Source organism: Streptomyces roseicoloratus (genome assembly GCF_004117935.1).
GTDB lineage: Bacteria > Actinomycetota > Actinomycetes > Streptomycetales > Streptomycetaceae > Streptomyces > Streptomyces roseicoloratus.
The window spans coordinates 1-55,600 of sequence record NZ_SDOY01000048.1 but is presented as its reverse complement, the minus strand read 5'-3'; the positions used below and the strand labels follow the sequence as shown (position 1 = coordinate 55,600).

The 55,600-nt window shown below is 71.8% G+C and carries 54 protein-coding genes, 3 pseudogenes and 1 riboswitch (1 of these 58 cut by a window edge); of the genes and pseudogenes, 21 read left to right on the top strand and 36 right to left on the bottom strand.

What is annotated here, in order from left to right; genetic code table 11:
* Nucleotides 1-1,467, top strand: partial view of an apolipoprotein N-acyltransferase gene (gene lnt, locus ESG85_RS03855; RefSeq protein ID WP_246094794.1) — the 3' portion only. It extends 75 nt beyond the left edge of the window; 1,467 of the gene's 1,542 nt are visible here — the last part of the coding sequence; the start codon falls outside the window, past its left edge; the stop codon is at nt 1,465-1,467.
* On the opposite strand, the gene ESG85_RS03850 is transcribed toward lnt, so the two are convergent.
* Nucleotides 1,448-2,377, bottom strand: coding sequence for a Gfo/Idh/MocA family protein (locus ESG85_RS03850; RefSeq protein WP_128976581.1), 930 nt, complete (start codon nt 2,375-2,377; stop codon nt 1,448-1,450). The genes lnt and ESG85_RS03850 overlap by 20 nt on opposite strands.
* A 376-nt stretch (nt 2,378-2,753) precedes the next feature.
* Between ESG85_RS03850 and ESG85_RS03845 the strand changes: the two genes are divergently transcribed.
* Together ESG85_RS03845 and ESG85_RS03840 are read left to right on the top strand one after the other, a co-directional pair.
* Nucleotides 2,754-3,290 carry a DinB family protein gene (locus ESG85_RS03845; protein WP_128976580.1) on the top strand — a complete coding sequence of 179 codons (537 nt, stop codon included), beginning with the start codon at nt 2,754-2,756 and terminating at the stop codon, nt 3,288-3,290.
* A gap of 105 nt (nt 3,291-3,395) precedes the next feature.
* A complete protein-coding gene (locus tag ESG85_RS03840) occupies nt 3,396-3,869 on the top strand; it encodes a hypothetical protein (RefSeq protein ID WP_246094792.1) in 474 nt (157 codons plus the stop codon).
* A 29-nt stretch (nt 3,870-3,898) separates the two neighbouring features.
* Here the strand turns inward: ESG85_RS03840 and ESG85_RS03835 are convergent, their stop codons facing one another.
* The 8 genes and pseudogenes from ESG85_RS03835 to ESG85_RS35655 form a co-directional block, all read right to left on the bottom strand.
* Nucleotides 3,899-4,372, bottom strand: a complete 474-nt coding sequence (locus ESG85_RS03835; RefSeq protein ID WP_128976578.1) for a hypothetical protein — start codon at nt 4,370-4,372, stop codon at nt 3,899-3,901.
* Nucleotides 4,373-4,457: 85 nt separating this feature from the next.
* Nucleotides 4,458-5,141, bottom strand: coding sequence for a uracil-DNA glycosylase (gene ung / locus ESG85_RS03830; protein ID WP_128976577.1), 684 nt, complete (start codon nt 5,139-5,141; stop codon nt 4,458-4,460).
* Nucleotides 5,142-5,234: 93 nt separating this feature from the next.
* Entirely contained in the window at nt 5,235-6,815 is a 1,581-nt protein-coding gene (locus ESG85_RS03825) for an ABC transporter substrate-binding protein (RefSeq protein WP_128976576.1), read from the bottom strand.
* Nucleotides 6,816-6,963: 148 nt separating this feature from the next.
* On the bottom strand, nt 6,964-7,731 hold the full coding sequence (locus tag ESG85_RS03820; RefSeq protein WP_128976575.1) for an SDR family oxidoreductase: 768 nt from the start codon (nt 7,729-7,731) through the stop codon (nt 6,964-6,966).
* 23 nt (nt 7,732-7,754) lie between these two features.
* Nucleotides 7,755-8,516, bottom strand: a complete 762-nt coding sequence (gene fabG, locus ESG85_RS03815; RefSeq protein WP_128976574.1) for a 3-oxoacyl-ACP reductase FabG — start codon at nt 8,514-8,516, stop codon at nt 7,755-7,757.
* 197 nt (nt 8,517-8,713) lie between these two features.
* Nucleotides 8,714-9,097, bottom strand: a complete 384-nt coding sequence (locus ESG85_RS03810; protein WP_128976573.1) for a DUF3037 domain-containing protein — start codon at nt 9,095-9,097, stop codon at nt 8,714-8,716.
* Nucleotides 9,094-9,954, bottom strand: a complete 861-nt coding sequence (locus tag ESG85_RS03805) for a HipA family kinase (RefSeq protein ID WP_181018956.1) — start codon at nt 9,952-9,954, stop codon at nt 9,094-9,096. The genes ESG85_RS03810 and ESG85_RS03805 overlap by 4 nt, the downstream gene beginning before the upstream one ends.
* Nucleotides 9,908-10,250: pseudogene (locus ESG85_RS35655) on the bottom strand (hypothetical protein); the annotation flags it as partial. The pseudogene ESG85_RS35655 and the gene ESG85_RS03805, both read right to left, overlap by 47 nt.
* A gap of 364 nt (nt 10,251-10,614) precedes the next feature.
* On the opposite strand from ESG85_RS35655, the gene ESG85_RS03795 reads away from it, so the two are divergent.
* Entirely contained in the window at nt 10,615-11,151 is a 537-nt protein-coding gene (locus ESG85_RS03795; RefSeq protein ID WP_128976572.1) for a hypothetical protein, read from the top strand.
* A gap of 387 nt (nt 11,152-11,538) precedes the next feature.
* Here the strand turns inward: ESG85_RS03795 and nhaA are convergent, their stop codons facing one another.
* The 4 genes from nhaA to ESG85_RS03775 form a co-directional block, all read right to left on the bottom strand.
* Complete coding sequence (gene nhaA / locus ESG85_RS03790) at nt 11,539-12,840, bottom strand: Na+/H+ antiporter NhaA (RefSeq protein WP_128976571.1); 1,302 nt, start codon at nt 12,838-12,840, stop codon at nt 11,539-11,541.
* A gap of 228 nt (nt 12,841-13,068) precedes the next feature.
* The gene (locus ESG85_RS03785; protein ID WP_128976570.1) at nt 13,069-14,607 is read right to left on the bottom strand and encodes an alanine/glycine:cation symporter family protein; all 1,539 of its coding nucleotides are present in this window, start codon (nt 14,605-14,607) and stop codon (nt 13,069-13,071) included.
* Nucleotides 14,608-15,309: 702 nt separating this feature from the next.
* Nucleotides 15,310-16,419, bottom strand: a complete 1,110-nt coding sequence (locus ESG85_RS03780; RefSeq protein ID WP_128976613.1) for an SPFH domain-containing protein — start codon at nt 16,417-16,419, stop codon at nt 15,310-15,312.
* Between the two features lie 29 nt (nt 16,420-16,448).
* Entirely contained in the window at nt 16,449-16,886 is a 438-nt protein-coding gene (locus tag ESG85_RS03775) for an NfeD family protein (protein WP_128976569.1), read from the bottom strand.
* A 625-nt stretch (nt 16,887-17,511) separates the two neighbouring features.
* Here ESG85_RS03775 and ESG85_RS03770 point away from each other — a divergent pair.
* Nucleotides 17,512-18,510, top strand: a complete 999-nt coding sequence (locus ESG85_RS03770) for a PP2C family protein-serine/threonine phosphatase (RefSeq protein ID WP_128976612.1) — start codon at nt 17,512-17,514, stop codon at nt 18,508-18,510.
* A 33-nt stretch (nt 18,511-18,543) separates the two neighbouring features.
* Here ESG85_RS03770 and ESG85_RS03765 read toward each other — a convergent pair whose 3' ends face one another.
* Complete coding sequence (locus tag ESG85_RS03765; protein WP_164986154.1) at nt 18,544-18,786, bottom strand: BBE domain-containing protein; 243 nt, start codon at nt 18,784-18,786, stop codon at nt 18,544-18,546.
* 219 nt (nt 18,787-19,005) lie between these two features.
* On the opposite strand from ESG85_RS03765, the gene ESG85_RS03760 reads away from it, so the two are divergent.
* Together ESG85_RS03760 and ESG85_RS03755 are read left to right on the top strand one after the other, a co-directional pair.
* Nucleotides 19,006-19,509, top strand: a complete 504-nt coding sequence (locus ESG85_RS03760) for a MarR family winged helix-turn-helix transcriptional regulator (protein WP_128976567.1) — start codon at nt 19,006-19,008, stop codon at nt 19,507-19,509.
* 365 nt (nt 19,510-19,874) lie between these two features.
* A complete protein-coding gene (locus ESG85_RS03755) occupies nt 19,875-20,363 on the top strand; it encodes a nitroreductase family deazaflavin-dependent oxidoreductase (protein ID WP_128976566.1) in 489 nt (162 codons plus the stop codon).
* Nucleotides 20,364-20,486: 123 nt separating this feature from the next.
* Here ESG85_RS03755 and ESG85_RS36855 read toward each other — a convergent pair.
* Nucleotides 20,487-20,570, bottom strand: a pseudogene (locus ESG85_RS36855) (HipA family kinase); the annotation flags it as partial.
* 284 nt (nt 20,571-20,854) lie between these two features.
* On the opposite strand from ESG85_RS36855, the gene ESG85_RS03750 reads away from it, so the two are divergent.
* The 3 genes from ESG85_RS03750 to ESG85_RS03740 are packed head-to-tail and all read left to right on the top strand — an operon-like array spanning nt 20,855 to nt 24,141.
* Nucleotides 20,855-21,316, top strand: a complete 462-nt coding sequence (locus ESG85_RS03750) for a hypothetical protein (RefSeq protein ID WP_128976565.1) — start codon at nt 20,855-20,857, stop codon at nt 21,314-21,316.
* A 15-nt stretch (nt 21,317-21,331) separates the two neighbouring features.
* Nucleotides 21,332-23,572: a DUF6571 family protein gene (locus tag ESG85_RS03745; protein WP_128976564.1), complete on the top strand. Its 2,241-nt coding sequence runs from the start codon at nt 21,332-21,334 to the stop codon at nt 23,570-23,572.
* Nucleotides 23,573-23,574: 2 nt separating this feature from the next.
* Nucleotides 23,575-24,141, top strand: a complete 567-nt coding sequence (locus ESG85_RS03740; RefSeq protein WP_128976563.1) for a hypothetical protein — start codon at nt 23,575-23,577, stop codon at nt 24,139-24,141.
* 251 nt (nt 24,142-24,392) lie between these two features.
* Here ESG85_RS03740 and ESG85_RS03735 read toward each other — a convergent pair whose 3' ends face one another.
* Together ESG85_RS03735 and ESG85_RS03730 are read right to left on the bottom strand one after the other, a co-directional pair.
* A complete protein-coding gene (locus ESG85_RS03735) occupies nt 24,393-24,725 on the bottom strand; it encodes a hypothetical protein (protein WP_246094791.1) in 333 nt (110 codons plus the stop codon).
* A 41-nt stretch (nt 24,726-24,766) separates the two neighbouring features.
* Nucleotides 24,767-25,132, bottom strand: a pseudogene (locus ESG85_RS03730) (hypothetical protein); the annotation flags it as partial.
* Between the two features lie 175 nt (nt 25,133-25,307).
* Between ESG85_RS03730 and ESG85_RS03725 the strand changes: the two are divergent.
* Nucleotides 25,308-26,627 (top strand): ROK family transcriptional regulator, encoded by a 1,320-nt coding sequence (locus tag ESG85_RS03725; RefSeq protein ID WP_128976562.1) that lies wholly within the window; start codon nt 25,308-25,310, stop codon nt 26,625-26,627.
* 188 nt (nt 26,628-26,815) lie between these two features.
* Entirely contained in the window at nt 26,816-27,244 is a 429-nt protein-coding gene (locus ESG85_RS03720) for a Rieske (2Fe-2S) protein (protein ID WP_128976561.1), read from the top strand.
* Here ESG85_RS03720 and ESG85_RS03715 read toward each other — a convergent pair.
* On the bottom strand, nt 27,231-27,905 hold the full coding sequence (locus tag ESG85_RS03715) for a cysteine hydrolase family protein (RefSeq protein WP_425471149.1): 675 nt from the start codon (nt 27,903-27,905) through the stop codon (nt 27,231-27,233). The two genes, ESG85_RS03720 and ESG85_RS03715, sit on opposite strands and share 14 nt — an antisense overlap.
* Nucleotides 27,906-27,981: 76 nt before the next feature.
* Here ESG85_RS03715 and ESG85_RS03710 point away from each other — a divergent pair, with 76 nt between their 5' ends.
* Nucleotides 27,982-28,449 (top strand): pyridoxamine 5'-phosphate oxidase family protein, encoded by a 468-nt coding sequence (locus ESG85_RS03710; protein WP_128976560.1) that lies wholly within the window; start codon nt 27,982-27,984, stop codon nt 28,447-28,449.
* A gap of 186 nt (nt 28,450-28,635) precedes the next feature.
* Here the strand turns inward: ESG85_RS03710 and ESG85_RS03705 are convergent, their stop codons facing one another.
* On the bottom strand, nt 28,636-29,967 hold the full coding sequence (locus tag ESG85_RS03705) for an aminotransferase class I/II-fold pyridoxal phosphate-dependent enzyme (RefSeq protein ID WP_128976559.1): 1,332 nt from the start codon (nt 29,965-29,967) through the stop codon (nt 28,636-28,638).
* A 35-nt stretch (nt 29,968-30,002) separates the two neighbouring features.
* Here ESG85_RS03705 and ESG85_RS03700 point away from each other — a divergent pair, with 35 nt between their 5' ends.
* Together ESG85_RS03700 and ESG85_RS03695 are read left to right on the top strand one after the other, a co-directional pair.
* Nucleotides 30,003-30,743: a pyridoxamine 5'-phosphate oxidase family protein gene (locus ESG85_RS03700; protein ID WP_246094790.1), complete on the top strand. Its 741-nt coding sequence runs from the start codon at nt 30,003-30,005 to the stop codon at nt 30,741-30,743.
* Between the two features lie 82 nt (nt 30,744-30,825).
* Nucleotides 30,826-31,254, top strand: a complete 429-nt coding sequence (locus ESG85_RS03695) for a VOC family protein (RefSeq protein ID WP_128976557.1) — start codon at nt 30,826-30,828, stop codon at nt 31,252-31,254.
* A gap of 30 nt (nt 31,255-31,284) precedes the next feature.
* On the opposite strand, the gene ESG85_RS03690 is transcribed toward ESG85_RS03695, so the two are convergent.
* The 3 genes from ESG85_RS03690 to ESG85_RS03680 all read right to left on the bottom strand — a co-directional run bounded on the left by ESG85_RS03690 (nt 31,285) and on the right by ESG85_RS03680 (nt 34,126).
* Complete coding sequence (locus tag ESG85_RS03690) at nt 31,285-32,232, bottom strand: DMT family transporter (RefSeq protein ID WP_128976556.1); 948 nt, start codon at nt 32,230-32,232, stop codon at nt 31,285-31,287.
* Between the two features lie 254 nt (nt 32,233-32,486).
* Entirely contained in the window at nt 32,487-33,488 is a 1,002-nt protein-coding gene (locus ESG85_RS03685; protein ID WP_128976555.1) for an EamA family transporter, read from the bottom strand.
* 41 nt (nt 33,489-33,529) lie between these two features.
* Nucleotides 33,530-34,126: a Clp protease N-terminal domain-containing protein gene (locus ESG85_RS03680; protein WP_425471148.1), complete on the bottom strand. Its 597-nt coding sequence runs from the start codon at nt 34,124-34,126 to the stop codon at nt 33,530-33,532.
* Nucleotides 34,127-34,497: 371 nt separating this feature from the next.
* On the opposite strand from ESG85_RS03680, the gene ESG85_RS03675 reads away from it, so the two are divergent.
* Nucleotides 34,498-34,710 (top strand): hypothetical protein, encoded by a 213-nt coding sequence (locus tag ESG85_RS03675; RefSeq protein WP_128976554.1) that lies wholly within the window; start codon nt 34,498-34,500, stop codon nt 34,708-34,710.
* Nucleotides 34,711-34,780: 70 nt separating this feature from the next.
* Nucleotides 34,781-35,209: a type II toxin-antitoxin system Rv0910 family toxin gene (locus ESG85_RS03670; protein ID WP_128976553.1), complete on the top strand. Its 429-nt coding sequence runs from the start codon at nt 34,781-34,783 to the stop codon at nt 35,207-35,209.
* 118 nt (nt 35,210-35,327) lie between these two features.
* On the opposite strand, the gene ESG85_RS03665 is transcribed toward ESG85_RS03670, so the two are convergent.
* Complete coding sequence (locus ESG85_RS03665) at nt 35,328-35,960, bottom strand: PadR family transcriptional regulator (protein WP_128976552.1); 633 nt, start codon at nt 35,958-35,960, stop codon at nt 35,328-35,330.
* 206 nt (nt 35,961-36,166) lie between these two features.
* Between ESG85_RS03665 and ESG85_RS03660 the strand changes: the two genes are divergently transcribed.
* Nucleotides 36,167-36,976, top strand: a complete 810-nt coding sequence (locus ESG85_RS03660; protein WP_128976551.1) for a PhzF family phenazine biosynthesis protein — start codon at nt 36,167-36,169, stop codon at nt 36,974-36,976.
* A gap of 176 nt (nt 36,977-37,152) precedes the next feature.
* On the opposite strand, the gene ESG85_RS03655 is transcribed toward ESG85_RS03660, so the two are convergent.
* Nucleotides 37,153-37,959, bottom strand: a complete 807-nt coding sequence (locus tag ESG85_RS03655; RefSeq protein ID WP_425471147.1) for a CPBP family intramembrane glutamic endopeptidase — start codon at nt 37,957-37,959, stop codon at nt 37,153-37,155.
* 49 nt (nt 37,960-38,008) lie between these two features.
* Nucleotides 38,009-39,526, bottom strand: coding sequence for a glutamate-cysteine ligase family protein (locus ESG85_RS03650; protein ID WP_128976550.1), 1,518 nt, complete (start codon nt 39,524-39,526; stop codon nt 38,009-38,011).
* A gap of 495 nt (nt 39,527-40,021) precedes the next feature.
* On the opposite strand from ESG85_RS03650, the gene ESG85_RS03645 reads away from it, so the two are divergent.
* Both ESG85_RS03645 and ESG85_RS03640 read left to right on the top strand, forming a co-directional pair.
* The gene (locus ESG85_RS03645; protein ID WP_128976549.1) at nt 40,022-40,630 is read left to right on the top strand and encodes a hypothetical protein; all 609 of its coding nucleotides are present in this window, start codon (nt 40,022-40,024) and stop codon (nt 40,628-40,630) included.
* A gap of 310 nt (nt 40,631-40,940) precedes the next feature.
* On the top strand, nt 40,941-41,147 hold the full coding sequence (locus ESG85_RS03640) for a DUF5999 family protein (RefSeq protein ID WP_128976548.1): 207 nt from the start codon (nt 40,941-40,943) through the stop codon (nt 41,145-41,147).
* Between the two features lie 84 nt (nt 41,148-41,231).
* Here ESG85_RS03640 and gcvP read toward each other — a convergent pair whose 3' ends face one another.
* Complete coding sequence (gcvP, locus tag ESG85_RS03635; protein WP_128976547.1) at nt 41,232-44,117, bottom strand: aminomethyl-transferring glycine dehydrogenase; 2,886 nt, start codon at nt 44,115-44,117, stop codon at nt 41,232-41,234.
* 179 nt (nt 44,118-44,296) lie between these two features.
* A riboswitch (glycine riboswitch) is annotated at nt 44,297-44,395 on the bottom strand.
* Nucleotides 44,396-44,509: 114 nt separating this feature from the next.
* Between gcvP and ESG85_RS03630 the strand changes: the two genes are divergently transcribed.
* On the top strand, nt 44,510-44,884 hold the full coding sequence (locus ESG85_RS03630) for a PRC-barrel domain-containing protein (RefSeq protein WP_181018954.1): 375 nt from the start codon (nt 44,510-44,512) through the stop codon (nt 44,882-44,884).
* A 24-nt stretch (nt 44,885-44,908) separates the two neighbouring features.
* On the opposite strand, the gene ESG85_RS03625 is transcribed toward ESG85_RS03630, so the two are convergent.
* The 10 genes from ESG85_RS03625 to clsA form a co-directional block, all read right to left on the bottom strand.
* Nucleotides 44,909-46,396: a DNA polymerase IV gene (locus tag ESG85_RS03625; protein WP_128976545.1), complete on the bottom strand. Its 1,488-nt coding sequence runs from the start codon at nt 46,394-46,396 to the stop codon at nt 44,909-44,911.
* An 81-nt stretch (nt 46,397-46,477) separates the two neighbouring features.
* Nucleotides 46,478-47,110 carry a MerR family transcriptional regulator gene (locus ESG85_RS03620; RefSeq protein ID WP_181018953.1) on the bottom strand — a complete coding sequence of 211 codons (633 nt, stop codon included), beginning with the start codon at nt 47,108-47,110 and terminating at the stop codon, nt 46,478-46,480.
* Nucleotides 47,111-47,327: 217 nt separating this feature from the next.
* On the bottom strand, nt 47,328-47,801 hold the full coding sequence (locus ESG85_RS03615; RefSeq protein ID WP_128976543.1) for a bifunctional nuclease family protein: 474 nt from the start codon (nt 47,799-47,801) through the stop codon (nt 47,328-47,330).
* A gap of 64 nt (nt 47,802-47,865) precedes the next feature.
* Entirely contained in the window at nt 47,866-48,612 is a 747-nt protein-coding gene (ftsR, locus tag ESG85_RS03610) for a transcriptional regulator FtsR (protein ID WP_128976542.1), read from the bottom strand.
* Between the two features lie 28 nt (nt 48,613-48,640).
* Nucleotides 48,641-49,603, bottom strand: coding sequence for an FHA domain-containing protein (locus ESG85_RS03605; RefSeq protein ID WP_128976541.1), 963 nt, complete (start codon nt 49,601-49,603; stop codon nt 48,641-48,643).
* Between the two features lie 61 nt (nt 49,604-49,664).
* Nucleotides 49,665-50,492: a DUF881 domain-containing protein gene (locus ESG85_RS03600; protein ID WP_128976608.1), complete on the bottom strand. Its 828-nt coding sequence runs from the start codon at nt 50,490-50,492 to the stop codon at nt 49,665-49,667.
* A gap of 350 nt (nt 50,493-50,842) precedes the next feature.
* Nucleotides 50,843-51,175, bottom strand: coding sequence for a small basic family protein (locus tag ESG85_RS03590; protein WP_015032176.1), 333 nt, complete (start codon nt 51,173-51,175; stop codon nt 50,843-50,845).
* Nucleotides 51,172-52,101 carry a DUF881 domain-containing protein gene (locus tag ESG85_RS03585; RefSeq protein ID WP_128976540.1) on the bottom strand — a complete coding sequence of 310 codons (930 nt, stop codon included), beginning with the start codon at nt 52,099-52,101 and terminating at the stop codon, nt 51,172-51,174. Before ESG85_RS03585 ends, ESG85_RS03590 begins: the two co-directional genes overlap by 4 nt.
* A 111-nt stretch (nt 52,102-52,212) precedes the next feature.
* Nucleotides 52,213-54,708, bottom strand: coding sequence for a mannose-1-phosphate guanyltransferase (locus ESG85_RS03580; protein ID WP_128976539.1), 2,496 nt, complete (start codon nt 54,706-54,708; stop codon nt 52,213-52,215).
* 116 nt (nt 54,709-54,824) lie between these two features.
* Nucleotides 54,825-55,433, bottom strand: a complete 609-nt coding sequence (gene clsA, locus ESG85_RS03575) for a cardiolipin synthase ClsA (RefSeq protein WP_128976538.1) — start codon at nt 55,431-55,433, stop codon at nt 54,825-54,827.
* Nucleotides 55,434-55,600: the final 167 nt, after the last annotated feature.

Sequence of the window (55,600 nt, the reverse complement as noted above, 5' to 3'; positions counted from 1 at the left end):
CCCTGGCTGCTGCTGATCCGCGGCGCCCCCGACCCGCGCAGGGCCGGGCTCGACGGGTGGTGCGGGGGCTTCGGCTTCATGCTGGCCGTGCACCACTGGCTGCTGCCCAGCCTGCACGTCTTCCTGCCGGTGGTCGCCGCGCTGCTCGGTCTGTTGTGGCTGCCGTGGGCCCGGCTGGTGCGGGCGATGCTGGCGGGCTCGCCGTCGCCGCGCCGGGCGGCGGCCGCCCTGGTCGTGGTCCCCTCCGGCTGGCTCCTGATCGAGCTGGTCCGCTCGTGGCAGGGCCTCGGCGGTCCCTGGGGCCTGCTCGGGGCGAGCCAGTGGCAGGTGCCGGCGGGGCTCCGGCTCGCCGCGGTCGGAGGCGTGTGGCTGGTGACCCTGCTGGTCGTCGCCGTGAACACCGCCGTCGCACTGCTCGTGGCCGTGCCGCGGCTGCGACCGGTCGCGGTGGCGGGTCTGGTCGTCTCTGCGCTGGTGACGGGCCTGGCGTGGTGGGCCGGGGCGCCTCCGCGCCCGGCGGGCGCGGTGCGGATCGCGGTCGTCCAGCCCGGGGTGATCGGCCCGCCGGGCGAGCGTTTCGACCGGGGCGAGGAGCTGACCGGGCCGCTCGCCGGGCAGCGGCTCGACCTGGTCGTGTGGGGCGAGAGCAGCGTGGGCGCGGACCTGGTGTCCCGGCCGGACTTCGCCGCCCGGCTGGCGGCGCTCTCCCGGGCCGTGGACGCGCCGCTCCTGGTGAACGTGGACGCGCGCCGCTCCGACCGTCCGGGAATCTTCAAGAGCGCGATCCTCGTGGGTCCGGACGGGCCGACCGGGGAGCGCTACGACAAGATGCGGCTCGTCCCGTTCGGCGAGTACGTGCCGGCCCGCGCGGTGCTCGGCTGGGCGACCTCGGTCGGCAAGGCGGCGGGCGAGGACCGGCGGCGCGGCACGGCCCCGGTGGTGATGACGCTGCCCGACGCTCCCGGCCCCGGGCCGGCGGGGCTGCGGATCGGGCCGCTGATCTGCTTCGAGACCGCCTTCCCCGACATGGGCCGCAGGCTCGCCCGGGACGGCGCCGACGTGATCGTCGCGCAGTCGTCGACGTCGACCTTCCAGGACAGCTGGGCGCCCGCGCAGCACGCCTCGCTCGGCGCGCTGCGGGCGGCGGAGACGGGCCGGCCGGTGGTGCACGCGACGCTGTCCGGAGTCAGCGCCGCGTACGGGCCGGACGGACGGCGGATCGGGCCGGTGCTCGGTACCGGCGGCAGCACCGCGGCCGTCTACGAGCTGCCGCTCGCCCGGGGCGGTACGCCGTACGAACGGTTCGGCGACTGGGCGGTGTACGGGGCGGTGGGCGTCATCGTCCTGGTCGTCGCGGCGTCGCTCCCGTGGGGCGCGTCCCGGGACGGCGGCGGATCCGGGCGCTCCCGGAACCGCGGGTCCGCGGCCGGTCCCGGCGAAGGGTCGGTCACCCCTCCTGGGCGGTAGCCCGCGAACGGTCCTGGGAACGCGCCTCGCGCACCACGTACTCGCACAGCTCGTGGGTGCGCAGGGCGTCGCGCGCGCTGAGCCGGCGGCCGTCGCGTACGGCGTCGAGGAAGGCGAGCACGGCCTGCTCGATGCCGCGCTGACGGGCCACCGGCACCCAGTCGCCGCGCCGCCGCACGCTGGGCTGGCCCTTGTGGTCGACGATCTCGGCGAGGTTGAGCACCTGGCGCTTGGTGTCCTGGCCCGACACCTCGAGGATCTCCTCGGTCGAACCGTTCATGCGGTTCATCATGCCGATGGCGGTGAAGCCGTCGCCGGAGAGCTGGAGCACGACGTGGTGCAGCAGCCCGTCGCGCATCCTGGCACGCACGTCGGTGTGTTCGACCTCGCCGGGGAGCAGGAAGCGCAGGGTGTCGACGACGTGGATGAAGTCGTCGAGGACGAAGGTGCGCGGGTCCTCGGGCAGTCCGATGCGGTTCTTCTGCATGAGGATCAGGTCGCGCGGGTGGTCGAGGCACTGGGCGTAGCCGGGCGCGAGCCGGCGGTTGAAGCCGACGGCGAGGCCGACGCCGCGCTTCTCGGCGAGCTCCACCAGGGCCTCGGAGTCGGGGTACTCGTAGGCGAGCGGCTTGTCGACGTACGTGGGCACGCCGGCCTCCAGGAGCCGGGTGACGATCTCGGCGTGGACGGAGGTCGGCGCGTGCACGAAGGCGGCGTCGAGGCCGGCGGCGAGGAGCGAGTCGAGGTCGTGGTGGCGCCGGCCGGCGGGCAGGTGGAGGCTGTCGCCGACCGCGTCGAGGGTGGCGGGCGTGCGGGTCTGGAGGTGGAGTTCGACCCCGGGGAGCGTGGCCAGGACGGGCAGATAGGCCTTGCGCGCGATGTCGCCGAGTCCGATGCAGCCGACCTTCACGGGGTCTCCTTCTTGTTCGTCGCGCCTGTTCGTCGCGGTCAGGACGTTCCCTGACCGGCGTCCCCGTACCGGGCGCGTCCTCGGGTGGGCGCGGTGCGGGCGCTCCCGCGCGTGGCGGCGGTGCGGGGGCTCCTGGTACGGGCGTTCGCGCCGGTCAGCTTACGCGGGACGGCCGGGCGGCAACCGGCGGCCGCCAGTCCGCGATGCCGTCGAAGCCGCAGAAGCCGCAGAAGCCGCGCAGGATCAGTCCGGGCGAAGTGGGAGACGGCACGCGCGAGGGCGTCCGGAGGGCCACGGCCGGAGCGGCGGAACGCGGCCGTGCCGTGCGGATGACGGGACGTCATGCCCCCGGTTCGGGCGGTGGATACGGGGCAGGATGCGGTGCATGACCGCAGAACGCACCGAGACCACCCCCCGCGTCGAACCGGGCACCCTCACCGGTGAGCGCGCGGCCCTGGAACAGTGGCTGGACTACCACCGGGCCACGCTGGAGATGAAGTGTGCCGGGCTCGACGACGCCCAGCTGCGGACGGCCTCCGCCCCGCCCTCGCCCCTCAGCCTGCTCGGTCTGGTCCGGCACATGGCCGAGGTCGAGCGCGGCTGGTTCCGCAGGGTCCTCGCGGGCGAGGACGCGCCGTGGATCTACAGCACCGCGGAGGACTTCGAACGGGACATCCGCGTCACCGCCGAGGACACCTGGGAAGAGGCTCACGCCACCTGGCGGGCCGAGATCGCCCGGGCCAGGACCCTCGCCGCCGGGCGCGCGCTCGACGACCTCGGCGCCGGGAAGCACCGCTCCGGCGAGATGTTCAACCTGCGCTGGATCTACCTCCACATGATCGAGGAGTACGCGCGGCACAACGGCCACGCGGACCTCGTCCGCGAGCGCATCGACGGCGCCACCGGCGACTGACCCGCTCCGGCCCCGGTCAGCCTCGGGGCGCGATGATCACTCATGCGGGGCATTCCCCGCGAGTAGGGGCGCGCGGAAGGAGAGCCGCGCTGCAAAGTGGCGCGGGTGCACAAGACCCGAACCACAGTGACGCTGCTCGCGGGGGTGGCGATGGCCGCCCTCTCGGGCTGCATGGCGGTCGAACCGCCCTCCCCGTCCCCCGTACCCGCGCCCGGCGGTCCGGCCGCCGTTCCGGCCGCTCCCGCCCGCCAGGACGTGGCTCCGCAGATCGTCCAGGGCCCCGCCCGTGAGGCCCTGGAGGCGGCGATGCCCGATCCGCCGGAGTCCGAGGCGCGCTCGTCCGTGGAGCGGCGCCGGAACGAGGACGGACAGGCCCGTGCCCGGCCCCGCCGCGCCGAGCCGTCCCGTTCCTCCGCCGCGCCCAAGAAGCAGAAGCCACGGCACCCGGTCGCCGAACCGCCGGGTGTGCCGCGGATGCCGCGTGACCGGGCCGAGGTGTGCGCCCTGGGCCAGGCGTACGGAGGCTGGAGCGCGGACAGCCCGCAGGCGAAGCTGTGCCGGGGTCACCACGGGCACTGAGCCGACGCCCGGACGGCCCCGTGCGGCGTCTACGAGCGCCGCTCCCGGAGCCGTAGCTCCAGCCGCTCGATCGCGGCCCGCACCCCGTTGCCGTACCCGTCGTCGTCCAGGACCACGGAGGCGGTGCGGGCCCGGTCCAGATGGACGCGGGCCGCGTCGAGGCGGTCGAGCTTCACGTAGTCGGCGGCCAGGTTGAGGTGGAGCGACGGGTAGAGCGCGCGCAGCGCCGCCGAGCCGTGCCGGGCCAGCCGGTCCTCGTCGAGGCCTTCGGCGGCGGTCAGCGCGCGCAGGTCCCAGGCGAGTTCGGCGTCCGGGTCGTCCTGGGCGTCGGCCATGTAGTGGGCGAGGGTGCAGCGGTGCAGCGGGTCGCCGTCCGGTCCGAGCTGGTCCCAGATGGCGCCGAAGCGGTTCCGCGCCTCCTCCCGGTCGCCGCCGTGGAGCAGCATCATCGCCTGCCCGATCCTGGTCATGACGGCGTCGTCCGACACCTGCTGCCCGGTCATCACGGCCTCCACGCGTTCGGTTCCCCCTCCGAGCCTGCCGGATCCGGCGCCCCGTGACCGCACACGGCGCGCCGGATCCGGGAGGTCAGCCGAGGTCGGGGATGCGCCAGTCGATCGGCGCGTGGCCCTGGGCGGCGACGGCCGCGTTGATCTGCGTGAAGGGCTGGGAGCCGAAGAACTTCTTCGCCGAGAGCGGCGAGGGGTGGGCGCCCTTCACCACCGCGTGCCGCTCCTCGTCGATGAGCGGGAGCTTCTTCTGGGCGTAGTTGCCCCACAGCACGAAGACGGCCGGGTCGGGGCGGGAGGCGACGGCCCGGATGACGGCGTCGGTGAACTTCTCCCAGCCCTTGCCCTTGTGCGAGTTGGCCTCGCCGGAGCGGACCGTGAGCACCGCGTTGAGCAGCAGGACGCCCTGCTCGGCCCACGGCATCAGATAGCCGTTGTCCGGGATCGGGTGGCCGAGCTCGGCCTGCATCTCCTTGTAGATGTTGCGCAGCGAGGGCGGGGTCTTGACGCCCGGGCGGACGGAGAAGCACAGGCCGTGTCCCTGGCCCTCGCCGTGGTACGGGTCCTGGCCGAGGATCAGGACCTTCACCTGGTCGAAGGGGGTGGCGGCGAGGGCGGCGAAGACCTCGTCGCGCGGCGGGAAGACCGGTCCCCTGGCCCGCTCCTCCTCGACGAACTCGGTGAGCTCCTTGAAGTAGGGCTGCTCCAGCTCTTCGCCGAGGACGCCGCGCCAGGACTCGGGCAGCAGGTCGGTGTCGGTCACGTCAGGTTCCTCCGGTGGGCGTTCGTGTACTCCGAACGAGAACCTACCGGTGCCCACTGACAACGCCGCCCGCCGCCCGGGTTCCGCGGGGTGCTACCAGCTGGTGCGGCGGCTGAGCTCCCACATCTGCATGACGGTCTGCGGGTCGAGGGCCCGCTCGCCGCCGGCGATGTCCTCGCTCGCCGCGATGTAGAGCTTGCCCTGCCAGAGCGGCAGCAGCCGGACGTCCTGCACCATGATCTCCTGCGCCTGCGTGAACTCGTCCGTGACGGCCCCGCGGTCGCTCTCGCGCCGGGACTTCGGGAGGAGTTCGCCGGTGATCTCAGGGCTGACGTAGGGCGTGCCGAGGACGTTCTCCTTGCCCACGAAGGGGGCGATGAAGTTGTCCGGGTCGGGGAAGTCGGGGAACCAGCCGCGGCCGAAGACCGGGTACTCGCCCTTCTGGTAGCCCTTCTGGAACTCCTTCCACGGCTTGCCGTGGAGGGTGACCTCGAACAGCTCGGAGGCCTCCAGCTGGCGCTTGAGCTCGGCGAACTCGGCCGCGGTGGAGGAACCGTAGCGGTCGGTGGTGTACCAGAAGTCCAGCTTCACGGTCTCGGTGATGCCGGCCTTGCGCAGGATGCTCTTGGCCTTGGCGGCGTCGGGGGAGCCGAAGCGGTCGTAGAACTTGGTGGTGTGGCCGGCGATGCCCTTGGGGACCATCGAGTACAGCGGCTCGGCGGTGCCCTGGTAGACCTTGCTGACCAGTTCGTCGCGGTCGACGAGCTGGGCGATGGCCTTGCGGACGGCGGGCTTGGCGGCCGTGGAGTCCTTGGCGTTGAAGACCAGGTAGCGGATGTCGGCGCCGGTGGACTCGACCAGCTGGAGGCTCTGGTTCTCCGGCTTGTCCGCCTGGAGGTCGACGACCTCCGCCGCGGTGAGACCGCGGTAGGTCGCGTCGATCTCCTTCTTCTTCAGGGCGGCGACCATCGGCTCGGACTCCTTGAAGTACCGGATGGTCACCCCGCCGTTCTTGCGCTCGGCGAAGCCCTTGTAGCTCTGGTTCCTGGTGAGCTCGGCCTTGTCGCCCTCGGTGTACGAGTCGAGGACGTACGGGCCGGAGCCGAGCAGCTTGCCGTCCTCGCGGAGCTTGTCCGCCGGGTACTCCGCCGGGTCGACGATCGACATGGCCGGGGTGGCGAGGACGAAGGGGAAGGTGGCGTCGGGCTGGTTGAGCCGGAAGACCACCGTCTGCGGGTCGAGCACGTCGATCTTGTCGAGCGAGCCCAGCATGCCGTTGGGGCCGCCGTCGGCGTCGATGGTGCGGATCCGCTCGATCGAGTGCTTGACGGCCTCGGCGTCCAGCTTGTGGCCGTTCGAGAAGGTCAGACCGTCGTGGATCTTGCACTCGTAGACCCGGCTCGAGGACCCCTGCTTGAAGGCGCAGTCGGCGGCGTCCGGCTGCGGAATGGTGCTGCCGGTCGGAAACGCGACGAGGGTCTGGAACACATTCCGGAAGAGCTCCCAGGAGTTGTCCCAGGCGGCCGCCGGATCGAGGGTCGTGGGAGAACTCGTCGTCCCTACGACGATTCTCTGGTCCGCTGCGGATTCACTGTCCGAAAACACACTGCATCCGGACAGGAGGGATATGGACGCAAGGGCTGCAGCGGCCTGCAGACTGGTCCGGTTGAACACGTGCACGCTCCTCGTTCAGCCAGGGATCGGCCGACCATACCGCAGCGCCCCGCCAGGTCAATGGGCCGCCCTGGCGGGGCACTCGAGGCATTTCTCGTATAACCGGGGCCAAACCGGTCAAGAATTCAGCAGGGTGTCCGGATACCGGTCACCCGACACCGGCGTTCAGGAAAATGCCGCCGTCCACGACCAGTGTCTGACCGGTGATCCAGTCCGACTGCGCGGACGTGAGGAAGGCGGCGGCACCGCCGACGTCCCGCGGCTCGCCGAGCCGGCCCAGCGGGTACGCGGCGGCCGCCTCGACCTCCCGGCCCTCGTAGAGCGCGGCGGCGAATTTCGTCTTCACCACGGCCGGTGCGATCGCGTTCACCCGGACCGTCGGGGCGAATTCGTGCGCCAGCTGAAGGGTGAGGTTGATCATGGCCGCCTTGCTGATTCCGTATGCGCCGACGAACGGCGACGCGGAGATGCCGGCGACCGAGGCGATGTTCACGATCGCCCCGCCGTGATCCTTCTGCCACGCCCGGTAGGTCTGCTGGGCGAAACCGAGGGCCGAGACCACGTTCGTCTCGAAGACCTTGCGGGCCACGTTGAGGTCCAGGTCGGCGATCGGGCCGAAGACCGGATTGGTGCCCGCGTTGTTGACCAGGAAGTCGACCCGTCCGAAGGCCTCCATGGTGGCCTCGACCGCGGCGGCCTGGTGGGCCTCGTCATGGGCCTTGCCGGGCACCGCGATGACCCGGTCGGCACCGAGCCGCTCCACGGCCTCCTTGAGGGCCTCCTCGCCCCGCCCGGTGATGCAGACCCGGTCGCCGCGGGCCACCAGGGCCTCGGCGACGCCGTAGCCGATGCCCCGGCTTCCACCGGTGACCAGGGCCACCTTGCCCGAGGGCTCGGGCAGTTCCTTCGCGCTCATGCTGTACTCCTCCGCGCCGCGCGTCAGTTGAGCGGGCCGCCGGCCACGTACATGACCTGGCCGGAGACGAAGCCGGCGTCGTCACCGGCGAAGAAGGCGATGGCGTTGGCGACGTCCTCGGGGCGGCCGACGCGCTGGACCGGGATCATGGAGGCGGCGGCGGCCTGGAACTCCTCGAATCCCATGCCGACGCGCTCGGCGGTCTGCGCGGTCATCTCGGTGACGATGAAGCCGGGAGCGACGGCGTTGGCGGTGATGCCGAACTTGCCGAGCTCCTTGGCGAGGGTCTTGGTGAAGCCCTGCAGACCGGCCTTGACGGCCGCGTAGTTGGCCTGACCGCGGTTGCCGAGCGCCGAGGAGGAGGAGAGCGAGACGATCCGGCCGAACCCCGCGTCCACCATGTGCTTCTGACAGGCCTTCGCCATCAGGAACGCGCCCTTCAGGTGCACGTTCATGACGGTGTCCCAGTCGGACTCCGACATCTTGAAGAGGAGGTTGTCGCGGAGCACGCCGGCGTTGTTGACGAGGATGGTGGGCGCGCCGAGCTCGGCGGCGACCCGGGCGACGGCGGCCTCCACCTGGGCACTGTCGGAGACGTCGCAGCCGACGGCGAGCGCGGTGCCGCCCGCGGCGGTGATCTTCTCGACGGTGTCCTTGCAGGCCGCCTCGTCGAGGTCGAGTACGGCCACGGCGCGGCCCTCGGCCGCGAGCCGGATCGCGGTGGCGGCTCCGATGCCCCGCGCCGCACCCGTGACGACGGCTACGCGCTGCTCGGTGGTGGACATGCTGTTCTCCTCGCCCTTGGATCGTCCCTGTGTACGGTCCCTACCCCGCGGCCCGCCCGTTCCCCCCGGGGAACCGCCCCGGGAAGAGGTGAGCGACCGCTTAGTATCGACCGCAGGACGAGACGCTAGAAGCCCTGGCACCCGGTGTCAACGGCCCACCGGGTGCGCAGGATCACTCCCCCGCCGCCACCACCGGATCAGCGCACGAGCAGGGCGAGCAGGCGTTCCACCTCGGCCTCGGGGTCGGTGGTCAGTCCGGTGTGCACCGGGCCGGGCTGGACCACCGTCGAGCGCGGGGCGATCAGCCAGCGGAAGCGCCGGCCGGCGTCGTCGCCGGCGGCCTGGCCGGCGGCCTCGCCGCCCGTACAGACACCCTCGACCGCGTGCAGCGCGGCGCGTACGCCGGTGACGTCGGCGTGCGGGTCGAGCGCGGCCAGCTTGGTCTCGTCCAAATGGGTGCGGGCGGCGACGAAGGAGCGGGCGCGGCAGTAGACGACCACGCCCGCGTTGAAGCACTCGCCGCGCTCGACGCGCGGCACCACGCGCAGCAGCGCGTACTCGAAGACATCGCGGTCGGTCACGTGGTGCCGTCCTTCTCGGGGGCGTGCGGCTCGGCGGCGTGCGGGCGGGGGGCGAGGCGTTCGGCGAGCCAGCCGGGGGGCTGCTGCGGGCGGCGCTCGACGCGGGGGCCGAGGGTGATCCGCTCGTGGATGGTCGCGGCGCGCGGCAGCAGCGCCTCGACGTAGGCGGCGCGCACCTCGTCGGCGCTCGTGAAGCCGGGTTCGTCGGCCAGCCACTCGTCGGGCACGTCGGCGGCGACCTGTTCGAGGAGCTCGCGGGTGACGAGCGGGGCCAGTTCGGCGGCCGCGGCGGCGATGTCGGGCGCGAAGGGCGCGAGGGCGTGGTCCGAGGCGTCGTACGGCTTCGCGGCGGAGGCCCGGGCGCCGGGCCAGTTGTGGTGCCAGATCATGGTGGCGCCGTGGTCGATGATCCACAGGTCGCCGTGCCACACCAGCATGTTCGGGTTGCGCCAGGAGCGGTCGACGTTGTTGATGACCGCGTCGAACCAGACGACGCGGCCGGCCTCCTTCGGGTCGACCGCGTAGGCGAGCGGGTCGAAGCCGAGCGACCCGGGCAGGAAGTCCATGCCGAGGTTGAGCCCGCCGCTCGCCTTGAGGAGCTCCTGCACCTCCTGGTCGGGCTCGGAGAGCCCGATGACGGGGTCGAGCTGGATGGCGACCAGCTCCGGCACCCGCAGCCCGAGCCGCCGGGCCAGCTGCCCGCAGACGACCTCGGCGACCAGCGTCTTGCGCCCTTGTCCGGCGCCGGTGAACTTCATGACGTACGTGCCGAGATCGTCGGCCTCGACGATCCCGGGGAGCGATCCCCCCTCACGCAAGGGCGTGACATAGCGGGTCGCTACGACCTCTTCCAGCACTTTCCCAGGCCACCCATCTCTTCAACCTTGCAATCCACGAAAGGCTTCGCCGGAGCGCAGAGGCCGGGAACAGGGGTCGACAGCACTGGGGAGAAGCTGGGGAGTTTCGGCCGGCACGCCGATCCCCCGCGCTCCCCCGGCAGACCGTCGATGGTGCCGCGCCCCTTGCTGCCGGCCTCCGGCATGAAGTGAGCATAGTAACCGAGAGTGATCGCCGGTGAGGAGTGTCCGAGCCACCGAGCCAGGGTCACGACGGACTCTCCGGCTTCCAACATGATCGAGGCGTAGGTGTGCCTTGTGTCCGCAGAGGCCGTGCTCGCATGTCTCCGTGTAGCCACTGGGTGGGTTGGCTACCGACGCCGCGTTTGCAACGTTGAGATCGGTGCGTGTTGCTGTCCAGGGGTGCCGTCGTGACGCAGTTCACTGAACCACTGGACCGTTAGCCACGTTGAATCCCCGGGACTGGTCGAGCCGGAAGGGGGATCCGGGGCCGCGGGCGTAAGTCACCCGTCCGCGGACCCTCCATCGGTAGGTGACGCCATCGACGGTGATGCGCCGCGAGCCCCTCCTGACCAGCGCTATGACCTCCGCCTTCCGCTTCTCCCAGCTGAACGGTATTCAATGTCGGGCTTCACGAGCGCCGTCTATGTTGGGGGATCTATGCGACTGATCGAGATGGAGATAGCCCGGCAGGGTTGGAAGGGCATGCAGTGCGGGTGCGGCGGCTCGGCAGAGCACCTGGCCCGGGATCTGCTGCAGCTTGCGGGGAGAGGATCCCGGCGGGAGCCGAGCCACGTCAGCCTCGAAGAGCATGTCTGGTCCCCGGCGGTCCTGTGGGAGCCGGCTCCTGCCGTGACGTCGGTTGCTCTGGCGGCCCTCGCGGACGACGTTGCACCAACAGCGCGCGAGTGGTTCCTTGACCTCCTGCAGCACATGGTGGCAGGCGAGGGTACGGATTCTGCGACCGCCCAACGAGGACTCGATCTTCCGGAACTGTGCAGAGACCTTGCCGTGCAAGGTCTCTGGCTGCTCTATGAAGAGGTGATGTCGAACCGGTCTCTCAGGGCTGTCGGCACCGCCTTTGAGGTCCTCACGGTGGTGGAGCCCGACAGGGTTCGCCTGCAACGTGTCCGGGAGGTCGCGGCCCACTGGTTGCCCGTGTGCTGCCGGACCGGCCTGTGCGACGACGACTACTGAAGCGGTGTCTTCGACCGCTGCCTCAGCCTGCCTCAACCGCAGGTCCCGATCACCGTGGCCTGCGGTGCGGGGAGGCGGCTCACCCGGCTTGTCCCGGCGGCCGACTCGCGGAGCCGGGCGTTCTCCTCGTGCTGGGCAGCGAGCCAGGGACAGGGCTTGGGCGCGGAAGTCCGTGAGCTCGCAGGTGAGGAGTGTCCGAGCCCGCCGAGCCAGGTCACGACGGACGGATCGTCTTGCCCCATGATCGAGGCGCAGGCGTGCCGAAGTACAGGGAACCGTCTTGGGGGCCGCCGCCCACTGGCAAGGTGGCGGAGGAGCGGGCCGGCAGCGTGCGGATCGCGAGAACCTCGGGCGCGCCGGGCACGGCCGGCGCCAGGCCGTCATCCGTCAACGCGGTCCACGTGACCGGGCGCCGGTCTGATAGACGTCGGGGATGCCGTCGGCGTCCTCGTCGCGCTCCTCCTCTTCCCACAGCCGCCTGTAGACGCGGTCGCGGCGGCGCAGGAGGACCGCGGCGAGGACGGCCGCTGTGAGGGAGCCGATCAGGACGGCGGCCTTGATGTGTTCGGCCTCGGAGCCGTCCGGGAAGGCCAGTTCGCCGATGAGGAGGGCGACGGTGAAGCCGATGCCGGCCAGGGTGGCGAGGCCGAAGACGTCGGCCCAGGCGAGGTCGGGGTTGAGTTGGGCACGCGTGAAGCGGGCGGCCAGGTAGGTGCCGAGGAAGATGCCGAGGATCTTGCCGACAACCAGACCGAGGAACACCCCGAGCGGCTCCGGGTCGGTGAAGACGTGGGCGAGCGCGGCGCCCGAGATGCCGACGCCGGCGGCGAAGAGGGCGAAGAGGGGGACGGCCACGCCCGCGGAGAAGGGGTGGACGAGGTGGGAGACGCGTGCGCCCGGGGAAGCTTCCTCACCCTTGTCGCGGGTGGTGCGCAGAATCAGGCCCATGGCGACGCCGGCGACCGTGGCGTGGACACCGGAGTTGTACATCAGCGCCCAGACGGCTGTGCCGAGCGGCACGTACCACCACCAGCCGCGCACTCGGAAACGCTGGAGCGCGTAAAAGAGGACCAGGCCCGCGAACGCTCCGCCCAGGGCCAGGAAATCGAGGTCGGAGGTGAAGAAGATCGCGATGATGAGAATGGCGCCGAGGTCGTCCACGACGGCGAGGGTGAGCAGGAACGCCCGGAGAGCGGAGGGCAGATGCGTGCTGATCACCGCGAGGACGGCGAGGGCGAAGGCGATGTCGGTGGCCATCGGGACGGCCCAGCCGCCGAGGCTTCCGCCGCCCGACACGGCGACGAGGGTGTAGACGGCCGCCGGTACTGCCATGCCGCACAGGGCGGCGATCACGGGCAGGGCCGCCGTCGCGGGGGTGCGCAGTTCGCCGACGACGAGCTCGCGCTTCAGCTCGATGCCCGCGACCAGGAAGAAGATCGCCAGGAGGCCGTCCGCGGTCCAGTGCGCGACGGAGAGGTCCAGGCCGAGGGCGGGTATGCCGAAGTGGAAGTCGCGTACGGACTCGTACGCCGCGCTCCACGGGCTGTTGGCCCAGAGGAGCGCGACGACGGCTGCGGCGAGGAGGACCAGACCGCCGACCGTCTCGGTCCGCAGGGCCTCGGCGACCGCCTGGCGTTCGGGCCAGGGCAGGAGTCCCCACACGGTCTTGCGCGGGCGTGCCTGGGTCATGGGGAGAAGCCTCCGGGGCATGTCGACAGGTGGGCGCAGAGGCCCCTCGGACGCCGACCAGACTTCCCGGCACACCAGCATCATGATGATGCGTTCTCAGCACCCTATCGGGTGACCGGGGGTCTCACCAGGCGTCTCTCACCTGCTGGAACAAGGGTGAAGGGCCCTGTCCCCACCAAGGCGCGAGGTGGAGCAGGGCCCTTCGGGAGCCGGGCCGCCGGGGGGCGGTCAGACGGTGGTCTTCACCGGCTCCTGGTCGGTGTCCTCGTCCGTGTCGAGGCCGGCGTCGCGCCGCTTCACGAAGGCGAGGAAGGAGTTCAGCTCCCGCTTGACGACGGGGGCGAGGAGGTACAGGCCGATGATGTTGATGACGGCGAGCAGGAAGAGCACCGCGTCGGCCATGTCGATCAGCGTCTGCAGGGTCAGCAGGGAGCCGGCCACCGCGAACAGGGTGTAGAAGACCTTGAAGGTCACCTCGCTGGCCTTGCTGCGGCCGAAGAGGTGGGTCCACGCCTTCATGCAGTAGTAGCCCCAGGTCAGCACCGTGGAGATCGCGAACAGCATGACCGCGATGGTCAGGATGTAGGGGAACCAGGGCAGGACCGTGGCGAAGGCGTCGGAGGTGATGGTGACGCCGCCGATGGACTCGCCGCCCTTACGGACCTCGACGTAGCTGGCCGGGTTGGCGATGACGATGGTCAGCGCGGTCATGGTGCAGATGACGACGGTGTCGATGAACGGTTCAAGGAGCGCGACCAGGCCCTCGCTGGCGGGGTGCTTGGTCTTCACCGCGGAGTGGGCGATGGGGGCGGAGCCGAGCCCGGCCTCGTTGGAGAAGGCGGCCCGCTTGAAGCCGATGATCAGCGCGCCGAGGACACCGCCGGCGACGCCCTGCGGGTTGAAGGCGCCCTCGATGATCGTGGAGACGGCGGCGGGGACGGCGGTGACGTGGACGGCGATGACGACGACGCAGGCGGCGATGTAGATGCCGGCCATGGCCGGGACCAGCTTGCTGGTGACGGAGGCGATCGAGCGGATGCCGCCGAGGAGCACGATGCCGACGAGGGCGGCGATCAGGATGCCGAAGAACAGCGCGCCGGCGGAGCCGCCCATCAGGCCGTTCTCACCGCCCGTGACGGAGACGAGCTGGGCGTAGGACTGGTTGACCTGGAAGAGGTTGCCGCCGAAGAGGCCGAAGAACAGCACGAAGAAGGAGGCGAGGACGGCGAGGACCTTGCCGAGGGTCTTGCCGTTCTTGCCGAAGCGGTCGGCCAGACCCTTGGGCAGGTAGTGCATCGGGCCGCCGGAGACCGTGCCGTCCGCGTGCACCTCGCGGTACTTCACACCGAGGGTGACCTCGACGAACTTCGTCGCCATGCCGAGCAGGCCGCAGAGGATCATCCAGAAGGTCGCTCCCGGGCCACCGATGGAGACGGCTACCGCCACACCCGCGATGTTGCCGAGGCCGACCGTGCCGGACACGGCCGCCGTCAGGGCCTGGAAGTGGTTGACCTCGCCGGTCGACCCCTTCTCGTCGTACTTGCCACGGACCACGTCGACGGCCAGGCGGAACTTCCGCAACTGCACGAAGCCGAACCAGCCGGTGAAGACGAGACCTGCGACGACCAGCCAGGCGACGATGAGGGGGAGCTGGGTGCCGCCGACGGGAACCGAGTAGAAGACGATCTCACCGAGCCAGGTGGCTATGGGCTCGAAGAATCCGCTGACTGCCTTGTCCACGGACTGGGTGATGGAGTCGAGTGACACGGTGGGGACCTCAATGGCGCAGGGGGCCGGTGCGCGGAGGGGCGCGCCGGTGCGGGGGGTGCGGGCTTTGAGCGAACGCCGTTGTCCGTTCGGCGACCGAAGGCGAACCGTCCGCGGACTCGGACAGTGATCACCGGGTCGAGCAGGCCGGGAGGTGAGCCGGCCGTCCACGAGGCGGCGAGGGGTGCTGCCACCTGCGGAGTTGCGCATTCCTACCACGGGACCTGACAGATGGCACGTGACGCAGCTCACATCACGCAAGGTGATCTACAGAAAGCCCAGCACCCGTGACGCGACCGTTATCCGGACAGCCATGTCCGTTCATCGTGCATTTATCTCTGCAGGTCAGGCGCCTACCGAGGAATGCTCCTGTCCTCCCGCGGGCAGCGTCCGCTCCTCGGCCCTCACGGCGCCGGGAGAACCTCGGGTCACGGTGGACGAAGAGGTGAACGCGGCCGCATGGAGGAGGTGGACCTGGCCGCATGACAGAACAGAGCGAGCCGGCCGCCGGGTCCGCGCGCTTGGCCGGCGCCCCTCCCTCGATCACCCTTGCAGCAACGGCAAGCGCGGGCGCGGCGGCGGTCGCCCCCTCCCCCTGGGACGGCAAGCGCGGGCGCGGCGGCGGTCGCCCCCTCCCCCGTGGTACGGCAAGCGCGGGCGCGGCGGCGGTCGCCCCTCCCCCTGGGCCCTTCCCGTAGGGACTCAGTCCCCGGACCTCTGCCCCCGGCCCGGCACTTCGGGCGTCCCCGCGGCCTCGGCCTCGGCCTTGGCGTCACTCACCGCGGCGGCAGCCCGCTTCGCGACCTCGTCGGCAGCCGCGGCGGCGTCGAGCGGGAGCGACGAGCCCGCCTCGAGCTCCGGTGCCCTGCCGTCGCCCGCCGCGCCGTCGGCACCGGTGGTGGTCGCTTCCTCGGGTTGCGCGGAGCCGGGAAGACCCATCGCCGACCGATCACCGAACGCGCTCGTCACGGCGCGGACCGCTTCGGTCAGCTCTCCCGGTATCACCCAGAACGTGTTGTTGTCGCTCTTCGCCAGATGCGGGAGCGTCTCAAGGTACTTGTAGGCAAGGATCTTCGGGTCGGCGTTGTTGCGATGAACGGCCTGGAAAACCCTCTCCACCGCCTTCGCCTCGCCGTCCGCACGAAGGATCATGGCCTGCTGTGTGCCCTGCGCTTCCAGGATGTCCTTCTGTTTCGTCCCTTCCGCGGTGAGGATCTTGGCCTGCCGCTCTCCTTCGGCGTGGAGGATGGCCGCTCGCTTGTCACGCTCGGCCCGCATCTGCTTCTCCATCGCCTCCTTGATGGTGGCCGGTGGATCGATGGCCTTGATCTCGACCCTGTTGACCCGGATGCCCCACTTGCCGGTGGCATCGTCCAGGACGGTGCGGAGCCGGGCGTTGATCTCCTCACGTGAGGTGAGCGTCTCCTCCAGGTCCATGGATCCGATGACGTTCCTCAGCGTGGTCACGGTGAGCTGATCAATCGCTTGGAGATAGTCAGCGACCTCGTAGGCCGCCGCCCGTGGGTCGGTGATCTGGTAATAGAGCACGGTGTCGATGTTCACCACGAGGTTGTCCTCGGTGATCACCGGCTTGGGGTCGGACGAGTACACCTGCTCGCGCACGTCGAGTTTGGTGTTGACACGGTCCGCCACCGGCACGACGAAGTTCAGGCCGGGTTGCAGCGTCCGCCGATACCGGCCGAACCGTTCGATGTTGTAGCGGCGCGCCTGCGGGACGATCCGCACCGTGGCGGCAACGAGGAAGACGACGACAATCGCCGCCACGAGAATCGGGATGACAACCGGATCCACCATTCCTCCCTCGAGACGTGTTCAGCCCTTCACGGAAGGAGCTCGCGGGGGTAGACGACGGCCGTCGCGCCTTCGATCTCCATGACGTCCACCAGCGCTCCCACGGGGATCACCAGGCTTTCGTCGAGAGCGCGCGCGGACCATTCCTCACCGGAGATCCTGATCAGACCGCGGGTCGCCGTGACCTCCCGCGTCACCTCGGCCCGCTTGCCGATCAGCGCATCGCTGCCGTCGCGGGAAAGGGGCGCCTGCGCCATCTGCCGCAGCGCGACAGGACGGACGATGAGGAGACCCGCTGCCGCCGCCGCTCCGAACGCCACGAGCTGGCCGAGAAGGCCGATGCCCACACCGGCGACCACTGCGGCCACCAGTGCAGCGGCTGCCAGCAACCCGAAGACCAGTGTCAGGCTGAGGAACTCCGCGACACCGAGCGCCGCGGCGGCGAGCAGCCATACGAACCACGACATCGGACCAGCCTCCCTCAGGGGGACCTACCCACCCCCTACCCAGCCGGCCCCGGGACAGAACGGGCACGTGCCGCCCGGTCTGCGAGCAGGACGCCCGGGCGAGCTCGGCGGTGACCGTCCGAGGCACGGGCAGTGGCGGCCGGCGAGGGCCAGGGGGCCGCCCGACGACATGAGGAGAGCGTGTGGCCGACCGTCACCGCCGAGAAGGCCCTCTGCGCCTTCGGCACACGCCCGACCGACGCCTTCGACTACATGCGGGACGATCGCCGCATCGACGACTGAGCGCGCGGAAGCTGATCTGGTACGAACGCGGCCGAGGTGCGGGCCGCGTACCGGGCCGGGGACGGGCCGCGTACCGGGCCGGGGACGGGCCGCGTACCGGGCCGGGGACGGGCCGCGTACCGGGCCGGGGAAATGGTCTCCGGCAGCCGGTCCACACAGCCCTCGACGGCAGGCACGGGATCATTGCATAGGCTAAAGGCAACCGGATGCCTTCACCGGGCGCCGGCCCGCCGGTGTGGGTCACCGGGTAGGGCGCGACCAGGGATCGGATCCATCGGGGAGTACTTTGTCCAACCAACCGCCGGACGACACCCGCGCGCTCTCCCTTCTTCCCTATGCCGTCATGGCGGTCACCGCGGTCGCGGACGTCACCGCCGGTCCGGCGGTCGGCCTCCTGCCTCTGGTGGCATTGGGACCCGCGTTCGCCGGTCTGACCGGCGGCCCTCGCCGCACCGCTCTGATCGGGATGCTCGCGGTGGCCCTCTGCCTTGCCCTCGGCTGGTACGACGGCCTGTTCCCCGGGCGGCGCGGTACCACGGCGCTGGTCTCGGTGGTCGGGGTCACCGCCGCCGGGCTGGTCGCCGCCGTCATGAGGCGGCGCCGCGAGGCGGAACTGGCCAGCGTCCGCTCGATCGCCGAGGTGGCACAGCGGGTTCTGCTGCGTCCCGTCCCGCGGACCGCGGGCGAGCTCAGTGCCGCCGTCTCGTACACAGCGGCCGTCGCGGAGGCACGCATCGGCGGGGACCTGTACGAGGTGGTCACCTCGCCCGGTGGCGTCCGTGTCATCGTCGGCGACGTCCAGGGCAAGGGGCTCGACGCGGTGGAGACGGCCGCCGACGTGCTCGGGGCCTTCCGGGAGGCGGCCCACGACGAGCCCGAACTCACCGGCGTGAGCGCCCGGCTGGAGCGGGCCATGAACCGGAGCCTGGGCGGCGAGCGGTTCGTGACAGCGGTCGTGGCCGAGATCCGGGGTGACCGGAACGTGGCCCTGCTCAACTACGGGCACCCGTCTCCCTTGCTCGTCCACGCCGATGGCACCGCCCGCTTCCTCACACCAGGGACACGGGCGCTGCCGCTCGGGCTGGGGCCGCACGGGACGGAGAGCCCCGAGATTCTGACAGCGGCGTTCCACCCGGGCGATCAGTTGCTGCTCTACACGGACGGGGTCACCGAGGCCCGCGACGCACGGGGGGAGTTCTACCCGCTCGACTCCCGGCTCCATCTGCTGAAGGCCGACAGCCCGGAGCGTGCTCTGGACGCCCTCCACGGTGACATCATCGAGCACGCCGGCGGACCGCTCGGGGACGACGCGGCGATGCTGCTCTTGCGGTATCGCTCCTGACAACGTGGTGACCGGGCGGGTGCGTGGCGTCCCTCATCCGGCCGGCGGGATGTTGCGGTCGACGCGGAAGACGTGGTCCGGATCGAATTCCGCCTTGAGCCGGCGAAGCCGTTCGCAGGTGCCGCTGTACGCATCGGCGGTCCTTTCGGCGCCGTCCTCGGTCAGCGGGAAGGCGACGTGGTTCCCGCCGGTCGAGGTCGTCTGCTTCAGCGGGCCTTGCCGGTCGGCGGCCGGCAGCTGCTCGTACGTGTCCCGCCACGCCGACCGCTCGTACACACCTCGCGGCCCTGGATCACCGGATCTGCCGTCGTCATGAGCGCTCCCGCGGGCAACGAGCCCCTGTGACCAGCGCACGCGGCACGCCATGTCCCCGGAGTGTGGCCGCGTCGCCCCCGCCCTCGCGCCCTCCGGCGAAGGACGGAGACGCGACCTCGACCTGCCGTGGCCCACACCCACCCGCTCACGCCCGCGTCGACGCGCGGTACAAAGGTCCTCATGGGAGAGTACGAGCAGACCGAACCCGCCGCTGACGACATCGAGGCCGTCACGCGTGCCGTCATCACGGCGTCGCGGCTGCTCGTCGCCGTCTCGGCCCGCTCGCTCGCGACCGTCGAGGACAGCATCACCCTGCCCCAGTTCCGGATGCTCGTGGTCCTGTCCAGCCACGGCCCGTCGAAGCTGGTGGCCCTCGCGGACCACCTGGGTGTCCAGCCCTCCACCGCCATGCGCATGGTGGACCGACTGATCGCCACCGGCCTGATGAGCCGGCGCACCAACCCGGACAACCGCCGGGAGACCGTACTGAGCCTCACCGTGGAGGGAAGCCAGGTCGTCCAGGGCGTGACCGCCCGTCGGCACACGGAGGTCAGGGCCATCCTCCGCCGCCTTGAACCCGCCCAGCGCGGCGCGCTCGTAGAGGCGCTCGATGCCTTCAACACCGCGGGTCAGGAACCGGCGTTCGATGTGGAGGACCCGGACCCTCATCCTCTGGGCTGGTAGAACCCGACGGACTGCACCCGGGAGGACCGCACGACGGCGACGGAACCGTCCTGCCGGCGGACGGAGCCGTGGTGCGGGGCTCGCCGTCGGCTCGTGCGCGACTGCCGTGACGACCACGTCCTGGGTGCGGCCCGCAGCGGTCAGCACCGCCTCGGCGGCGACCTCGGACACCGCCGGGGCGATGAGGGTGCCGAGCGCCACGATCGCGGCCACCAGCAGATGTCACGACCGGATGGCACAGTCGTGCTCTCGACCCCACGTTTGGACTGTGCAATGGTTCAGCCTCGTCGAGTAGCACTCGCGTCGAGCCGCTGTCGAACCGAAGCCGCTCGCCCGCCCCACCGCCGTGCCAGGAGAACCGCCGCATGCATCCCGCACCCCAACGCCCTCGCACTCCCACCGGCTGGAGACGCCGCCTCCTCCGACTGCCGATCCGTCTGTTCCGCGCTGGCCTCGGCCCCCTGTTCGGCGGGCGACTCCTCCTGCTGATCCATACCGGCCGGACGTCCGGCCGGTCGCGCGAGGTGGTCCTGGAGGTGGTCGCCCACGACCGCGCTCGGCGCACGTGGACCATCGCCTCCGGTTTCGGACCCGACGCCCAGTGGTACCGCAACCTGCGTCACACGCCGCAGGCGACCATCCAGTTCGGGCGCCGCTACCAAGTGGTGACGGCCCGGTTCCCGAGTCCCGAGGAGGGCGGCCGGATCATGGTCGAATACGCCCGGAGGCACCCGCGGGCCGCCCAGGCGCTCTGCCGGTTCATGGGCTTCCCTGCGGACGGAAGCGCCGCCGGCTATCGCTCGGCCGGCGAGCAGATCCCCTTCGTACGCCTGGAAGCCGACGACCGGCATTGAGCCGCTCGCCGTCCCGACAAGACCGCTCCTCGTATCGAGTCGGCCCCCGGCTCACCCGTGACACCGTGCGCGTGGAGCGGTACGGGTCGCGTGCGCCGGCGCCAGCTCCGGTCCGGTGAGCCGATCGCCGGCCTCGACGATCCCGGGCAGCGAGCCGCCCTCACGCAGGGGCGTGACGGAGCGGGTCGCTGTCACTTCCGTAAGCATCCGGCCAGGCTGTCCGCCGGCGACCGCTCCCGGGGGCGCCCGGCCGGAGAGGCTCCGGTGGGGCGGAGCCTGCCGGTCTTTGTCGATGAATCCATACATGCTGACACCCATTCTTCGGATGCCGATATCACCTCTGACCTGCTCCTTTGCGAACACGTGCGGGGCGAGCCACGCGCACATCCGGAACCCGTACCTATGATCGGCACCCTATGGTTGGCCGTAGGGCCGCGTGGGCGGCGCGGCAGGCCGGGAAGCCTTTGCAATCGGACACGGGGGTGTCGACGATGTCGTTCGAAGACGAGTGGGCGGCGGAGAAGGCCGCCGTCGCCATGCGGCTGAACAAGGCGGACAGCACGGGATCGTCCACTCCTGCGAAGGGCTCCGGCGACTACGTCGTCGAGGACGACGACCTCGGCGCGATCGGGCATGCCGCCCACGGCCTGTTCAACGGCCTCCAGTCGGCCGGCAAGCACGCGGACGCGGCCAGCGAGACCGCGGGCACGAGTCTGAAGGGTGACGGCTTCGACACGGGCGCGGCCCTGAGCGAGGTGAACGGCACCTGGGAAACCCAGGTCAAGACGCTCCTCCAGGCATGTGCGCACATCTCCAACCACCTGAACTACACGAAGAAGTCGAACCAGGCCGAGGACGACTGGATCGCGGCGCAGCTGCGCATCATCGGCCCGGTCGCACCCGGCCGGGACGGTGCCGTGCCCGCTTCCCAGATCGACAAGTTCTTCCGGTAAGGAGCCGAGCCAGACATGCCCTCGTTCGAGCAGCTTCTGAACGCCAAGCTCGGCCCGATGAACACCGCGGTCACCCAGTGGTCCGAGATGATCACCAAGCTGACGCAGCTCAAGACGGACGCCGCGGCCATGACGTCCAAGGCCGGCAAGTCCACCTGGCGGGGTGAGAACGCCACCGTCACGAAGGAGTTCGTGACCAAGACGGCCAAGGAGTTCGGCGACGCCGTCGCCGAGGCCGAGTCCGTGCGCGACCTCCTCCAGGACGCGCACACCCTGCTCAAGTCGGCGCAGACCGACCTGAAGAACACGTACGAGAACCCGCCGCCGGGCATCACGATCTACCCCAACGGCGTCCTCAGCCACCGGGTCCACCCGGACCGCCGCTCCAAGGACAGCACCGAACCGGTCGCCACCGAGGCGCAGTTCGCGGCGCTGCGCGAGAAGATCGAAGGCATCCTCAAGCGCGCGAACGAGGCCGACGAGCTCTGCGCCTGGGGTCTGCGCGCCCTGATCAAGAACCACCCCAACGACTTCTCCGGCGCCGACATCGGCGGCGTCGCCGAGGCGAAGAAGCTCCGCGAGGAGGAGAAGCAGCAGGCGGCGAACGGCCGCGAGGCGGCGAAGCTGTACGCCCGCTGGGAGCACCTCGACGACAAGGAGCGCGAGCGGCTGCTCACCCTCGTCGAGGGCGGCAAGGACCACCCGGCCTTCGCCGAGCAGCTGATGACGAACCTCAGCTACCGGGGCCGCGACCAGCAGGAGGCGGTGCTGCTCCTGGCCGGAAGCCTGGAGGCGGGCGGCCGCGACGGCCAGCTCTCCGCCACCGACGCCCGCCTGTACAAGGCCCTGTCCGGCACGCTCGCCACCGCCACCGGCCCCGACTCGTCGATCGGCTCCCCCGGTGGCGTGACCTCGGCCTGGACCGACAAGCTGATCACCACGGCCCGCGACGGCAACGGCCTCTCCAACCGCCACCCCGGGTCCATCGGGGGCGGCGCCGCGACCCTGAAGGACCTCACCGACCTGATGGCCGCCGACGCCGGCGACAAGGCGTACGACCCGAACGACAAGAAGGCCTCCCCCTACGACAAGGACAAGGGCGACCCGGTCTACAGCGAGGCGTTCCTGACCGAGGTCGGCGACACCATCCGCGAGTGGGAGACGAACAACGACGACGCCTACGACGGCTACATGAAGAACTGGCAGGGCACGCAGGCGGACCCGATGAAGGGTCTGTTGAACGCCATGAGCCGGAACCCCTCCGCCGCCACCGCCTACTTCGACCCGAACACCACGGACAACCTCAAGTACTTCCTGGACGACCGCAAGTGGCCGGGCGGCGACGTCGAGTTCAAGATGCCCGACGAGACGCAGCGCACCTCGGCCCGCGCCGAACTCGGTGCCGCGCTGGAGGCCGCGGCCACCGGCCGTACGCCGGACGCCCCGCTGCACGGCGTCGGGAACCGCCACGACGGAGCACAGTCCGCGATCTTCGAGCGGGTCGCCAAGGAGTACACCGGCGAGACGACGTACGGGACGCAGAGCTCCGTGCCGGTCGCGATGCGGACGAGCATCGGCAACATGATCGGTGACTACGCCTCGGACGTGCACCAGATCCTCGGCAAGAAGATGGACGGGCCGACCGACTTCAACGACCTCACCATCGAGCGGGGCGACCTCGCCCGGCTCATGCGCGGCGTCGCCGAGGACCCGAAGGCCTTCGGCGTCATGCACCACTCGCAGACCGTGGTGATCGCGGAGGGGATGAACGACTTCCCGCCGGAGGCGTTCCGCAAGGAGAATCCCGAACTGCGTGCCTGGGTCAAGCAGTCGGCGTCGGTGCTCGGTCACTTCGACGCCGTGCGCGGCGACGTCATCTACGACCTCGGCCAGGCGGAGAAGGACACCAACAGCTGGAACAAGATGATGAACTATCACGTCATCGGCGCACCGTTCACGGCCATCCCGGTGGCCGGCGACGCGATTCAGCGCTCGATCGACGTCGCCACGGCGGCGTACATGAACGAGCTCAACGCCAAGGTCGACGAGGACACCCGGCGGGACATGGTCAAGCACTTCGAGAACGGTGAGGACCAGCTGGACGCCATGATGCGCACCGTAGCGAAGGACAAGGGCCTCACGGACGAGGAGCTGGACGCCACCCCGGGCGAGTACGAGGACGGTCTCCAGGCGGCCGCCGAACAGTGGTACCAGTACGGCATCGAGGATGCCCAGAAGAGGATGGGACAGCCGTAGCCGTGGACAGGAAGTGGCTGCCGCTCGGCCTCGTGCTCGGCATCGCCGGGGCGGCCGTCGTGACGGCGGGCCTCTGGCCCGGCGACGAGCAGCCGCCACTGCCCGAGAGCCTGTGTTACGGGGCGCTCAGCCGGCAGACGGCGGAACTGATCGACGACGGCGGGGGCGGCGAGCTCAGCGCGGAGGAGTGGCAGCGCAAGGGCACGAGCGGCGACTACGCGGTGTTCATGGGCTGCCAGGTGCGGCGCGCCGCCCCGGACGGCGACGCTCTCCGGGGCGTCTACCAGCTGATCGTCCAGGACACCCGGAGCGCCCCCGGCCACCGGAAGGACTCCGTCCCGCTCGGCGCCGGCGTCACCGGCTGGGCGCTCCCCGACAGGGCCGAGGCGGCGCTGCCCGCGGGCTGCGCCGCCCGGATGGGCTCGACCGCCCCATACGTCACCGTGTCGCTCAGCGCGCCGTCGCAGGCGGAGAAGAGGGGCCTCGTCGACCGGGACACCGCGATCCGCAACAGCGCGACCGTGGTGCGCGAGGCCGCCGCCAACCTCGCTGAGAAGTACGGCTGTTAGCGTCACCGGCCCGAGCCGGCGGGCTGCCGCGCCGCCCGTACGCACCGGCTCGAGCCGACGGGTTGCCGCGCCGCCCGTACGCACCGGCCCGACGCCGGCGCGTACGGCGCGCTGTTCGCCGAGGACGCCGGCTCCGTCACGTACGCCGGCGCCGTCCGTCAGGGGCTGATGGAGACGGTCTCCGCCCGGTTCGCGCCGGATCCGTCCCGGCCGCGGGCCGCTGCCGGCCCGCGGTCGCGGGAGTCCCGCCGTCAGGCGGCACCACGGCTGCCCGGGCGGAAGCCGGCCCTGGCGGAGCCGACGACCGCGAACGCCAGGGTGGCGAACGCGAGCAGGACCCACGGGAAGGAAGCGGGGCCGGACGACTCCAGGAGCAGACCGCCGACCACGCCGCCGCCCGCGACGGCCAGGTTGAAGACGGTGACGAGCATGGACTGGGCCACGTCCGCGCCGTCGCCGGCCGCGTCCGCGATGGCCGTCTGGAGCAGCGTCGGCGCACCGCCGAAGGTGAGCCCCCAGGCGACGACGCCGACGATCACCGCGGTGGGGTGGGTGAATTCCCTGCCGTAGCACGAAATGTCCATGTGCGGCACGATGAGGACTCCAAGTCCTGGCGGTATGAGGGCTATTCGGCGAGTCGGCCGCGGATGGCGGTCACGAGTTCGGCGATGCCGCGTTCCTTGAGGACGCTGTAGTGATCGCCCTCCAGCTCGATGACCGTGGCGGGGGCGGCGGAGTATCCGGAGCTGCCCTCGATGAACGAGTAGTCGTCACCGGCCGCCTTGAGGACGGTGACGGGCGCGTCGAGCCGACGTTCGCGCAACTCGCGGAAGGTGTAGTCGAATTCGTAGGTCTCCTCGACGATGCGGGTGATCCGGCGGATCAGCCGCTCGTCGAGGGCGGGTATGCGCTCGTGTACGAAGGCGACGAAGCTGTCCTCGTCGTGCGCGGCCGCCACGCACTCCTCGGCCTGGGGGCCGCTGACCGAGCCGGCATCGCCGTGGTCGCGGTTGCCGGTCGCGCCGGGGGTGTGGGCCAAGGTGTCCCGGCGGGACATCTCACGGGACCTTAATTTATTGCGTGAGTTAATCTTCAAGAGAAGGGTGCGTCAAGGCTTCGCGCCAGGTGTATCTTGCGGAACAGGGTCTGAGGAAGCGGGGGTTGAGGTGCGAGCAACGAACGGGCGTACGGTGCGCGACCTGCGAAGGGAGAACCGCACGGCGGTGCTGCGCCGGCTCTGGTTCGACGGCCCGATGAGCCGGTTCTCGCTCGGTCCCGCGACCGGACTCAGCTCCGGCTCGGTCAGCAACGTGGTCGCCGAGCTGGCCGCCGAGGGCCTCGTCGAGGAGGCCGGCAGCGTCGACTCGGCGGGCGGGCGGCCCCGCACCCTGCTGCGGGTCAGCCCCGACAGCGGCTGCATGATCGGCGTCGACGTCGGCGAGACCCGGATCAGGATCGAGCTCTTCGACCTCACCCTCACCGAACTGGCACGCGCCGAACGCCCGTTGGCGGTCGACGGACCCGAGCGGAACCAGCGCTACGACGTCGGTCTGGTCGTCGGCCACATCCGCGACGGGATCGCCGAGGTGCTGCGCGAGGCCGGTGCGGACCCCGGCCGGCTGCTCGGTGTCGGCGCGGGCGTCCCCGGCATCGTCGCCCACGGCGGCCCTGACGGCGCCGTCGTCCACGGGCAGACCATCGGCTGGGACGCCGTGCCGCTGGAGCGGCTGCTGCGCGAGTCCGTCGACCTGCCCGCGACGGTCCCGTACCGGATCGACAACGGCGCCCGCACGCTCGGCCAGGCGGAGCTGTGGTTCGGCGCGGGCCGCGGCGCCCACAGCGCCGTCTTCGTCCTCTTCGGCTCCGGCGTCGGGGCCTGTGTCGCCACCGATCCGCTGGGCCCCGGCCGCGCGCTGGAGTGGGGCCACATGACGGTACGGGTGCGGGGCCGGCGCTGCCGCTGCGGCGCCCTGGGCTGCCTGGAGGCGTACGCGGGCGCCGAGGCGCTGCTCGAACGCTGGCGTGAGGCGGGCGGCCGCCCGCCGGCCGGCGCGGACGAGGAGACGGCGCTGACCGCGCTGCTGGCCGCGGCGTACCCGGAGCCCGGATCCGGCCGCGAGCCCGACACCACGGCGCTCGCCGTCCTGGACGAGACCGCCGAGTACCTCGGTGCCGGCTTCGCCGACCTCGTCAACCTCTTCCAGCCGGAACGGATCCTCGTCGGCGGCTGGGCCGGACTCCGGCTCGGCAAGCGCTTCCTCGCCGGCGTCCGTGTCCACGCGCGGGCCTACGCGCTGCGCTACCCCGCCGACCGGGTCACCATCGGCCTGGGCACCCTCGGCCCGGAGGCCGTCACCATCGGCGCGGCGATCCTCCCGCTCGCCGACTTCTTCGCCCGCGGCGGCCGCCGCGCCGAGGCGGAACCCGGACCGGCCGAGGCGCAGCCGGCCTGGACGACGACGGTCCGCGAGCGGACGGCCCACTGAGGCACCGGTCGAGGACCCGCCGGCGATCCGCCGACCCGCCCGTCCAGGCCGGAGGGAGGCGCCCACGGCACCGCCGATGCCGTATTTCCGCCGCCGTGAACCGTGGCGCCGCGCCGCCGGATCCGCCACGATGGCGCACGTACGACGGACGACGGTGATCGTGGCCGTCTCGGTGGAGAAGGAGCGGTATGAGCGGTGTGGCGCGCAGAACGGTCGTGGCGGCGGCGGGCGGTGCCGGTCTGACGGCGGCCCTCGCCGCCTGTGGCGGCGACGGCGGCGGGAAGAACGGCTCGGGCGGTGCGGACGGCGGCGCCGAGGTCGTCGAGGAGGCCACGCCTCTCGCCATGACCGCCGACATCCCGGTCGGCGGCGGCAAGGTGATCGCCGACAAGGGCGTGGTCGTCACACAGCCCAAGAAGGGCGAGTTCAAGGCCTATTCCTCGCGCTGCACCCACCAGGGCTGCCACGTCGGCAGCGTGGCCGACGGCGTGATCGTGTGTCCCTGCCACCAGAGCCGCTTCGACGCGAACGACGGCAGCGTGAAGCAGGGTCCCGCGACACGGCCGCTGGAGCCGACGCCGATCGAGGTGGTCGGCGAGGCGATCAGGCTCGGCTGACCGGCCGGGGCTTCTCCCAGCAGCCGAGCACGTCGTCCGTGGTCGCGATGGTCGCGACCAGGGCGAGCGTGTGGCGGATCATCGCGGGTGTGTAGTCGGCCGGCACGCCCGCGATGGCGTCGCCCGGGACGACGACGGTGTAGCCGAGGTTGACCGCGTCGAAGACGGCGTTGGGTATCGCCACGTTCGCGGAGACGCCGGTGACGACGAGGGTCCGGCAACCCAGGTTGCGCAGCAGGGCGTCCACGTCGGTGCCGGCGATCGGCGAGAGCCCGTGCAACCTCCGTACGACCAGGTCCTGTTCGGCCACCTCGACGGGCGCGGCGATCCGTACGGCGGCGCTTCCGGTGTGCTGCTGCACGGGGAGCCGGGCCGCGGCGCGGAAGAGCCGGGCGTTGTGGTTGGCGCCGCGCCCGTCGGGGCGCCGCTCGGCGACGGCGTGCAGGACCTGGACACCGGCCTCATGGGCGGCGGCGACGAGTCGGGCGACGTTCCCCAGGGCCCCGGAGTCCCGTGCGGTGGCGGCGAGTTCGGGCAGGGCGCCGTCCCGGCCGACGACGCCTTCCTGGCACTCGACGGTGAGCAGGACGGCGCCGTCGGGCGCGAGCAGTTCCCTGAGCCGGTCCGAACCCCTCACGTCGGCCTCCTCGATGCGCGTCACTCACCACCTTGCACCGCCACGGGTGCAGGGCCCATGATTTCTGACACCTCATCAGAAATCCAGAAGGGTGCGGACGATGACCGTCGCACAGCGCCGTGGACGCCGGATCATGATGACTCCGGCGGAGCTCGACACGTTCCTCGCCGAACAGCGGACCTGCCGGGTGGCGACGGTGTCGGCCGACGGCCGCCCGCACGTCAGCGCGCTCTGGTTCGCCTGGGACGGCACCTCCCTCTGGCTCTACTCCCTCACCCGAAGCCGCCGTTGGGCCGAACTCACGGCGCGCCCGCGGATCGCGGTCGTGATCGACGACGGCGAGGAGTACGGAGAGCTGCGCGGCGTGGAGCTCTCGGGCAGCGTGGAGTTCGTGGGCGAGGCTCCGCGCACCGGCGAGCCCTGCCGCGAACTGGAGGAGCCCGAACGGCTCTTCGCCGCCAAGAACTTCGGCCTGGACGCCATGCCGCACGACGGCCGGCACGCCTGGATGCGGCTCACACCGGACGCCGTCGCGTCCTGGGACTTCCGTAAGCTCGCCGGACCCTGAGACGGTTGCCGCGCCCTGGAGGCGGGTGCCGGTCGCCGGAGGCGGGTGCCGATCACCGGGGGCAGCTACCGGCCGTCCGACAGCGAATGCCAGCGAGGGCGGGTGCCGGTCACCGGTCCCCGGCCGCCGGGGGCGCCTACCCGCCGTCCGACGGCGAACCCGAAGGGCCGCCCGGCGGGCCTCCGTTCACCCGTAGCTGCGCGCGGGTGCCGGCCCCGCCGCGTACGCGACGGCGTCGGCGAGCGGTTCCAGGTCGGCGCGGGTGAGCCCGGAGACCGTGAACCGTACGGCCGGACCCGCCTCCATGCGGAAGCGCGCGCCGGGCGCGACCGCCCAGCCGGCCGCGAGGAGCCGGGCGACGGCGCCGGTCTCGTCGGCGACCGGCACCCAGACGTTCATGCCGCTGCGCCCGTGCGCCGCCACGCCGCGCCGGGCGAGCGCGCGGACGAGGCCGTCGCGCCGCGCCCCGTACGACGCCGCCACGACCTCCGGCTCGACCGCGCCCGTCCGCCACAGGTGCACCACGGCGCGCTGGAGCAGCCGGCTGACCCAGCCGGGTCCGAGCCGCTGACGGCCGAGCACCCGGTCGACGGTCTCGGCGCCGCCGGTGAAGGCGGCGACCCGCAGGTCCGGCCCCCACGCCTTCGCCACCGAGCGCACGAACGCCCATTTCCCCGCGCCGGTCGCGAGCGGATGCAGCGGCTGGGCGACGATGCCGTGCCCGTGGTCGTCCTCGACGAGCAGCACGTCGGGGTGCGCGTCGAGGACCGCCCGCAGCGCGGCGGCGCGGTCGGCGGTGACGCAGGCGCCGGTCGGGTTCTGCGCCCGGTCGGTGACGATGAGCGCGCGGGCTCCGCCCCGCAGCGCCCGGGCCACCGCGTCGGGCAGCGGCCCGTCGTCGTCGACGGCGACCGGCACGGGCCGGAGTCCGAGGGCGGGCACGAGGTCGAGCAGACTGCCCCAGCCAGGGTCCTCGATGGCGACGGCGTCACCCGGCCGCAGATGGGCGAGGAGCACGCGCTCGACCGCGTCGAGCGAACCGGAGGCGACGCCGACCGGTCCGGCCGGCACCCCGCCCTCGTCGAAGGAGGCCCGGGCGAGCCGGGCGAACTCCTCGTCCACCGGCGCTTCCCCGTACATCGTCGGCCGCCCGGCGTACTCGCCGGCGACCGTCGCGAGCACGGAGTCGAGCGCGGGCAGCAGGGCGGGGTCGGGACTGCCGTTGCTCACGTCCCGGACGCCCTCGGGGGCCTCGACGCGGAGGGAGCCGCGGGCCGTCGTCGCGGGCGCGGAGCGCACGCGGCTGCCGCGTCGCCCGTCGGTCTCGATGACACCGCGCTCGCGCAGGGTCCGGTAGGCGGCGGCCACGGTGTTCGGGTTCACGCCGAGGGTGGCAGCCAACTCCCGCATGGGTGGAAGCAGTTGCCCGGGCCCGAGCTGCCCGGCGCCGACTCCGCGCTCGACGCTGGCGGCGATCTCCGCTGCGCGACGACCTTCGATCCGATACTCTCCTAGCACAAAACACAGTATGCACTAGTGCAATGGAGTCCGCAATGACGTCGACGACGCAGCAGCCGACGGGTCCCTCTTCCGGCGCGCACCAGGTCCCCGGGCCCACGGGATCCCCCGAGGCACCCGACTCGTACGAGCCCACCGAGCGGACCGTTCCCACCCGCTCCCGCGAGCGCGCCTCGTACGACCGCGAGCTCGTCCACGCGATCCTCGACGAGACGTACCTCTGCCACCTCGGATTCGTCCGCGACGGCGCGCCGGTCGTCCTGCCGACCCTCTACGCCCGGACGGGCGAGTCGCTCTACGTCCATGGCTCGACCGGTTCCCGTCCGCTGCGGTCGGCGGGCAGGGGCGAGGACGCGCCGGGCCTTCCGGTCTGCCTCACCGTGACCCACGTGGACGGCCTGGTCCTGGCGAAGTCCGCCTTCCACCACTCGATCAACTACCGCTCGGTCGTGGTGCACGGCGTCGCCCACCAGGTCACCGACCCGGAGGAGCTGTGCATCGCCCTCGACGCGCTGGTCGACCACGTGGTCCCGGGCCGCTCCGGGGACTCCCGGCCGGCGAACGCCAAGGAGCTGGCCGCCACCGCCGTGCTCCGCCTCGACCTGCGCGAGGTCTCGGCCAAGGTCCGCAGCGGCGGCCCCAACGACGACCCCGAGGACGCGGCGCTGCCGCACTGGTCCGGCGTGGTCCCCGTCCAGCGCGGCTACGGCACTCCGGTCCCGGCCGAGGGCCGGCCCGCGGGCACGCCGCTGCCCGACTACCTCGCCGCGCTGTAGGCAGCGGGCGCCGCGCGCCGTCCTCGTCCATGCCGCCTGACACCGGGAACGGCCGCCGGAGCACCCCTGCTATGGTGCGCCGATGTCGACGACCAGGCAGGTTCAGATCACCTTCGACTGCGCGGAGCCCGAGCGCCTCGCACGCTTCTGGTGCGAGGTGATGGGGTACGTCGTCCCACCGCCACCGCGGGGGTTCGACTCGTGGGAGGACTTCGACCGCTCGCTGCCGCCCGCACAGCGGGGATCCCGATTCGCCTGCGAGGACCCCGCGGGCGTGGGACCGCGTCTGTTCTTCCAGCGCGTGCCCGAGGGCAAGGCCGTCAAGAACCGTGTGCATCTCGACGTCCGCGTCGGCACCGGCCTCGTGGGCGAGGAGCGCCTGGCCGCCCTCGAAGCCGAGTGCGCCCGCCTGATACCCCTCGGCGCGGTCCGCGTGCGCCTGCTCTACGACGGTCACGACGCCTGCATCGTGATGCGGGACATCGAAGGCAACGAGTTCTGCCTGGACTGACCCGGGCCCGGGTCCGTCCGGACAGCCCGCCTACGCGACGGTCGCCGCCCTCCGCGTCTCCGCTACGGCGAGCCCCGTGACGGCCAGGAGCAGGAGGAAGGTGCCGGTGACCGTCGCCGTGGTCAGGTGTTCGCCGAGGAGGGTGACCGCGATCAGGGCGGCGCTGACCGGCTCCAGGAGCATGATCACCGAGACGGTCGCGGCGCGGACCACGGCGGCTCCGGCGAAGTACAGGGCGTAGGCGAGGGCGGTCGGGACGGCCGCGACGTACAGGAGCAGGGCGAGCATCCGCAGCGGCGCGTCGGTGTGCGGGACGAGCCCTTCCGCGGCGGCCAGGGGCAGCAGCCCCACGGCGCCGACGGCGAAGGACCAGGTCGTGGTGGACAGCGCGTCCCCGCCGCCGCCCGTGCGGCCGAACCGGCGGGCGAGCAGGGTGATCGCCGCGTACCCGGTGGCGGACAGGACCGCGAGCAGGACGCCCGGCAGTCGCACCTCGGCTCCTCCGCCGCCGAGGACGAGGACGCCCAGCCCGGCGAGCGCCCCGCCGACGGCGGCGGCGCCGCCCGCCCCGATCCGCTCGCCCATGAGGAGCCGTGCGCCGACCGCGATCAGCACGGGCCCGGCGCCGAGGGTGACCACGGTGCCGACCGCGAGACCGGTGGCCTGCACGGCGGCGAAGTAGGCGCTCTGGAAGACGGTCAGCCCGATGCCGGTGCCGAGGACGCGGACGAGCCTGCGCCGGCGCGGCTCGGCAGCGGCGGCGGCCTCGGCCCGAGTGCCGCGCCGCAGCGCGAGGACGCCGAGCAGCAGCACAAGGCCGCCCACGCAACGCCAGAAGGACAGGGCCAGCGGGCCCATGTCACTGGCCCGGAAGACCAGCGAGGCCGCTGCTCCCGCCGTGCCCCAGGCGATTCCGGCGACGATCAGACAGATGAGGCTCCGCCCCGTGGACAGGGCGGAACCGACGGCGTTGGACACGTGCGTTCTCCGTGGAAGACAGGGGGTGAGGCGGTCGGTCGCTCGGCTCCGCGGGCGGGCAGCGACGGACCGCCCGGGGGCCTGTCGGCGCGCCCGGGCCCGGTCTTCGTCAGCGGAAGGTGCCGCCCGCGCTACGCGGCGGGAGGCGGAAGAACGGTCGCGTGCATGGTCAGGATCCTAGGACATCGCGCGGTCGGAGCCGCAGGCCGCTGCGAAGCTCGCGGCCTCGCCGCCTCACCCCTCAGGAGGAGACCTCAGGAGGAGACCCGCTCCCCCGACGCGCCGGCCCCCTCGGTGGCCGGGTCAGCGGCCGGCCCGGCCGAGGCCGCCACCGGTTCGGCAGGCAGCGCCTTGGGCGTCGACGACTGGGCGATGAAGGCGCCGACGAGGACCAGCGCGCCGCCGGCGATCTGCGGCAGCGCCAGGTGCTCGCCGAGGAGCACCCAGGCGAGGACCGTCGCGACGACCGCCTCCAGGCAGGCCACCACCCCGGCGACCTGCGGCGACAGCCTGCGCACCGAGACGACGCCGGTGACGTACGCGAGGACGGTGGCGATCAGCACGATCCAGCCGAGCAGTATCCACGCCGGGGTCGCCGTGCCGTTCAGGTCGGCGGTGCCGCCGAGGACCGACCAGTCCATGCCCCACGGGCGGGCGACGGCGGTGAGCACGAGGGCGCCGCCGAGGAGCCCGTACGCGATGACGCCGAGCGGGTCGGCGGAGTCGGCCTCGTCGCCGCCGTGGTCGGACAGGACGAAGTAGCCGACCTGGCAGCAGGCCGCGGCAAGCGCGAGGAGCAGGCCGAGGAGATCGAAGCCGAGGCCGGACCAGACCTGGACGACGCAGGCGAGCCCGCCGACGGCGAGGACGACGCCGAGCGCTGCGGCGCGGGTCACCGGCCGCCGCTGGACGAAGCGGACCCAGCCGAGGACGAGGGCGGGCGCCAGGTATTCGACGAGCAGGGCGACGCCGACGGGGATCCGGGAGATCGAGGCGAAGTAGAAGGCCTGGACGCCGGCGACGGCGAGCAGGCCGAAGCCCGCGAGCAGCCCGGGCTTGCGGCGCACCAGGTCCCGGTGGCGCCAGGCCACGGGCAGCATGACGAGGGCGGCACCGGCCACCCGGAGCCACACCACGTGGAGCGGATCGAGGCCCGCCTCGATGAGCGGCTTGGCCGCCACTCCCGAACCACCGAATGCGAAGGCCGAGGCCAGGGCGATTCCCAGGCCGGCGCTTCTCCCCTGAGACGCGTGCATCGGGCCATCATGACAGGACCGGGTCAGCAGCGTAAGTGCCGTTACACCTGTTGAGACGGCTCCTCGATCCGGGCGGTCAGGGCGAGGGCGTCGACCCCGGCCCGGCGCAGCACCTCGGCGGCCCGGTTGCCGGGATCGGCGGCGAGTGCGGCGAGCAGGTCGAGACCGCGGACCCGCCGGTCCCCGCGGCGCACGGCGCGCTCGAAGGCGCCCGCGAGGGCGGTGCCCGCGGCGGGCGACCAGCCGGCGGCGCCGTTCCCGCCGCCGCGCACGACGGGCAGGCCGGAGCCGGTCTCCTCGGCGGCGCGCTGCCAGCGCAGCCCGTAGCCGATCGAGCGCTGGACGAGGTAGCCGAGGACGCGGGCGAGCCGGTCGCCCTCGTCGAGCACGGCGGCGGTCTCGGGGTCGGCCTCGACGAGGGAGTGCAGGAGGTGGGCGGTGTCGATCTGCCGGTCGCCGTCCCGCAGGGCCCGCCGCCGAGCGCCGCCGACCGCCGTCATGAGCTCCGCGGTCAGCCGGTCCTCGAAGTCGGCGCACTCGGCACGGCGCTCGGCGGCCGAGGGAAGCCGCCCGGAGGCCACCCGGGGCGCGGGCGCACGGCCGGACGAACCGGTCAGGGGCACCGGCGAGGTCGACACCGGCGTCCACGAGGCAGGCGCGGACGGGGACGGGGGCGGGGACGGTGCGACGGACTGCGCCGAAAGCCCGGAAGGCTCCGCCGACGGCCCGGAAGGACGTGAGGACGCGGCGGCAGGGGGCACGGGCCGTATGGAGGGGACCGGAGGCGGGACCGGAGGGACAGGAACTTGCACCCTTCCAGCTCATCAGCCCCGGCGGGCCCGGACATCCCCGCCGAGGAGCATGTGCGCATCCCACCGGAGTCGGGCACGGACGACCGGTTCCTCCTCCTTGCGGAGGAGATCCGGCGAGTTCTCCCTCCAGGGGCGCGCGCCGCCTTGCCATGCGCCCTCCACGCAACCACTGGCCGGTCGCGTGACGTCCTTCAGGCATGTTCTGGATGGTGGCCCTGCTCGCGCAAGACGGGCGGCAGTACGTCTACCGCGTCTACGCGCCGCGGGACGCGCTGCCCGCCGATCTCTTCTGGGCCGCGTTCCACTGTCACGACGAGGGCGACGGACCGCGCGCCTCCGACTGGTTCGACTCCGCGCAGATGTGGTGGATCGACGGCGAGACCGCAGAACTGACAGTTCATCAGTATTGAATGTTCACGCCCCTGCGGCTACGTTCCGCGACACCGAACTGCCGACAGGTACGCGTGAAGGGGTGGTCCCATGGCCGAAGTCAGCGCGGAGGCACGCATCGAGGCACCGGCCGAGAAGGTGTGGGCACAGCTCACCGACTGGGGCGCGTACGGTCAGTGGAACGCCACCCACACCAACTTCCCGAACGGCGGCCCGGCCACCCTGGAGACCGGCGCGACCTTCGCGGAGAACATGAAGCTGATGGGCTTCCCCGCCGAGGTGACCTGGCGGGTGGAGGAGCTGGAGACCGCCCGGGTGCTCGCGATCCGCGGCAAGGGCCCGATGGGCGTCGACGTCGGCACTCGCTACTCCCTCACCGCCGACGGCGAGGCCACCACCGTACGGATCGACGGGGAGTTCACGGGTGCGGCCGTGTCCCTCATGGCGGGCAAGCTGAAGGACTCGGCGACGGCGGCGCTGACCGAGTCGCTGCGCAAGCTCGCCGGCCTGGTCGCCTGACCGGCCCGCTCCGTACGCGAAGGGGCCCCGCGGTCACGTCGCCGCGGGGCTCCTCGTCACTTCCGGGCCCGCCCTCCGGCCGCCCTCCCGACCCGAGCGCTCACCACACGCGGTGCGGTCAGTGCTCGTCGGCCAGGATCAGGTACAGCTTCTTGCGGGCCTCGTTGATGACCTCCACCGCCTTCTGCCGCTGGTCGGCGCTGCCGGTCTTCCAGACCTGCCCGAAGGCCTCCATCAGACCGAAGCCGGCCTGCCGGATCTCGTTCACGGCATCCCAGTCGACGCCGCGCCCGACCTCCTCCCACGGGGCCTCCGGACCCGCCTCCGCCTCGCCGCGCCCGGCGTCGGTGAGCGTGAACAGCTTCTTGCCGCCCTCGCTCTCGCTGGCGATGAGGCCCTCGTCCTCCAGCATCTGGAGGGTCGGGTAGACCGAGCCGGGGCTGGGCTTCCAGGCACCGCCGGTGCGCTCGACGATCTCCTGGATCATCTCGTAGCCGTGCATCGGGCGGTCCTTCAGGAGCGCCAGGATCGAGGCGCGCACATCGCCGCGCCGCGCCCTGCCACGGCCGCCGCCGCGGCCCCTGCCGCCCCAGGGGCCTCCGCCCCAGGGCCCGCCGAAGCCCGGCCCGAACTGCCCGAAGGCCGCGCGCCGCCCCTCGAATTCACCACGAGGGCCAGGACCGCACGGCCCGCGTCCGGCCCCGGGGCCGCTCCCGTGTCCGTGCCCGAATTCATGTCCGTGGGTACGCATCGCCGCACTCCTTCCATCGAGACTCATCGTTGAACTGTCGCGATGCCTCAACGATATATCGGAACACTACGTCCGACAACACCCGCGGCACCCGACGGCGCCCACCGCCGCGCCCACCGCCGCGCCCGGACCCGGCCTCCCGCCCGGGCCAGTCGTCGCGGATTGGCCTTGGCCCGTGGTTTTCCGGCTCGGGTACGGTCCGTCCCATGCGGATGCGAATCGTCGATGCCTTCACCGACCGGCCCTTCTCCGGCAACCCGGCCGGAGTCCTGCTCCTGGACGCCTTCCCCGAGGACGCCTGGCTCCAGAAGGTGGCCGCCGAGGTCAACCTCTCGGAGACCGCCTTCGCCCACCCGCTGCCGCCCGGCGGCGAGGCCGACTGGGCGCTGCGCTGGTTCACGCCCACCACCGAGGTCGACATGTGCGGCCACGCCACCCTGGCCACCGCCCACGTCCTGCGCGGCACGGGCGTCGCCACCGGAACCGTCCGCTTCGCCGCCCGGTGCGGCGTCCTGATCGCCACGGCCGAGCCGGACGGCACCATCACCCTCGACTTCCCGACCAGCTCGCTCACCCCGGTCCCGGCGCCCGAGGGCCTGGAGAAGGCGCTCGGCGCGAAGCCGGTCGCCGTCCACGACACCGCCCCCCACATCGGCGACCTGGTCGTGGAGCTGGCCGACGAGGCCACCGTCCGCGGCCTCGCCCCGGACTTCGCCCTGCTGAGCAGCCTGTCCGAGCGCGGGATCATCGCGACCGCCGTCGCCGACGACCCGGAGGGCGCGTACCAGTTCGTCTCACGCGGCTTCTTCCCGGCCGTCGGCATCGACGAGGACCCGGTCACCGGAAGCGCCCACACGGCTCTCGCGCCGTACTGGTCGGCCCGCTTCAACCGCGACGAGCTGACCGGCTTCCAGGGCGGCGCGCGCACCGGCATCGTCCGCACCCGTCTGCGCGGCGAGCGCACCCACCTCAACGGCCACGCGGTCACCGTCATCGACGGCGAGCTGCACGCCTGAAGGAACCCCGAGGGACCGGAACCCCTGGAGTCGGGAACACCCCACCCCGGACACCCCGAGGCCCCGGGGCATCCCGAGGACCTGGGACACCCGGGGCCCCGGGGCCCCGAGAACGCCTCAGGGGCGTACGGCCCCTGCCGTACGCCCCTGAGGCGAGCCCCCGTACCGCCGCGCACTCACGGCGTCGGGAGCCAGCTCACCTTCCCGGCGAGCAGCCCGTAGCCCACGAAGGCCACGATGTCGAGCAGCGCGTGCGCCACCACCAGCGGGCCCACCCGGCCCCAGCGCCGGTACAGCCACGCGAACACCACGCCCATCACCATGTTGCCGAGGAATCCGCCGATGCCCTGGTACAGGTGGTACGAGCCGCGGAGCACCGCGCTCGCCGCGAGCGAAGCCTTCGGGGACCAGCCCAACTGGTCGAGCCTGCGCAGCAGGTAGCCGACGACGATCACCTCCTCCAGGACGGAGTTCTGGATCGCCGAGAGGATGAGGACCGGGTACTTCCACCACACGTCGGGCAGCGACTCGGGCACCACGGTGAGGTTGAACCCGGAGGCGCGCGCCGCCAGGTAGAAGGCGAGGCCGGCGCTGCCGATGCCGGCCGCGACGAGCGCCCCGCGGCCGAGGTCCGGCCACGGCCGGGTGCGGTCGAAGCCGATCGCCCGCAGCCCGCGCGCCCCGGCGCCCTCGCGCAGCAGCAGGTGGGCGACGAGGACGACCGGCACGAGCGCACTGGCGATGCCGAACAGCTGCCACGCCAGGTCGAGCCACGGCCGCCCCGGAGCGTACGAGCCGTTGAGCGTGGCGGCCTGTGCCTTGAGGGAGCCGGGCTTGGTCAGCGAGCCGACGAAACTGATCAGCGAGGACAGCGCACTCGCGCCGAGCGAGAGCGCGAGCACGATGAGCGTCTCGGAGCGCAGGATTCCGCGCGGGAGCCCGTCGGGAGGCAGGGAAGCGTCCACCGTTCGTTGCTCCGACACCACGCCCGCTCTCCCTCGCGCTCGCCCTCCGGGATACGGGGAACCCTACCTACGTGACCGGTGCGGCGCTCTCGGCCCCCACCGGCCAGGTGTGCACCGGCTCCCCGGTGAGCATGAGCTCGCGGTAGCGCCGGGTGGTGGCCGCGAGGGCGGCCGGGCGGTCGAGGCCCGACTCCAGGAACCGGTGGAAGGTGTCCGCCTGCCAGGAGGCGCCGTTCACCCGCCGCCGGCAGCGCTCCTCGATCACGCCCAGGTAGAAGTCGCGGTCGCGCCGCTCGATGTGCCAGGCGTCGAGCCCGGCCGCGGCCAGCGGCAGCAGCTCGTCGAGTACCAGCCGTACGGCGGGCACGGTCTGCACGCCGCCGGCGCGTCCCGGGCGGGGCCAGCGCAGCTCCGCGTCGATGCCGTGGCGGCAGGCGGTGTCGAAGTTGTGGCCCGCGTCGGCGAAGTCCATCCGTTTCCAGACCGGCCGGGAGTCTTCGGCGAGCGAGCGGACGAGTCCGTAGTAGAAGGCGGCGTTGGCGACGACGTCGGTGACCGTCGGTCCGGCCGGGAGCACCCGGTTCTCCACCCTCAGGTGGGGGACGCCGTCGACCCAGCCGTAGACGGGCCGGTTCCAGCGGTAGACGGTGCCGTTGTGCAGGACCAGTTCCTGGAGCCTGGGCACCCCGCCCTCGTCCAGGACGCGCAGCGGGTCCTCGTCCTCGCAGATCGGCAGCAGGGCCGGGAAGTAGCGCAGGTTCTCCTCGAACAGGTCGTAGACCGAGTCCACCCAGCGCTCGCCGAACCAGGTGCGCGGGCGCACGCCCTGTGCCTGCAGCTCGGGCGGCCGGGTGTCGGTGGCCTGGGTGAACAGCGGCGGCCGGGACTCGCGCCACAGCTCGTGCCCGAACAGGAAGGGCGCGTTGGCGCCCACGGCTATCTGGACCCCGGCGACGGCCTGGGCCGCGTTCCACAGGGCGGCGAAGCGCGGCGGGGTCACCTGGAGGTGCAACTGAACCGAGGTGCAGGCGGCCTCCGGGACGATCGAGGCGGCGGTGCAGTGCAGCCGCTCCACGCCCTGGATGTCGAGCGTGAAGTCCTCGCCGCGGGCGGCGAGTATCTGGTCGTTGAGGAGCGCGTAGCGGTCGGCCGCGGAAAGGTTCGCGTGGACCGCGTCGTCCTGGGTGAGCGTCGGCAGTATGCCGATCATCAGGACGCCCGCGTCCAGCTCCCGGGCCTTGCGGTCGGCGTACCCGAGTCCGATGCGGAGTTCTTCGGCGAGCCGGTCGAATACGTGGCCGTCGAGCCGGTGCGGGGCGATGTTCACTTCCAGGTTGAACATGCCGAGTTCGGTCTGGAAATCCGGGCTGGCGATCCGGTCGAGAACCGGTGCGTTGAGCATCCTGGGCAGCCCGTCGTCGCCCGCGAGATTGAGTTCGATCTCCAGGCCCATGAGATTGCGGGGCCGGTCGAACCGCTTCTCCGCGAGCAGTCGCGCGAGTGCCGCGAGGCACTGCTGGAGCTTGCGACGGTAGCGCTGCCGGTCGGACGGGCCGAACCCGTCGGCCACGACCTTCTCCCCCATCGAGGGTCCTTCCCGAGTGGGCGGCCGCCGCGACGGCCGCGAGCGTCACGGACGATGATGCCCCGTCGGCTGATCGACAACCCCTGCGGAACGCAGGTGTGATCCGTTACTCTTGGCAGGCTTTCTCCGGAGGCAGTCTCCACGGGCAAAGAGAATCGACATATACCAATGTCATATTGTCCGCACTGCACCGGCGCAGCACGGGGCGAGATTCGGCCGACCGGCCCGGCGGAGAAAGCGCAGGCAGCGGTTTCGCGGAGCCATGCATTCCATCGAATCGCCCGGGGAATACGACCGAATGACGCCTTGTCAGGAATATCACCGGCGCCTAGCGGAAACACTGTGTGAACACGTGTCGTATAAACTCCGCGCACGAGGCAGAGTGTTGGCGCACGGCCATGCACCCATGGCCCCCCTCTCTGGCCCCGTCGCTGACAGCGCCGTCGATTACCTGCCCACGCTTCACCGTGTCTCCTGAGTGAGAGGCGACCCATCATGCTCCGACCCTCCCCGGCCCCCGCGCCGGCCCTCCGCAGTGTCCTCGCGGCCCTCGGCTCGCCTTCGGCGGTACGAGAACCGCGCACACCGGCCCTGCGGACCGCACAGGGACCGCTGAGCCCCGAACTGCCCCTGCCCGTCCACGTGCTCGACACGCCCGCGGCCGCCGGCCCGGCCGGTCAGCGGCCACCGCGCACCCGGCTGGCGGGCTGGCGCTTCCTCATCCGCAACGGGGACCGGGCGATCGCCGCCGCCGACACCATGCTCACGCCCGACGGCTGGACCTTCTCCCACTTCTTCGAGGGTCCCTACGTCGCGGCCACCGAACGGGCCCTGATCCAGGCCGAGGCGCTGCCCACCCCGTACCAGCCGCGGCTGCTCTCCGTGCCGGAGCTCTACATGCTGACGCTGTGGCTGCACGCCGACACCGAAGCGGACGGGGCCGGCACCGAGCCCGGACCGGCGGACCTGCTGGTGCCGCTCGCGCCCGCCCCGCCCGGGATCGCGGCCAACCGCCCCTACGGGCTCGCCGATCTGCTCCCGGTGATCGGTCTGCGGCTCACCCCGCCGCCCCTGCTCGGCTCCGCCGCGAGCGCGACGGCCTGACCGCGCGCCCTCTCGGACAGCAGTGCGCCCCAGGGCCTACGGGTCCCGGGGCGCACTGCTGTCCGAGGCGGGTCACGTTCGGACTAGCCCACTGGGACCACCCCGAACCCCCCTAAGTGACGGGGTGGTTGAGCCGAACCGCCCCGAAGGGTGATGCGTCTTCCCCGGAGAGGACGAGCTGCCGCGAAATCCCTGCGGAAAGCCGTCCGTAGGGCAAGACTGGGGACCGGAACCGAACCGACCGACGGGGGCGGCCATGCCGACGAAGAGCCGCAGGACATCCACCACGACGCAGCGAAAGAATCCCTCCATGTGCCAGCACCAGCCCGCCTGTCCCACCGCCGACTCCGCCGACCGGGAGGCCGCCCGCCCTGTGGCCCACCACCCGGAACAGGGCTGGAGCCTGCTGTGCAACGGCGTCCTGCTCTTCGAGGACACCGGTGAGCTGCTGCCGGACGGGCAGATCATCGCCCCGCACCGCCCGCTGACGGCGGCCGGGGTGACGACGGCGGCCTGACGGCCGTCCGCCCGCGCCTCAGGGGCACGGGAAAGACCGAGGGCCGGCCCGGAGACGCGCTCCGAACCGGCCCTCTCGTCATGCTCAGTTGTCGTACTCGTCCAGCGGCGGGCAGGAGCAGACCAGGTTGCGGTCGCCGAACGCGCCGTCGATCCGGCGGACCGGCGGCCAGTACTTGTCCGCGACCGAGACGCCGGCCGGGAACACCGCCTCCTCGCGGCTGTACGCGTGGTTCCACTCGCCGCCCAGCGCCGCCGCGGTGTGCGGGGCGTTGCGCAGCGGGTTGTCGTCGGCCGGCCACTCGCCGGAGCCGACCTTCTCGATCTCGGCGCGGATCGCGATCATGGTGTCGCAGAAGCGGTCGAGCTCGGTGAGGTCCTCGGACTCGGTGGGCTCGATCATCAGCGTGCCGGCGACCGGGAACGACATGGTCGGCGCGTGGAAGCCGTAGTCGATCAGACGCTTGGCGATGTCGTCGACGCTCACGCCGGTGCTCTTCGACAGCGGCCGCAGGTCGACGATGCACTCGTGCGCGACCAGGCCGGCCGGGCCGGTGTAGAGCACCGGGTAGTGCGGCTCGAGGCGCTTGGCGATGTAGTTCGCGGCGAGCACCGCGACCTGGGTGGCGCGCTTGAGGCCCTCGCCGCCCATGAGGCGGACGTACGACCAGGAGATGGGCAGGATGCCCGCGGAGCCCCACGGGGCGGCCGAGATCGGGCCGACGCCGGTCTCCGGGCCCGCGGTGGGCTGCAGCGGGTGGTTCGGCAGGTACGGCGCGAGGTGCGCGCGGACCGCGACCGGGCCGACGCCCGGGCCGCCGCCGCCGTGCGGGATGCAGAAGGTCTTGTGCAGGTTCAGGTGCGAGACGTCGCCGCCGAAGTGACCGGGCTTGGCCAGGCCGACCAGGGCGTTGAGGTTGGCGCCGTCGACGTACACCTGGCCGCCGGCCTCGTGCACCAGGCCGCAGATCTCGGAGACGTGCTCCTCGAACACACCGTGCGTGGACGGGTACGTGATCATCAGCACGGCGAGCTCGTCGCGGTGCTGCTCGATCTTGGCGCGCAGGTCGGTGACGTCGACCTCGCCGTCCTCGGCGGTCTTGACGACGACGACCTTCATGCCGGCCATCACCGCGGAGGCGGCGTTGGTGCCGTGCGCGGAGGACGGGATGAGGCAGACCGTGCGCTGGGTGTCGCCGTTCGCGCGGTGGTACGCGCGGACCGCGAGCAGACCGGCCAGCTCGCCCTGCGAGCCGGCGTTCGGCTGGATCGACACCTTGTCGTAGCCGGTCGCCTCGGCCAGGCGCTCCTCGAGCTCGGTGATGAGCGTCACGTAGCCCTGCGCCTGCTCGACCGGGGCGAAGGGGTGGATCTGGCCGAACTCCGGCCAGGTCACCGGCTCCATCTCGGTGGTCGCGTTCAGCTTCATGGTGCAGGAGCCGAGCGGGATCATGCCGCGGTCGAGCGCGTAGTCGCGGTCGGCCAGCTTGCGCAGGTAGCGCAGCATCGAGGTCTCGGAGCGGTGCGCGTGGAAGACCGGGTGGGTCAGGTACGCGTCGGTGCGCAGCGCGTCGACGGGCAGCGCGTCCTCGGTGACGGCGTCCAGGGCCTCGACGTCGGCGTCGACGCCGAAGGCGGCCCAGACGGCGGCGAGGTTGGCGCGCGTGGTGGTCTCGTCGCAGGACGCGGACACGTGGTCGGCGTCGACGCGGTACAGGTTCACTCCGGCCTCGCGGGCGGCGGCGACGACGGCGTCGGCGCGGCCCGGGACGCGGGCGGTGAGGGTGTCGAAGAAGGCGCCCTGGGTGAGCTCGACGCCTCCCGCGCGCAGACCGGCGGCGAGGATCGCGGCGTAGCGGTGGGTGCGGCGCGCGATGCCCTTGAGGCCCTCGGGGCCGTGGTACACGGCGTACATGCCGGCCATGACGGCGAGCAGGACCTGCGCCGTACAGATGTTGCTGGTGGCCTTCTCGCGGCGGATGTGCTGCTCGCGGGTCTGCAGGGCCAGGCGGTAGGCCTTGTTGCCGTCGGCGTCGACGGAGACGCCCACGAGACGGCCGGGCAGCGAGCGGGCGTGCTTGTCCTGGACGGCCATGTAGCCGGCGTGCGGACCGCCGAAGCCCATCGGGACGCCGAAGCGCTGGGTGGTGCCGACGGCGATGTCGGCGCCGAGCGAGCCGGGCGAGGCCAGCAGGGTCAGGGCGAGCAGGTCGGCGGCGACGGTGACGATCGCGCCGAGCTCGTGGGCCTGGTCGACGACCGGCTTGATGTCGCGGATGGCACCGGAGGCGCCCGGGTACTGGATCAGCACGCCGAAGACGCCGCGCTCGGCGACCTCGGCCGGGATGCCGGCGGACAGGTCGGCGACGACGACCTCGACGCCGGTGGGCTCGGCGCGGGTCTCGATGACGGCGATGGTCTGCGGCAGGGCGTCGGCGTCGACCAGGAAGACGCCGTTCTTGACCTTGCCGACGCGGCGGGAGAGCGCCATGGCCTCGGCGGCGGCGGTGCCCTCGTCGAGCAGCGAGGCGCCGGAGGTGGGCAGACCGGTGAGGTCGGCGACCATGGTCTGGAAGTTGAGCAGGGCCTCCAGGCGGCCCTGGGAGATCTCCGGCTGGTACGGCGTGTACGCGGTGTACCAGGCCGGGTTCTCCATGACGTTGCGCAGGATCACCGGCGGGGTGAAGGTCCCGTAGTAGCCCAGGCCGATCATCGGGGCGAGGACCTGGTTGCGGTCGGCGAGGGAGCGCAGCTCGGCCAGCACCTCGGCCTCGGTGCGGGCCCCCGGCAGGGCCAGGGCCTCGGCGTTCTTGATGACGTCCGGCACGGCGGCGGCCGTGAGCTCGTCGAGGGAGCCGTATCCGACCTGGGCGAGCATCTTGGCCCGCGCCTCGGCGTCGGGCCCGATGTGCCGCTGCTCGAAGGGGATTCCCTGCTCGAGCTCGGAGAGCGGAATGCGGTTGGCGGTCATGTACGGGGGCCTCCTGGTCGTCACGACCTACGAGGGGCACCTCGGCGCGGGTGCCCGGACGGCCTCCCCCTCTGTCATCTCAACCTGAGAGCTTCACCGGCCGTGCCCCGAGGGCAGGCCGGCTTTCACCGTCGGTGAGGGCGGAAGCCGTCGACGTCCGCCCTGCTTTCCAGAGTGACCTCGTCCACGCGGTACGGGTGCCTGAGAGATTCCGGGGAGGATTTGCTCCTTCGGCGCCTCCGGAAGCCTTCTCCGGAGGACTCTCCCGCGCGGGGTCCACAGCCACAGCCAGCCTACCAGCGCCGTTCCTCCTTCCATCGCTCAAGTGGCCGACATCCCAGATGTGCACTTTCGTAGAGCTTGCAGAGCAGTTGCGACCAGTTGGAGGGACCGTGCAGACCGACATCGATCCGCGCAGCCTGATCGGCCGCAAGGCGTTCGACCGGAACGGACACAAGATCGGCACCGTGGACGAGGTGTACCTGGACGACGCGACGGGCGTCCCCGAATGGGCCGCCGTCCGCACCGGCCTGTTCAGCCGGGACGCGTTCGTCCCCCTGGAGCCGAGCGAACTGGCCGGCGACGGCCTCCACGTCCCGTACGAGCGCGCGCTCATCAAGGACGCTCCCGACTTCGGCGTCGGCCGCCACCTCTCCCCCGAGCAGGAACTCCAGCTCTACCGCCACTACAGCCTCGCGCTGCCGCCCGCGCCCCCGGACGCCTCGCCCCGCGACTTCGGCCGCCTGGCGGGCCAGGAGGAGGCCTGACGGGCCCCTCCCGCCTCCTCCACCTCACGCCACGCCTGTCGTACCCGTCGCGCCGGGGACGAGCGGCAGCGGGTCCGCGGGCTCGAGCTCCGGGTCGTCGACCGCGAAGGTGCGCACCCGGCCGGGCGCCGAGGTCGGCTCCTCGAAGCGGACGGTGACCCGGCCGACGCCGCTGCCCTGCACCCACCCGTGCCCGTGGACAACGTGCCGTACGTCGAGCCCGGGAGCCCAGCGCCGCTCGACGCCCTCCGTGGCCGTCGGCGGCGCGTCCGCGTCGGCCGGGGAGGCTGCCGCGGCTGAGGACGCGGCCCCACCCGCGGCGGCGACCACGGCAGGGGATGCGCCCGCGGCCTCCCCGGCTCCGCCCGCCTCGCCCGCCGCCCCGTCGGGGGCGTCCGTCTCCGACGGAGCCCCGGTCCGCGCCTCCGCCCGCGCCTCGGCCTCCGCCTGGGCGAACAGGTCCTCCTGCGTGTAGTCCGCGAGCCCGCTCACCCCGACGCCGAGGAGCCGCACGCCTCCGGTCGTGTCCACCAGATCGAGCAGCCGCGCCGCCGCCTCGCGCACCACCACCGGGTCGTCCGTGGGTCCGCGCAGCGTCTCGGAACGGGTCAGCGTCGAGAAGTCGTAGCGCCGCACCTTCAGCACGATCGTCCGGCCCGAGTGCCCGGATCCGCGCAGCCGCGTCACGCACCGCTCCGCGAGCCGCTCCACCTCCAGCCGGATCCGCAGCCGGTCGTGCAGGTCCACGTCGAAGGTGTCCTCCACGGACACCGACTTGGCGTCCCGCTCGGCCACCACGGGCCGGTCGTCGTGCCCGAGGGCCAGCAGGTACAGCGAGGCCCCGTGGGACTTCCCGAGGAGCCGTACGAGCTCGTCCTCGCCCGCCTCCACCACGCCGGTGACCGTCGTGATCCCGGCCCGCCGCAGGTGCTCGCCGGTGGCCGGACCGACGCCGGGGATGATCCGCACCGAGCGCGGCCCGAGCAGCTCCCGTTCCGTGCCCGGCTCGATCAGCACGAGACCGTCCGGCTTGGCCTCCTCCGAGGCGATCTTCGCGAGCATCTTGGAACCGGCGAGGCCCACCGACCCGGTGAGGCCGGTGGTCGCGAGGATGTCCCGCCGGAGCCGCTCCCCCGCGGCCCGCGCGCTCGCGCCGTCGTCCGCGACGCCGCCGACCTCCAGGTCGACGAAGGCCTCGTCCAGGCTCAGCGGCTCGACCAGGGGCGAGAGCCGCCCGAGCAGCTCCATGACCTGGCCGCTGATCGCCCGGTAGAAGGCGAACCGCGGCACCAGGTACGCCGCGTTCGGCGCGAGCCGCCGTGCCTGCGCCATCGGCATGGCCGAGTGCACGCCGAAGCGCCGCGCCTCGTACGACGCGGTCGCGACCACTCCGCGCGGCCCGAGCCCGCCCACGACCACGGGTTTTCCGCGCAGGCTCGGCTTCGACGCCTGCTCGGCGGCGGCGAAGAAGGCATCCATGTCGAGATGCAGGATCGTGGGGGCGGCTCTCACGGTTCCGATGCTGCCCCACACCACTGACAATCGGCCCGCACATGTGTACGGGCCGGTTCCCTGCGGCGCGGAGCGGCGGGGTCAGACGGCGCGGTCCCGGCGCCGCCGCGCCAGCTCGTCGGCCGGGTTGTGCCCGATCAGCGTCTCGCCGGTGTCGACGCGCTCGCCGTGCAGCTGCGACAGCGCCGCCTCGACGTCACGCCAGACCACGCCGACGGCGATGCCGAAGACGCCCTGCCCGCCCTGGAGCAGGTCGACGACCTCGTCCGGCGACGAGCACTCGTAGACGGTCGCCCCGTCGCTCATCAGGGTCATGCGCTCGAGGTCGCGGAATCCGCGGGCCCGCAGGTGCTGCACCGCCGCCCGGATGTTCTGCAGCGCGACCCCGGTGTCCAGGAAGCGCTTGACGATCTTCAGGACCACGACGTCACGGAAGCTGTAGAGCCGCTGGGTGCCCGAGCCGTACGCGGGCCGTACGCTGGGCTCGACGAGGCCGGTGCGCGCCCAGTAGTCCAGCTGGCGGTACGTGATGCCGGCCGCGGCGCAGGCCGTGGGGCCGCGGTAGCCGACGGTCTCCTGGGCCTCGCCCGCAGGCGTCGCGGCCGCTCCCGTGGCCGTGCCGAGGCCGCCCACACTGCCGTGAAGCGGATACGGACCCTTCCCCCCGGAGGCACGCCCCAGGAAGCCCCCTGCCGTACCGTCGCCGCTGCTCATCACGCCGACCCTCCGTCCTTGACCTGCCCACACGAAGGTAGGCAGTCACTCGGGGTGCGTCAACGATCGCCACACTCGGCACGCCGAGTGATAATCACCCGAAGAGTGGTTTCCCGTGCCCCGCGCCGGGGAAAGGCTACTCGAATGCCTCAGGCCGCCGGCGGGTCGCCCGCCGCCCGTCCGACACGGCCGCCGGGAGCGCCGGCCGCTCGCTCGGCTACTGGTTGCTGGTGCCGAAGTCCTCGGGCGAGATCTGGTCGAGGAACTCGCGGAACTTCTCCACCTCGTCCTCCTGCTCGTCCGGGATCGCGATGCCCGCGTCGTCGAGCACCCCGTCGCTGCCGTAGATCGGCGTCCCGGTGCGCAGCGCGAGCGCTATCGCGTCGGACGGCCGGGCGCTCACCTCGACACCGCTGGCGAAGACCAGCTCTGCGTAGAAGACGCCGTCGCGCAGATCGGTGATGCGGACCTCGGTGAGCTCCTGCCCCACGGCCTCCAGCACGTCCTTGAACAGGTCGTGCGTCAGCGGCCTGGCCGGGGCCATGCCCTGCTGGGCGAAGGCGATCGCGGTCGCCTCCCCCGGTCCGATCCAGATGGGGAGGTACCGGTCGCCTCCCACTTCACGCAGGAGCACGATCGGCTGGTTGGAGGGCATTTCCACCCGGACACCCACAACGTCGAGCTCGTTCACACAGCAACCCTAGGACGTGCCCGACCGGTTTGGGTAGTCGGGCCGTCCGAAGGCCGTCCCCGGTTCACTGCAGCCGGAGCCCGAGAGCGGTCTGGACCAGTGCCGCGTGCAGCCGCACGGACAGTCCCGCGAGCTCCTTCGCGGTGGCCTCCGCATGGGCCCTGGTCTGCGGGTTACGGTGCCGGCGCAGCGGCGCGACCACCTGCTCGACCAGACCGGCCTCCCGGTCGGCGGCGGCCTTCACGGCCCGCAGGTGGCGGGGTTCCAGACCGAATCTCCCCAGATCCGCCACGAGCTTGGCGACGGTCACGGTCTCGGCGTCGTAGCCGCCGCCCTCGGCCTGGGCGATCAGCCCGTACGACTCCCAGTCGGCCAGCTCGGCCTCGGTCACCTCGGCGGCGGCGAGCAGCTCCGCCCGGCCGAGCCGCGCCGCGGTGGGACGGCCGCCCTCGCCGTCCCAGGCCCCGTCGAGCAGCTCGCGCGAGGGGCCCGCGGGTGCGGGCAGTCTGATCTGCTCGCCCCGGGCGAGGGCGTCCAGATGCTCGCGGATCACCTTGAGCGGGAGGTAGTGGTCCCGCTGCATCCGCAGGATGCGGGCGAGCCGCTCGACGTCCTGCGGGCTGAACTTCCGGTAGCCGGAGGCCGTCCGCCGGGGCTCGACGAGCCCCTCGGCCTCCAGGAACCGGATCTTGGAGATGGTCACTTCGGGAAACTCGTCGCGCAGCTGGCTCAGCACCGTACCGATGCTGACCAGCCGGTCGCCCGCGGCGGCGGCGCCGGGACCGGCACCGCCCGTCGGTGTACGCAGCATGGACCTTCCCTGAAGGTTCTCCGGGGCGTCACACGCCCCGCTGGCTCGCGAAGAACACGAGCCGGTACTTGCCGATCTGCACCTCGTCACCGTTGGAGAGCACGACCGAGTCGATCGGCTCGCGGTTGACGTAGGTGCCGTTGAGGCTGCCGACGTCCGACACCGTGAAGGTGCCGTCGGGCTGCCGCCGGAACTCCACGTGACGGCGCGACACGGTCACGTCGTCGAGGAAGATGTCGCTCTGCGGGTGGCGGCCGGCCGTGGTCAGCTCGCCGTCCAGCAGGAAGCGGCTGCCCGAGTTCGGACCGCGGCGCACGATCAGCAGCGCCGAACCGGCCGGCAGGGCCTCCACCGCCGCCAGCGTCTCGGCCGACAGCGCCGGGAGCGCGGTCTGGCCGGTGACCTCCGAGTCGTAGGCCTCGAGCCCCGAGATGGAGATCGTCGAGGTCGTCTCGGAAGCGCGCTCCGGCGCCACTCCACCACGCAGCGGCGTTCCGCAGTGGGAGCAGAAACGGCTGTCCGCCGTGTTGCGGTGACCGCACCTCGTACACACCGGCATGGCCGCGTCCTCCTGCCGCGGCTGCCCCGCGGAGGTCTGGGTCGCATACGGATCGGAAGCAAAGCCTCCACCCGTACTCGAGGTTGATGGTTCTCCGAAACCTATGCGCCCGGCACTGGCAGGGTCAACAGAAGACGCGCCCTGTGTGCCCGGAATGTCGCCACCCTGGCCACCGACCTCGTCACGGAAGAGCGGGCGCTCCGCGCCCTGTTCCTCACTCTGGGCGTGACGCGGAGCGCGATGCCTGGCGTCGCCGCCGTCCTCGCGTCCGCTCTTGCCGAACAACTTCGCAAACAACTTCACGGGCGATTCCCCTTGACCGAAACAGACCCGCCCGTGGGGCAGGACGAACCCTGACTCAACACACCTGCCGACCCGGACACCTTCACAACGTCCGTATCCACTCGACAGTTTCCACCACGCACCACCCATGTGGTGCGGCGACCCCCCGCAAGGTCATGCCCTTGCCGCGCGACCGTCATCGAGCCCCGCCTCACTGCGAGGACGACTGAGCGTAGTCAGGCCGCTTCGCCGGTCGCAAGGCGTCGACGACGATCTTCCCCGAACGCTCCACCGTGGCCGTGGCCTGCTCCTTCTCCAACGTCTGGACGATGCCGCCGGGGATGTTGAGCGCGGGCTCGAGATCCTCCGGCTTGCCGATGACCTTGAAGACGTACGGAGCGGTCACCTGCGTTCCATCGATCTGCATGTCGCGTCCGCTGCCCGAGAAGTAGCTGTCCGCCACCACGCGCACGTCGTTGACCTGGATCGCCTCCGCGCCCGCCGCCCGCAGCTCCTGGATGGCGTCGAGCAGCATGTCCGACTCGACGGCACCGGCGGAGTCCGTGATCGTCAGCGTGATCCCCGGCCCCTCGGCGGCGACCGTACCGGCCAGGATGCCGAGCTGCCGCTCCTTCTCCTGGGTCTGCTTGCGGGCCTCCTCGGCCTGGTCCGAGCTGGACTCCAGCTCGCCCAGCTGGTTCTCCAGCCGGGTCTTCTCGTCCTCCAGGCGCTGGGTGCGGTCGTCGAGCTCGTCGAGGATCCGCACCAGGTCCTCCTGGCGGGCGCCGCGCAGCGCGCTGTTGTCGCTCGTCGACCGCACCTGGATGGCCAGACCGAGACCGAGGACGAACAGCAGCAGCGCCACGACGAGTTGGGCCCTGCTGACCCGCGGCGGCCACAGACTGGCGGCCAGCCGCTCCCGCCCGGACACCGGCGGCTCGGCCGGCGGGGCCGCCGGCGCGGGCTGAGCCGCTGCCTGGGGGGCGGGGGCCGGCGGGGCCTGGGGCGCGGCCTGGGAAACGGGGGCAGGCGCGGGCAACGGCCGCGGTCCCGGCGGCTCCGGCTGCTCCGGCTGCGACGGGCCCGGTCGCTGCGGCCCGGGCTGCTGCGGCCGCGGCGGAGCCGGCCGCTCCGGGTGCTGCGGCCCGGGCTGCTCGGGTTGCGGAGGTCTCGGCCGCTGTTCCTGCGACTGGTGCGGCTGTTCCTGCGACTGGTGCGGCTGTTCCTGCGGCTGGTGCGGCTGTTCCTGGGGCTGCCGCGGGGTGCCGGTCTCGTCCGGCTTCCGGGCCGGGGTGCCGTCCCGCCGGTTCGCGTCCGGGTTCTCCCGCTCGCGCCCGTTCTCGCGCCCGTTCTCGTTCTCGAGCCCGTTCTCGTTCTCGCTCATCGGCCTCACGCCCGGAACACGTGTCGGCGGATGGCGGCGGCGTTCGAGAAGATCCGGATGCCCAGCACGACGACCACACCGGTCGACAACTGCGCCCCCACGCCCAGCTTGTCACCGAGGAAGACGATCAGCGCCGCCACGACCACGTTCGACAGGAACGACACGACGAAGACCTTGTCGACGAAGATCCCGTCGAGCATGGCGCGCAGTCCGCCGAAGACCGCGTCGAGGGCGGCGACGACCGCGATCGGAAGATAGGGCTCGACCACCGCCGGAACCTCGGGCCGGACCAACAGTCCGACCACGACTCCGACGATCAGGCCCAGTACGGCGATCAAGATGTGCCCTTCCCTGTGTCGGCCGTGGCCTGCCCGGTGGCCTTCGCCGCCCCGGCTCCCCTCGGCTCTGCTGTGCGTACGATCAGGCTCGGCGCGGCCGGCAGACGTACGTCGCCCTCCGCCGAGATGCTCGTACGGATCCCGAAGTTCTCCTGCAGCGCGTGCAGGTACTGGCCGTCGGCGCTGTCCTGGAACGCCGTGCTCAGCCGCTGTCCGTCGCCGACGGCGAGGATCGTGTACGGCGGCACCAGCGGCTTGTTGTCGACCAGTATGGCGTCGCCCGCCGCCCGGATCGCCGACAGCGCGGTCAGCCGCTGTCCGTTGATCGCGACCGCCTCGGCGCCCGACTCCCACAGGCCGTTCACGACCCGCTGCATGTCACGGTCGCGGACCCGGCCCGTGTCGGAGAACCCACTGCTCTCGCGCGGACCGCCGCCACCCGTGTCGGTGCCCTTGGCGTCGTCCACGACCAGTTTGACGCCCGGCCCGTGCACCGGGGTCGCCCCGGACAGAAGCGCCACCAGCTCGGCCTGGTCACCGCCGTGCTGCTCGAGCGCCTTGCGCTGCCGCTCGCCGACCTCGGCGCGGATCCGCTCGACGTCCGTCTCCAGCTTGTCCGCCGCCGACGTCTCCGACTCGATCCGGTCGATCAGCTCCTGCCGCTCCTTGGCGACCACCGGCGCGGACACCCGGGCCTCGGCCGCACCGAGCGTCACGACGGCCGCCGCGAGCACGAGGCCGGCCGCGAGCCCGAGCTTGGCCCGGATCGTACGGGGCATCCCGCCGCCCTCGGCGGCGCGCCGGGCCGAGGCCTCCGCGTAACCGTCGTCCACCGCGTGGTCGATCACGTTGTTCAGCAGCGACATGGAAGCGTCCGGACGCGGAGGTGGCGTTCCTGTGCTCCGAACGGGGGGCTGCTGCGACATGCCGCACATCGTCGCACGTCGCGCGCCGTACCGCCGAATGGCCCCACCGGAGAGCCGGGAGGTACCGGTCGGTACCTCCCGGCTCACGGGCCTCGTGCGTCCGCCTCCCGCCTAGTGACCAGCGCTGTCGACGACCGCCGACCACTCGTCGAGCAGAGCCTGCGCCGAGCCGTCGTCCGGGCCCTCGGCCCACAGATGGGTGACGGCCTCCGCCGGGTCGGGCAGCACCATCACCCAGCGTCCGTCGGCCTCCACCACTCGCACACCGTCGGTGATGTCGACGGACCGGTCGCCTGCCGCCTCCACCACCCGGCGCATCACCAGACCCTTCACCGCCCACGGAGTGGCGATGTCCCGCTTCAGCACGTGCGCCCGCGGGATGCGGGCGTCGATCTGGCTCAGCGTGAGCTGCGTACGGGCCACCAGGCCGATGAGCCGCACGAACGCCGCCGCGCCGTCGAAGACGCTGCTGAACTCCGGCACGATGAAGCCGCCACGGCCGTCACCGCCGAAGATCGTCGACTCCTCACGGCCGACCCGGGTGAGGTCGTCAGGCGAGGTCGTCGTCCACTCCACCTGGGTACCGTGGTACGCGGCGACCTGCTCGGCGATCCTCGTGGTCGTCACGGGCAGGGCGACCCGACCGGATCGCCGCTCGGCCGCCACCAGGTCCAGCATGACCAGCAGCGCCCGGTCGTCCTCGATGATCCGGCCCCGCTCGTCGACCAGCGACAGCCGCTCGCCGACCGGGTCGAAGCGCACCCCGAACGCGGCGCGCGCCGAGGCGACGATCTCCCCGAGCCGCACCAGCCCGGCCCGCCGGCTCTCCGCGGACTCCGTCGGTCGCGACTCGTCGAGACCGGGATTGATCGTCAGCGAATCCACCTGGAGCCGGCCGAGAAGGCTCGGCAGGACGAGTCCCGCGCTGCCGTTGGCCGCGTCCACGACCACCTTCAGACCCGCTTCCGCGATGCCGGAGGTGTCCACGTTCCGCAGCAGGGAGCCGGTGTACGAGTCGAAGACGCTGGCCGGGAAGGACAGGTCGCCGATCTCTCCGGGGAACGCCCGTCGGTACTCCTGGCGCGCGAACACCCGGTCGAGCTTGCGCTGCCCCGCCTGCGACAGGTCGGCGCCCCGCTCGTCGAAGAACATGATGTCCACGGAGTCCGGCGCGCCGGGCGACGTCCGCACCATGATCCCGCCGGCGGATCCCCGTGCCGTCTGCTGCCGCGCCACCGGCAGCGGCACGTTCTCCAGATCGCGTACGTCGATGGCGGCGGCCTGCAGGGCCGAGATCACCGCCCGCTTCAACGCCCGCGCGCCACGGGAGTGGTCACGCGCGGTCGTGACGGTCGCGCCCTTCTTCAGCGTGGTGGCGTACGCCCCGGCGAGCCGCACGGCCAGCTCGGGCGTGATCTCCACGTTGATGATGCCGGACACGCCGCGGGCCCCGAAGAGGTGTGCCTGGCCGCGGGACTCCCAGATGACGGAGGTGTTGACGAAGGCGCCGGCCTCGATGGTCTTGAACGGGTAGACGCGGACGTTGCCCTGCACGATCGATTCCTCACCGATCAGGCACTCGTCCCCGATGACGGCCCCGTCCTCGATCCGGGCGGCCCGCATCACGTCGGTGTTCTTGCCGACGACGCAACCGCGCAGATTGCTCTGCTGCCCGATGTAGACGTTGTCGTGGATGACGGCCTTGTGCAGGAAGGCGCCGCTCTTGACGACGACGTTGGAGCCGATCACGGTGTGCTCGCGCACCTCCGCGCCGGCCTCCACCTTGGCGTAGTCGCCGATGTACAGCGGCCCGCGCAGCACGGCGTCGGGATGGACCTCGGCGCCTTCTGCCACCCAGACCCCGGGCGAGATCTCGAAGCCGTCGATCTCGACGTCGACCTTGCCCTCCAGGACGTCCGCCTGGGCCTTCACGTAGCTCTCGTGGGTGCCCACGTCCTCCCAGTAGCCCTCGGCGACATAGCCGTAGATCGGCTTGCCGTCCTTCATGAGCTGCGGGAAGACGTCACCCGACCAGTCGACCGGAACGTCCGCCTCGACGTAGTCGAAGACCTCGGGCTCCATGACGTAGATGCCCGTGTTCACCGTGTCGGAGAAGACCTGGCCCCAGGTGGGCTTTTCCAGGAAGCGTTCGACCTTGCCTTCCTCGTCGACGATCGTGATGCCGAATTCCAGCGGATTGGGCACCCGGGTCAGACAGACCGTGACGAGCGCGCCCTTCTCCTTGTGGAAGCGGATCAGATCGGTGAGGTCGAAGTCGGTGAGGGCATCGCCGGAGATGACGAGAAAGGCGTCGTCCTTCAACGCCTCCTCGGCGTTCTTCACACTCCCCGCGGTGCCGAGCGGCTTCTCCTCGTTGGCATAGGTGAGCTCCATTCCGAGCTCTTCGCCGTCCCCGAAGTAATTCCTGACGAGAGAGGCGAGGAACTGTACGGTGACGACGGTCTCGTTGAGACCGTGCCTCTTGAGCAGTCGCAGGACGTGCTCCATGATCGGCCGGTTCACCACCGGCAGAAGAGGCTTGGGCATGCTCGAGGTCATGGGGCGAAGGCGTGTGCCTTCGCCACCGGCCATCACGACGGCCTTCATGTCGGAAGCGTCCTCCTTGAAGAGACGACGGTCCTGCCGACTTCACCCGTTCACTCAAAGGCCCCTTAGGCATCCCGATCCCGCCGGCGTCGTTGCCAGGCACAGGACGGACGGGCTCAATCGGCCGCGGTATCCGCCTTCACGAGTCGACGGACCTGGACCACGTAGAGGATCCCTGCCCACCAATACAGAGTTGTACCCCATCCGGCGAAGGCCCACCCGAAAACTTCGGCCAGTGACGCGAGCCACCCCTCTCCGTCACTGAGGAGCAGCAACGGGAACGCGTACATCAAGTTGAAAGTGGCAGCTTTGCCGAGAAAGTTGACCTGCGGCGGAGGATAGCCGTGCCGGCGGAGGATGCCCACCATGACCAGCAGCATCAGCTCACGGGCCAAAAGGGCGGCGGTGAGCCAGAGCGGGAGGATCTCCCGCCAGGTGAGGCCCAGAAGAGTGGAAAGGATGTAGAGCCGGTCGGCGGCGGGGTCGAGCAGCCGGCCGAGGCTGCTGATCTGGTTCCAGCGCCGCGCGAGCTTCCCGTCCAGATAGTCGCTGACGCCGCTGAGCGCCAGGACGAGCAGTGCCCAGCCGTCACTGTTGGGCCCGCCGAAGACGGGCCTCAGGATCAACCACAGGAACAGAGGCACGCCGACAAGGCGAGCCATGCTGAGGATGTTGGGGATGGTGAGTACCCGGTCCGTCTGAACACGGGTCTCCTGGACCTCCACCCGGGGGCCTCCTGTGGGAACGAGCTGACGATGGCCCCATGACCTTACCTTCAGCCCGGACGGCCGGCGGCACAGGGGTCTCCTGAACGCAGAAAAGCCCCGCACCATAAGGTGCGGGGCTTTCCCACAATGATTGTTCGGCGGCGTCCTACTCTCCCACAGGGTCC

Excerpts from the sequence above, each read along its gene's own strand:
- ESG85_RS03710 (WP_128976560.1), top strand. The coding sequence starts at position 27,982 with ATGACCGTCGCACAGCGCCGTGGACGCCGGATCATGATGACTCCGGCG.
- ESG85_RS03695 (WP_128976557.1), top strand. The coding sequence starts at position 30,826 with ATGTCGACGACCAGGCAGGTTCAGATCACCTTCGACTGCGCGGAGCCC.
- ESG85_RS03755 (WP_128976566.1), top strand. The coding sequence starts at position 19,875 with ATGCATCCCGCACCCCAACGCCCTCGCACTCCCACCGGCTGGAGACGC.
- ESG85_RS03650 (WP_128976550.1), bottom strand. The coding sequence starts at position 39,526 with ATGGGGGAGAAGGTCGTGGCCGACGGGTTCGGCCCGTCCGACCGGCAG.
- ESG85_RS03760 (WP_128976567.1), top strand. The coding sequence starts at position 19,006 with ATGGGAGAGTACGAGCAGACCGAACCCGCCGCTGACGACATCGAGGCC.
- ESG85_RS03775 (WP_128976569.1), bottom strand. The coding sequence starts at position 16,886 with ATGTCGTGGTTCGTATGGCTGCTCGCCGCCGCGGCGCTCGGTGTCGCG.
- ESG85_RS03605 (WP_128976541.1), bottom strand. The coding sequence starts at position 49,603 with ATGGGTGGTGCGTGGTGGAAACTGTCGAGTGGATACGGACGTTGTGAA.
- ESG85_RS03795 (WP_128976572.1), top strand. The coding sequence starts at position 10,615 with ATGCGACTGATCGAGATGGAGATAGCCCGGCAGGGTTGGAAGGGCATG.
- fabG (WP_128976574.1), bottom strand. The coding sequence starts at position 8,516 with ATGTCCACCACCGAGCAGCGCGTAGCCGTCGTCACGGGTGCGGCGCGG.
- ESG85_RS03665 (WP_128976552.1), bottom strand. The coding sequence starts at position 35,960 with ATGCGTACCCACGGACATGAATTCGGGCACGGACACGGGAGCGGCCCC.
- gcvP (WP_128976547.1), bottom strand. The coding sequence starts at position 44,117 with ATGACCGCCAACCGCATTCCGCTCTCCGAGCTCGAGCAGGGAATCCCC.
- ESG85_RS03675 (WP_128976554.1), top strand. The coding sequence starts at position 34,498 with ATGTTCTGGATGGTGGCCCTGCTCGCGCAAGACGGGCGGCAGTACGTC.
- ESG85_RS03770 (WP_128976612.1), top strand. The coding sequence starts at position 17,512 with ATGGCGGTCACCGCGGTCGCGGACGTCACCGCCGGTCCGGCGGTCGGC.
- ESG85_RS03835 (WP_128976578.1), bottom strand. The coding sequence starts at position 4,372 with ATGACCGGGCAGCAGGTGTCGGACGACGCCGTCATGACCAGGATCGGG.
- ESG85_RS03585 (WP_128976540.1), bottom strand. The coding sequence starts at position 52,101 with ATGTCGCAGCAGCCCCCCGTTCGGAGCACAGGAACGCCACCTCCGCGT.
- ESG85_RS03845 (WP_128976580.1), top strand. The coding sequence starts at position 2,754 with ATGCGGTGCATGACCGCAGAACGCACCGAGACCACCCCCCGCGTCGAA.
- ftsR (WP_128976542.1), bottom strand. The coding sequence starts at position 48,612 with ATGCTGCGTACACCGACGGGCGGTGCCGGTCCCGGCGCCGCCGCCGCG.
- nhaA (WP_128976571.1), bottom strand. The coding sequence starts at position 12,840 with ATGACCCAGGCACGCCCGCGCAAGACCGTGTGGGGACTCCTGCCCTGG.
- ESG85_RS03700 (WP_246094790.1), top strand. The coding sequence starts at position 30,003 with ATGACGTCGACGACGCAGCAGCCGACGGGTCCCTCTTCCGGCGCGCAC.
- ESG85_RS03735 (WP_246094791.1), bottom strand. The coding sequence starts at position 24,725 with ATGGACATTTCGTGCTACGGCAGGGAATTCACCCACCCCACCGCGGTG.
- ESG85_RS03750 (WP_128976565.1), top strand. The coding sequence starts at position 20,855 with ATGTCGTTCGAAGACGAGTGGGCGGCGGAGAAGGCCGCCGTCGCCATG.
- ESG85_RS03620 (WP_181018953.1), bottom strand. The coding sequence starts at position 47,110 with ATGAGCAGCGGCGACGGTACGGCAGGGGGCTTCCTGGGGCGTGCCTCC.
- ESG85_RS03670 (WP_128976553.1), top strand. The coding sequence starts at position 34,781 with ATGGCCGAAGTCAGCGCGGAGGCACGCATCGAGGCACCGGCCGAGAAG.
- ESG85_RS03820 (WP_128976575.1), bottom strand. The coding sequence starts at position 7,731 with ATGAGCGCGAAGGAACTGCCCGAGCCCTCGGGCAAGGTGGCCCTGGTC.
- ESG85_RS03645 (WP_128976549.1), top strand. The coding sequence starts at position 40,022 with ATGCTCCGACCCTCCCCGGCCCCCGCGCCGGCCCTCCGCAGTGTCCTC.
- ESG85_RS03640 (WP_128976548.1), top strand. The coding sequence starts at position 40,941 with ATGTGCCAGCACCAGCCCGCCTGTCCCACCGCCGACTCCGCCGACCGG.
- ESG85_RS03720 (WP_128976561.1), top strand. The coding sequence starts at position 26,816 with ATGAGCGGTGTGGCGCGCAGAACGGTCGTGGCGGCGGCGGGCGGTGCC.
- ESG85_RS03745 (WP_128976564.1), top strand. The coding sequence starts at position 21,332 with ATGCCCTCGTTCGAGCAGCTTCTGAACGCCAAGCTCGGCCCGATGAAC.
- ESG85_RS03660 (WP_128976551.1), top strand. The coding sequence starts at position 36,167 with ATGCGGATGCGAATCGTCGATGCCTTCACCGACCGGCCCTTCTCCGGC.
- ESG85_RS03685 (WP_128976555.1), bottom strand. The coding sequence starts at position 33,488 with ATGCACGCGTCTCAGGGGAGAAGCGCCGGCCTGGGAATCGCCCTGGCC.
- ESG85_RS03580 (WP_128976539.1), bottom strand. The coding sequence starts at position 54,708 with ATGAAGGCCGTCGTGATGGCCGGTGGCGAAGGCACACGCCTTCGCCCC.